At 45.1% G+C, this 43,750-nt stretch carries 38 protein-coding genes and 1 pseudogene; 19 read left to right on the forward strand and 20 right to left on the reverse strand.

Annotated features, from left to right (window positions below; translation table 11 throughout):
* The coding region (locus tag QUB37_RS22895) for an AAA-like domain-containing protein (RefSeq protein ID WP_333166482.1) at window positions 1-1,707 on the forward strand (1,707 nt) is incomplete at its 5' end.
* Window positions 1,708-1,802: 95 nt separating this feature from the next.
* A complete protein-coding gene (locus QUB37_RS22900) occupies window positions 1,803-5,297 on the forward strand; it encodes a WD40 domain-containing protein (RefSeq protein ID WP_333166485.1) in 3,495 nt (1,164 codons plus the stop codon).
* A 91-nt stretch (window positions 5,298-5,388) separates the two neighbouring features.
* On the opposite strand, the gene QUB37_RS22905 is transcribed toward QUB37_RS22900, so the two are convergent.
* The 5 genes from QUB37_RS22905 to QUB37_RS22925 form a co-directional block, all read right to left on the reverse strand.
* Window positions 5,389-6,447, reverse strand: coding sequence for a hypothetical protein (locus QUB37_RS22905; RefSeq protein ID WP_333166487.1), 1,059 nt, complete (start codon window positions 6,445-6,447; stop codon window positions 5,389-5,391).
* Window positions 6,448-6,465: 18 nt separating this feature from the next.
* Window positions 6,466-7,626, reverse strand: coding sequence for a hypothetical protein (locus QUB37_RS22910; protein WP_333166490.1), 1,161 nt, complete (start codon window positions 7,624-7,626; stop codon window positions 6,466-6,468).
* The gene (locus tag QUB37_RS22915; protein WP_333166492.1) at window positions 7,590-8,660 is read right to left on the reverse strand and encodes an IS630 family transposase; all 1,071 of its coding nucleotides are present in this window, start codon (window positions 8,658-8,660) and stop codon (window positions 7,590-7,592) included. Before QUB37_RS22915 ends, QUB37_RS22910 begins: the two co-directional genes overlap by 37 nt.
* Window positions 8,661-9,153: 493 nt before the next feature.
* Window positions 9,154-9,597, reverse strand: a complete 444-nt coding sequence (locus tag QUB37_RS22920) for an Imm30 family immunity protein (RefSeq protein ID WP_333166494.1) — start codon at window positions 9,595-9,597, stop codon at window positions 9,154-9,156.
* Window positions 9,597-9,884, reverse strand: a complete 288-nt coding sequence (locus QUB37_RS22925; protein WP_333166496.1) for a hypothetical protein — start codon at window positions 9,882-9,884, stop codon at window positions 9,597-9,599. Before QUB37_RS22925 ends, QUB37_RS22920 begins: the two co-directional genes overlap by 1 nt.
* Before the next feature lie 338 nt (window positions 9,885-10,222).
* On the opposite strand from QUB37_RS22925, the gene QUB37_RS22930 reads away from it, so the two are divergent.
* Together QUB37_RS22930 and cysS are read left to right on the forward strand one after the other, a co-directional pair.
* On the forward strand, window positions 10,223-10,798 hold the full coding sequence (locus QUB37_RS22930; RefSeq protein WP_333166498.1) for a Uma2 family endonuclease: 576 nt from the start codon (window positions 10,223-10,225) through the stop codon (window positions 10,796-10,798).
* Window positions 10,799-10,869: 71 nt separating this feature from the next.
* Entirely contained in the window at window positions 10,870-12,366 is a 1,497-nt protein-coding gene (cysS, locus tag QUB37_RS22935) for a cysteine--tRNA ligase (RefSeq protein WP_333166501.1), read from the forward strand.
* Window positions 12,367-12,417: 51 nt separating this feature from the next.
* On the opposite strand, the gene QUB37_RS22940 is transcribed toward cysS, so the two are convergent.
* Window positions 12,418-12,606 carry a DUF433 domain-containing protein gene (locus tag QUB37_RS22940; RefSeq protein ID WP_333166503.1) on the reverse strand — a complete coding sequence of 63 codons (189 nt, stop codon included), beginning with the start codon at window positions 12,604-12,606 and terminating at the stop codon, window positions 12,418-12,420.
* A gap of 112 nt (window positions 12,607-12,718) precedes the next feature.
* On the opposite strand from QUB37_RS22940, the gene QUB37_RS22945 reads away from it, so the two are divergent.
* Window positions 12,719-12,946 carry a hypothetical protein gene (locus QUB37_RS22945; RefSeq protein ID WP_333166505.1) on the forward strand — a complete coding sequence of 76 codons (228 nt, stop codon included), beginning with the start codon at window positions 12,719-12,721 and terminating at the stop codon, window positions 12,944-12,946.
* Window positions 12,947-13,059: 113 nt separating this feature from the next.
* Here the strand turns inward: QUB37_RS22945 and QUB37_RS22950 are convergent, their stop codons facing one another.
* Genes QUB37_RS22950 through QUB37_RS22960 form a run of 3 tightly spaced genes read right to left on the reverse strand, consistent with a single transcriptional unit; the run spans window position 13,060 to window position 14,761 of the window.
* Window positions 13,060-14,016, reverse strand: coding sequence for an alpha/beta fold hydrolase (locus QUB37_RS22950; RefSeq protein WP_445300052.1), 957 nt, complete (start codon window positions 14,014-14,016; stop codon window positions 13,060-13,062).
* 33 nt (window positions 14,017-14,049) lie between these two features.
* Entirely contained in the window at window positions 14,050-14,379 is a 330-nt protein-coding gene (locus tag QUB37_RS22955) for a helix-turn-helix transcriptional regulator (protein ID WP_333166510.1), read from the reverse strand.
* On the reverse strand, window positions 14,372-14,761 hold the full coding sequence (locus QUB37_RS22960; protein ID WP_333166513.1) for a type II toxin-antitoxin system RelE/ParE family toxin: 390 nt from the start codon (window positions 14,759-14,761) through the stop codon (window positions 14,372-14,374). Before QUB37_RS22960 ends, QUB37_RS22955 begins: the two co-directional genes overlap by 8 nt.
* Before the next feature lie 96 nt (window positions 14,762-14,857).
* Between QUB37_RS22960 and QUB37_RS22965 the strand changes: the two genes are divergently transcribed.
* Entirely contained in the window at window positions 14,858-15,970 is a 1,113-nt protein-coding gene (locus QUB37_RS22965; protein WP_333166515.1) for an AI-2E family transporter, read from the forward strand.
* Window positions 15,971-16,275: 305 nt separating this feature from the next.
* Here the strand turns inward: QUB37_RS22965 and QUB37_RS22970 are convergent, their stop codons facing one another.
* Entirely contained in the window at window positions 16,276-17,211 is a 936-nt protein-coding gene (locus tag QUB37_RS22970) for an OmpA family protein (protein WP_333166517.1), read from the reverse strand.
* A 240-nt stretch (window positions 17,212-17,451) separates the two neighbouring features.
* Here QUB37_RS22970 and QUB37_RS22975 point away from each other — a divergent pair, with 240 nt between their 5' ends.
* Together QUB37_RS22975 and QUB37_RS22980 are read left to right on the forward strand one after the other, a co-directional pair.
* Window positions 17,452-18,123, forward strand: coding sequence for a hypothetical protein (locus QUB37_RS22975; RefSeq protein WP_333166519.1), 672 nt, complete (start codon window positions 17,452-17,454; stop codon window positions 18,121-18,123).
* A 5-nt stretch (window positions 18,124-18,128) separates the two neighbouring features.
* Window positions 18,129-20,204, forward strand: a complete 2,076-nt coding sequence (locus QUB37_RS22980) for an abortive infection protein (protein WP_333166521.1) — start codon at window positions 18,129-18,131, stop codon at window positions 20,202-20,204.
* 299 nt (window positions 20,205-20,503) lie between these two features.
* Here the strand turns inward: QUB37_RS22980 and QUB37_RS22985 are convergent, their stop codons facing one another.
* From QUB37_RS22985 to QUB37_RS23005, 5 genes are all read right to left on the reverse strand, one after another.
* Complete coding sequence (locus QUB37_RS22985) at window positions 20,504-21,676, reverse strand: DUF4335 domain-containing protein (RefSeq protein WP_333166524.1); 1,173 nt, start codon at window positions 21,674-21,676, stop codon at window positions 20,504-20,506.
* 3 nt (window positions 21,677-21,679) lie between these two features.
* Complete coding sequence (locus QUB37_RS22990; protein WP_333166525.1) at window positions 21,680-22,285, reverse strand: DUF3038 domain-containing protein; 606 nt, start codon at window positions 22,283-22,285, stop codon at window positions 21,680-21,682.
* A 148-nt stretch (window positions 22,286-22,433) separates the two neighbouring features.
* On the reverse strand, window positions 22,434-22,556 hold the full coding sequence (locus QUB37_RS22995) for a hypothetical protein (RefSeq protein ID WP_333166527.1): 123 nt from the start codon (window positions 22,554-22,556) through the stop codon (window positions 22,434-22,436).
* A gap of 30 nt (window positions 22,557-22,586) precedes the next feature.
* Window positions 22,587-23,174, reverse strand: a complete 588-nt coding sequence (locus tag QUB37_RS23000) for a hypothetical protein (protein ID WP_333166530.1) — start codon at window positions 23,172-23,174, stop codon at window positions 22,587-22,589.
* Between the two features lie 97 nt (window positions 23,175-23,271).
* On the reverse strand, window positions 23,272-25,476 hold the full coding sequence (locus tag QUB37_RS23005; protein WP_333166533.1) for a cation:proton antiporter domain-containing protein: 2,205 nt from the start codon (window positions 25,474-25,476) through the stop codon (window positions 23,272-23,274).
* Window positions 25,477-25,911: 435 nt separating this feature from the next.
* Between QUB37_RS23005 and rpsB the strand changes: the two genes are divergently transcribed.
* The 7 genes from rpsB to QUB37_RS23040 all read left to right on the forward strand — a co-directional run bounded on the left by rpsB (window position 25,912) and on the right by QUB37_RS23040 (window position 35,975).
* Entirely contained in the window at window positions 25,912-26,742 is an 831-nt protein-coding gene (rpsB, locus tag QUB37_RS23010; RefSeq protein ID WP_333166536.1) for a 30S ribosomal protein S2, read from the forward strand.
* 325 nt (window positions 26,743-27,067) lie between these two features.
* Window positions 27,068-27,727, forward strand: a complete 660-nt coding sequence (gene tsf, locus QUB37_RS23015; RefSeq protein ID WP_333166539.1) for a translation elongation factor Ts — start codon at window positions 27,068-27,070, stop codon at window positions 27,725-27,727.
* 303 nt (window positions 27,728-28,030) lie between these two features.
* Window positions 28,031-28,963, forward strand: a complete 933-nt coding sequence (locus tag QUB37_RS23020; RefSeq protein ID WP_333166541.1) for a hypothetical protein — start codon at window positions 28,031-28,033, stop codon at window positions 28,961-28,963.
* A gap of 185 nt (window positions 28,964-29,148) precedes the next feature.
* Window positions 29,149-31,662: an ATP-dependent DNA helicase RecG gene (recG, locus tag QUB37_RS23025; protein ID WP_333166543.1), complete on the forward strand. Its 2,514-nt coding sequence runs from the start codon at window positions 29,149-29,151 to the stop codon at window positions 31,660-31,662.
* Between the two features lie 564 nt (window positions 31,663-32,226).
* The gene (gene fusA / locus QUB37_RS23030) at window positions 32,227-34,311 is read left to right on the forward strand and encodes an elongation factor G (RefSeq protein ID WP_333166545.1); all 2,085 of its coding nucleotides are present in this window, start codon (window positions 32,227-32,229) and stop codon (window positions 34,309-34,311) included.
* A 301-nt stretch (window positions 34,312-34,612) separates the two neighbouring features.
* The gene (locus QUB37_RS23035; protein ID WP_333166547.1) at window positions 34,613-35,257 is read left to right on the forward strand and encodes a Uma2 family endonuclease; all 645 of its coding nucleotides are present in this window, start codon (window positions 34,613-34,615) and stop codon (window positions 35,255-35,257) included.
* 283 nt (window positions 35,258-35,540) lie between these two features.
* Window positions 35,541-35,975, forward strand: a complete 435-nt coding sequence (locus QUB37_RS23040) for a hypothetical protein (protein WP_333166549.1) — start codon at window positions 35,541-35,543, stop codon at window positions 35,973-35,975.
* Between the two features lie 123 nt (window positions 35,976-36,098).
* On the opposite strand, the gene QUB37_RS23045 is transcribed toward QUB37_RS23040, so the two are convergent.
* Complete coding sequence (locus tag QUB37_RS23045) at window positions 36,099-37,481, reverse strand: UDP-N-acetylmuramoyl-tripeptide--D-alanyl-D-alanine ligase (protein ID WP_333166551.1); 1,383 nt, start codon at window positions 37,479-37,481, stop codon at window positions 36,099-36,101.
* A gap of 408 nt (window positions 37,482-37,889) precedes the next feature.
* Here QUB37_RS23045 and QUB37_RS23050 point away from each other — a divergent pair, with 408 nt between their 5' ends.
* Both QUB37_RS23050 and QUB37_RS23055 read left to right on the forward strand, forming a co-directional pair.
* On the forward strand, window positions 37,890-39,170 hold the full coding sequence (locus tag QUB37_RS23050) for a hypothetical protein (protein ID WP_333166553.1): 1,281 nt from the start codon (window positions 37,890-37,892) through the stop codon (window positions 39,168-39,170).
* A gap of 288 nt (window positions 39,171-39,458) precedes the next feature.
* Window positions 39,459-39,791, forward strand: coding sequence for an RNA recognition motif domain-containing protein (locus QUB37_RS23055; RefSeq protein ID WP_006635107.1), 333 nt, complete (start codon window positions 39,459-39,461; stop codon window positions 39,789-39,791).
* Window positions 39,792-40,018: 227 nt separating this feature from the next.
* On the opposite strand, the gene clpS is transcribed toward QUB37_RS23055, so the two are convergent.
* A complete protein-coding gene (clpS, locus tag QUB37_RS23060) occupies window positions 40,019-40,300 on the reverse strand; it encodes an ATP-dependent Clp protease adapter ClpS (protein ID WP_015178019.1) in 282 nt (93 codons plus the stop codon).
* A gap of 287 nt (window positions 40,301-40,587) precedes the next feature.
* Here clpS and QUB37_RS23065 point away from each other — a divergent pair, with 287 nt between their 5' ends.
* Entirely contained in the window at window positions 40,588-41,190 is a 603-nt protein-coding gene (locus tag QUB37_RS23065) for a DUF3172 domain-containing protein (protein ID WP_333166556.1), read from the forward strand.
* A 117-nt stretch (window positions 41,191-41,307) separates the two neighbouring features.
* Here the strand turns inward: QUB37_RS23065 and QUB37_RS23070 are convergent, their stop codons facing one another.
* Entirely contained in the window at window positions 41,308-41,484 is a 177-nt protein-coding gene (locus QUB37_RS23070) for a hypothetical protein (RefSeq protein ID WP_333166558.1), read from the reverse strand.
* On the reverse strand, window positions 41,481-42,809 hold the full coding sequence (locus tag QUB37_RS23075) for an AMIN domain-containing protein (protein ID WP_333166560.1): 1,329 nt from the start codon (window positions 42,807-42,809) through the stop codon (window positions 41,481-41,483). The genes QUB37_RS23070 and QUB37_RS23075 overlap by 4 nt, the downstream gene beginning before the upstream one ends.
* Before the next feature lie 90 nt (window positions 42,810-42,899).
* On the opposite strand from QUB37_RS23075, the gene QUB37_RS23080 reads away from it, so the two are divergent.
* On the forward strand, window positions 42,900-43,457 hold the full coding sequence (locus tag QUB37_RS23080) for an NUDIX hydrolase (protein WP_333166563.1): 558 nt from the start codon (window positions 42,900-42,902) through the stop codon (window positions 43,455-43,457).
* 48 nt (window positions 43,458-43,505) lie between these two features.
* Here the strand turns inward: QUB37_RS23080 and QUB37_RS23085 are convergent.
* Window positions 43,506-43,750: pseudogene (locus QUB37_RS23085) on the reverse strand (calcium-binding protein); the annotation flags it as partial.

Below are 43,750 nucleotides of genomic sequence, written 5' to 3' on the forward strand. Positions count from 1 at the left end.
TTTAGCAGGCATTCACTTTTTCTGAATATCATTATGTTATATTATACCAATATGCGTTTTAAATGCACAACAGCTTACTCAAACAGTGACAAGGTTATTGGTGCTGGATTCTTAGTTTCCGAAAACCGTATCCTTACCTGCGCTCATGTAGTGGCTGATGCTTTGGGAATGGCGCGAAATACTTGCGAGATGCCCGATCAAGAAGTCAGTTTGGACTTCCCTTTTTTAGCACCGAAGCAACTTCTAAAAGCTAGAGTGGTTTTCTGGCGACCCGTGAATCCTGGCGAGTTTGCCGAAGATATTGCTGGATTGGAGTTGAAAACTCCTCCTCCAGATGCTGCTAAACCTGCTCAATTCAGACCATCAGAAGACTTGTGGGGGCATAGTTTCCGAGTTTTGGGTTTTCCGGCTATGCAATCAGATGGGGCGGCAGCTACTGGCGTATTACGCACACGCCTTGCCAACGGTTGGGTACAGTTGGAGGATATCAAACAACAGGGTTATTCATTAGAGCCAGGGTTCAGTGGTGCGCCGATATGGGATGAAGAGTTACAGGGTGTTGTAGGAATGGCTGTAGCGGCGGAGATGAACCGACCACAAGTCAAAGCTGCTTTCATGATTCCCAGGCAGGTACTATGTGTAGCATGGTCAATGTTGGGGGAGCAAGATACTTCTGTTCCAGATTTAGAACTTGAATTTCCAACAGGACAGGTGGATCTAGAGTCAAAATTTTATGTGGATCGCCCACCCATAGAGTCAGACTGTTACAGAGCAATTAAGAACCCTGGAGCATTAATTCGAGTCAAAGCTCCCCGACAGATGGGTAAAACCTCCTTATTAGCCCGGATTCTCCATCACGGGAAATTACAAGGATATGAAGCTGCACCAGTTTACTTTGAACAAGCAGATGGAGAAGTCTTCTCCAAATTAGATAAATTCTTGTATTGGTTTTGTACTAGCATCACCTATGAGCTAAATCTAGAAGATAAGCTGGCTGACTACTGGAAAGGAGGGCTGGGTAGCAAAGACAAATGTACTAACTATTTTCAAAGATATCTGCTATCTAAAATTAGTACACCGCTGGTATTGGGGTTAGATGAAGTGGATTTAATTTTCCAGAAAAATGCTATTGCTACTGACTTTTTTGGATTGTTGCGAGCTTGGCACGAGCGTGCGAAAAGTCAACCTATTTGGAAAAAACTGCGTTTGGTGATTGTCCATTCCAAAGAAGTTTATATCCCTTTAAATATCAATCAGTCGCCGTTTAATGTTGGACTCCCAATTGAGTTGCCAGAGTTAAATATGGCACAAATGCAAGACTTGGTGCAATGGCATAAACTTCATTGGACTCAAGAGGAAGTAAAAAGTTTACAAGCAATGGTAGGTGGACATCCTTATCTAGTACGGGAGGCACTGTATCGCATTGCACGGGGTGAGATGACACTTAAAGAATTATTACAAATCGCCCCGACAGAGGAAGGTTTTTACTGCGAACACCTGCGCCGCCACTTGATCAATTTAGAGGAAAATCAAGAACTATTGGCAGCGATGAAGCAAGTCGTTGCCGCCAATACCCCGATAGGAATAGATACTAGAAGATCATTTAAATTACGCAGTATGGGATTGATCAAAATGAAAGGCAATGATGCTGTACCTTGGTGTGAGTTGTATCGACAGTATTTTCGCGATCGCCTGGGGGTTATATAAAATATAACCCAGCACAACCATCAAGTTTTCTTTAGGCAGACTAAGCGAGGTTGAATGTCAAAGTCACTAACCATCAATATCTGGATAGCAACAGGATGAATTCAGCGCCTGATTTTACCTACGAATACCAAGTCGGTGGCAGCCTTCCCTCTGATGCTCTCACCTATGTAGAGCGTCAAGCAGATATAGAATTGTACAAAGGCTTGAAGGCTGGTCATTTTTGTTATATTCTAAATACCCGACAAATGGGCAAATCAAGCCTACGGGTAAGGGTTATGCAACGCTTGCAAGATGAAGGAATAACTTGTGCTGAAATTGATCTTACGGAGATTGGAACTTCGCGGATTAGTCCAAAGCAATGGTATTTAGGCTTGATTAATAGTCTTGTTAATAATCTCAGTTTATATGATTTTTTTGATTTAGATAGCTGGTGGGAAAGTCATAAAAAATTATCTCCCATGCAACGATTTAGTGAATTTATAGAAAAAATTATTCTAACTAATATTTCAGGAAATATTGTCATTTTTATAGATGAAATTGATAGTATTCTCAGCTTAAATTTTCCAATTGATGATTTTTTTGCTTTATTGCGAAACTGTTATAACAAACGAGCAAAACAATCTGAATATAACCGTCTTACTTTCACCTTATTGGGGGTGGCTACACCCTTAGATTTGATAAAAAACAAGCAGTCCACACCATTTAATATTGGTCGAGCGATTGAACTCAGTGGTTTTCAATTAGAAGAAGCTAAACCTTTAGCTGAGGGATTAAGCAGGAAAGTCAGCAATCCGCAAGAGATTTTGCGAGATGTATTAGATTGGACGGGTGGGCAGCCTTTTCTGACCCAAAAGCTATGTAAGCTGATATTAGAAGACGATAAGGGGTTAAGTGTTAAGCAATTGGTGTACTCGCGCATCATTGAGGATTGGGAATATCAAGATGAGCCACAGCATTTACGAACAATACGCGATCGCATTTTGATAGATGAGCAGCGTATAGGACGGCGGCTGGGACTATATAAGCAAATTTTACAGCATGGAGAAATTTCTGCAGATTACACTCAAGAACAAACAGAATTGCGGTTATCAGGATTAGTAGTAAAATATGGAGGTAAGTTAAGAGTATATAACCCTATTTATCAAAATGTTTTTAACCAAGTTTGGGTTGAAGAAGAATTAGACAAAACACGCCCTTATGCCGAAAAAATAAAAGAATGGGTAGAATCAAACTATCAAGATAAATTACACCTATTACGTGGTAAAGATTTAGAGATAGCCCGAAATTGGTCTTCCGACAAAAGTTTAAGCAATCTCGATCAAAAGTATTTAACAGAGAGTAATAAACTATATAACGAGGAATTAAAACAGCAAGGTAATAGAAGGTTGTTTTTGGCTTCTGTTATATCGGCTATTTTAATCATAGGAACAGGCTTTTATGCCGCTCAAAAATTCAAGGAAGCCGTAGAGGCACAGCAACAAGCCATAGAAGCTCAAAAAGGTACACAGCTAGAACAGCAAAGTAATAGCATCATCCGACAATTTCCCAATAACCAAATACAAGGTTTACTCTCCGCAATACAAGCAGGAGAACAGTTGAAAGAACAAGTTAAAGACAATCGTCCACTTGAAAAGTATCCCACAATTAGACCGATATCAGTTTTACGAGAAATCCTAGACAAGATTCATGAAAAAAATACATTTAATACGAATCAAGAAATAGTGAAAAGTCTTAGCTTCAGTCCCGACAGCAAGTACATCGCCACCGCAGGACAAGATGGGACACTCCGACTTTGGAATTTATCAGGGAAAGAAATTATTAAACCAATAAAAGCACATGACGGTACGATTAATGGTGTAAATAGTGTTAGCTTTAACTCTGATGGTAAAACAATTGCTACCTCCGGTGAGGATGGTAAAATCAAAATTTGGGACTTATTCGGCAACTTAAAAATTACTTTGCTAGAGAAAGAGGGCGGAGTTAAAAGTGTCAGTTTTAGTCCCGATAATAAAAAATTAGCCACAGCAGGCGATTATGGGATTGCTCGCATCTGGGACTTATCCACTAAAAGTTCGGTTCAATTAGAAGGATACAAAGTAATAAAAATTAATAGTATAACTTTTAGTCATGATGGGAAGAAAATTGCTACGGCTGGAGATGATGGCGCGGTCAGATTCTGGGACTTATCAGGAAAACCAGTAGGTTCCATAATAACACCACACAATGGGAAACCAGTTTATAATGTCAGTTTCAGTCAAAATGGACAACTTTTAGCTACAGCAGGGGAAGACAATGTAGCACGTATTTGGAACTTATCTGGACAAGAACAGAAAAAGCTAGAAGGGCATCAGGGTTTAGTGAGTTTTGTCAGTTTTAGTCCAGACGGCAAGCGTCTCGTTACAACTTCAGAAGATGGAACAGTTAGAGTATGGGACTTCTTGTCTGGACAGGAAATCTATCGGTTTAAAGGGCATGAGCGCAAGGTTTTAAGTGCTAGTTTTAGTCCAGACGGTCAGTATCTGGCTTCTGCGGGGAAAGATGGTAAAACTAGAATTTGGAATTTATCAGATCGACAAACGACTCAAACGACTCAATTTAAAGGTCATCAAAGCGATGTCAATACTCTGAGTATCAGTCTAGATGGAACGCGAATGGCTTCTGGAGACAATAATGGTTTTGTCAGATTGTGGGATTTGTCTACTAACAAGCAGATAGGTAAAGAATTTAAAGCTGATAATAGAGGTCGTGTTTTGAGTATAACGTTTAGTCCAGATCGCAAGTTTTTGATTTCAGGTGGAGAAGAGGGAATTGCTAAAATTTGGGATTTATCGAGACAGTTAATCAGACAATTGAAAGAAAAGCAAGGCAATTATTTTATTTCTAGTCTTAGTTTCAGTTCAGATGGAAAGTATATTGCTACAACAGGAGCACATCAAACGCCTAAAATTTGGAGTTGGGATGGTGAAAAAATTGCCAAAAAAATTGCAACGTTAGAAGGTCATCAAGGTTTAGTGTATCAAGTTAGCTTTCATCCCAAACAAGAGCTTATAGCTACTGCTGCATGGGACGGCACGATTGGACTATGGAAGTTGTCTGATAATAAAGTGAACAAAATTAAAATATGGTCGGGACATCAAGGAAAGATACGGAGTTTGAGTTTTAGTTCAGATGGAAAATACCTGGCTACAGCAGATGACAATAGTGAACTTAAAGTTTGGGATTTATCAGGTCAAGAAAAACTTGAATTATTTACATATCAAAGAGAAATTCAAGCTGTAGTTTTTAGCTCTGATGGTAAGTATATTGCGACAGGAGGAAAGGATGGAACGGTTAAACTTTGGGACTGGCTGGGACGGCAACTTTTTGAGTTTAAAATCGAAAAAGGTTCAGTTTGGGATATCAGTTTTAGCGCTGATGGACGCTCAATTGTTGCTGGTGGCGATAGCGGTCAGTTGCAGTCATGGCCGGTTAAGGATCTAGATCAATTGTTGGCTGAAGGCTGTGACTGGCTTAAAGGATATCTCGAAAATTCTGGAGAAACAAAGAATAAATTGAAAGTATGCCCTAATAAAGATAGCAATCCTAAATGAATTATCAACATTCTGTAGATTGGCTTGAACTAATTGAAACCCAACGCTTGCCGAAAAATGAATGTTGGGTTTCTTTCGTTAAGTCAACCTACTATTGCGGCGCCCACTCCGGATCGTTGCTAAGGTCATTGCTAAACCTTAGATTACGTGGTTCATCTGGATACAGATACGAGAGAGACTCAACAATTTTTGTGGCTTCTGCAAGACTTAAAGTATCAGAATGAAAATGATAAGTCCACGTAGAACTTCCACCGTCCGAGGGAGTATTTTCGGATATATTGCTTACCTCTGACGGAGAGGCACTGATAATGACTTCTATAGAAGACTTATCAGAAGTTTTATCAAATTCTGTGTATCCAATAATCACTACACTAAAAGCAGGTGAATTAACTGCTTTAAGTTTCGGGGCATAAGGAGGTGGTCCCGCACCAGGACCAGGTGCAGAAGTATTGATTTTAAAACTATCATTACTAGCATTTTTATAAGTAATTTCATATTTTTCTCCGTAATTCCTTCCATCAGATAAGACTTTAAAGCTATCAAGTTTAAATCCAGGAGGAAGATAAGTCGGTAAAATTGCCTCAACTTTGTGTGGTTTCCCCGCAGTGTTTTTGAATAGAATATTTTTCAACTGTTCTACTTGGTGTGGTGTTAATTGTGCAGCTTTAGCTACAGCATCTTTTGTGGGTTGAGGTTTCGGTTTAGTAGCCCTGACATTAGGTACTCCTACTTCAGCACCACCCAACTTAGTAGCTATAAACTGTTTAAATTGATTGGCGCGTTCCTCACTTGTAAAAGAGGCAACTTGGATAGATTCGTACCCTTTTTCTACCCTATATTTTTGAATAGCATCTCCACAAAATTTAGATTTGACAATTTCTAAATTTTGAACCTTGCTATCGTAATTAACAAAAACAGGATAAAACTTGAAATTATCTGCTTTTGCATTTTTGGGTAGTTTATCGCCACAACTTGCTTGCGGGAACGAAACGCTGTCAAAAGGATTCGTGGGTTGACTGGTTTTCGTCTCTGGCAATTGATCGATTTTTTGCGGTTGTGGTATTGACTGTACTTTAGAGTTAGTCTGAGTTCGATCGCAGGCTACTAAAAATCCAATCAGGAGTCCAATTATCAATGTATTTAGTTTCATATTAGTTTTCAGAACAGGTTAAGGATTCAGGTATTGGAGCGATTCAACAATTTTGATTGCCTCATTTAAACTGATGGTTTTATCGTCCTGGTTAAGATAGCCACCAGCAGACAGAAACACATAAAAATTATTATCTTTTACAAAACGATTCATAGCACCTGTAAATGCTATATACGGCTTATTGTTTGTTCCGTCATAATTTGTATATCCTAACTCAACTTTACCCAAAGCTGGCGAAGAAATATTTTTAACTATTTCAAAACTGAGAGGTGCCTCACCTATGTCATGCTGAATACCACCTACAACTGCAAAGCAAAACTTACTTGAATTGCAATAATCAATCCTATATCTTAGTCCGCCATCACCGTCGTCATCGGCTGTACGAAAGCCACTAACCTGAAATCCAGGAGGAATATAAGTTGGGACAACAAATTTTGATTTAACTTCTTTAGTTCCTGATCTGATATAAGACTTGTGCTTTTCCATTTCTATTAATTCTTTAATTTGAGCAGACGTTAGTTTGGCCGCTTTTCCGATCGCATAGGGTGAATTATCAGCACTAACTACATCGTCAGCTTTTTTGTCTTGACTTTGTTCATTACCTGTGGGTTGTGCGGCTTTAGCGTTATTTTTAGTAGATTTTTGTATCGGTTTAGTACCAATAACTGTAGCCTCACCTACCTCTACACTGGTATTCCCTAACTTACGTGCCAGAAATTCCTTAAATTGATTAACACGTTTTTCGTCAGTGAAAGATGCAACTTGTATAACGTCTTTACCCTGATCTTTTGTGGTTATTTTTAAAGCATCTCGACAATAATTATCCTTAATAGTTTGTAAATTGCTGTCGCTGTAATCGACGAACACTGGATATAAATTAATTGTATCTGTTTTCTTATCAGTTGGCATTCGATCGCCACAACCTGCTTTAGGAAATGAATCGCTATCAAAAGGATTCGGTAAATTTGTGGGTGTGGGTGTTGGTTCAGATGCTACCGGAGTGGGTGTCGCTGTAGGTGTTGGTTCAGATACTACCGGAGTGGGTGTCGCTGTGGGTGTTGGTTCAGATACTACCGGCTTGCTAGTCGGGTTAGCCGCGGCACTTGGTGATACTGTTGGTGCAACAGTCGTATACCATTTTTTTAAAGATGTGATAGAGATAAAGAATGTAAAATCCAAGACCATCCGGTGAGAAAACCAATGACGCGAGCGGTGAAAGATGCCAAAATTTCCTGAACTTTTGTGCGGAGTTCGTCAAGATTACTAAACACCGACCAAGCTAAAAAATCTTTGAGATATTCCCACACTCTTTCTGTGGGATTTACTTCAGGGCAAGCCGGAGGCTGAAATAGTAAAATCACATTGTCTGGTAATTCAGATGAGTCCAACTTATGAGCGGGTGCGTTATCAACTTGAATGATGTGTAATTCATGAGGATATTGGATTGACAAAAGTTGTAAATATGCTTCAAAACAAACTTTGTCTAAATGCGAAAACTCCCAAAAAAAACTTTTTCCATTAGTGATCGATACTGCCCCATACAGCCAAAAACACTCAAATTTCCATTGATGCCTCCCCACGGGCTTTACGCCTGAAAGCGTCAGCTTGCGCCGACGAACTGTATGCAGTCCTAGCCGCGTTTCATCACTACACCAATAATTGACTTTTTTATATTTGTTTACTTGAGGCGAAGCTTTGTCTAGTAACGCTTTTATCTGTTGATGTAAGTTATTTTTAAATTCATTAATTGCCGTGGATTTCTGAGAAATACTGCGAGGTCTGGGAATTTTTAATTTACTTTTTAATTCCCCTCTTACTAAAGAATAGACAGCCGAGTAACTACTGGGTATTCCTTTAATCAACCAGAGCCAAAGATGAACTTCTTTATAACTCTTAAATCCTTCTGGGTCTCTCAACTCTTGTTGCAAGGTCGCTGCTATTTCAACTGAAAACTTTTTTGGGCGACCGAAAACCTGCCGATTTTTTAACAAATTTTCCAGACCGCCCTTTCTATATTGAGAGAGCCAGCGATGAATCGTTGCCTCACTTTTACCTAAAACTGTGGATACTTCCCGAACAGTTTCTACTTGTTTTGACTGAAATAAATAAAGCATTTGAACTTTATTATAAGCTAGTATCTTTTTTTGTTGCTTGAGGATTTCTCGCAAATCTTCTACAGATTCTGTAATTTTTATATGAGGACGACCCGACATTGTAATACTATCCTTTACTTTTTACACAAGTCTATCACATCTTTAAAAAAATGGTAGTAGTAGTGTCGTTACAGCCAACTAACAGCGCGATCAGTAATCCAGGGATTGCCAAATTTAGTTTCATGTTTAAGATTTATTTGTATGTTTAGCATCAATTGCAACTGTCAGGCAGAGTCATCAGGATGTTTTACACAGATAAATCCAACTAAATAAGTCGGCTTCTCAGCCCGATCGCAAAATTTCTACTTCTGCCAGTCTTGACACAAAAGTTAATTTGTGAATACAGCAGATCTTTTACGTAAATCCTGTATAATCGGTAGTAAAGCTCGATTAATTCAATTTCAGGACTTACGCATGGGGCTCAGAAACCGGGTTTTTTACCAAATCTGCCGACCACAACGCGTCTTCTCGTAAAAACCCGGTTTCTAAACACTCGTGCGTCCAGGATTTACGATCGCCCTTTGACAGATTTTGCCGTTGCTTAAAAACGTCCTTACCTAGCTAACTCTAATTTTGCCTCCCGCTTGTTTAAATGGTAACTAGCGCTTTCTTCGAGCAATTGACGAACAAAATTAGGTTCTTGGGAGTTCAATGAATGCAAAATATCTCGATACAAACGGCAAGCACCATCATCATTTAAAATGCGGCTGTGGAGGATTTTCGTCCATTCCGAAGCAACGAGCATTAATTGCGGTACAACTGTCACAAACGCTTGAATCTGTGCTGACACATCAAAAGATTCTAGAAAATGAATCAAACCAAACATGACTTCTGGCTGGTCGCAGCGATCGTCTAAAATCAGATGTAAATCTGGCAAATCTTCATCTTGAGGACGATCGGCAAGTGAGGCTAAAGCATTTTCAAAAGCTGTAACTTCATCAGGCGATCGCATCAAATTATTTGCTTTTAAAATGCTAATCCAGATATTTTCTTTCATCAACTATTACCTTCCTTGTCAAAAAATATCGACCAAGCTAACTTATTTAACCGGATAACTTCCTGTAAGCTGCGTCTAATCTCTGGGCTGTAAAGTCCCTGACGGCGATAAATCGATCGTGCATCCGCAATCTCTCTAGCTAGTGCATTTCTTGGTGAAACACTGAGATTGGGGGATTGTCCGTAAGAGATAGTTTGGCGATGACGACCTCCCTGACCGGGCATAGGGTGTTCCATCATCATAGCAATACCCCTGCCTTTGGTGTAGCCAGGAACTTTTGCAGCCATAAACGCATGAGAAGGAATGTGATGCGGTGTTAGATTATCACCTCTACGTCCAGTTTCCAGCAACCGATCGTAGCGTCCGACAGCGCCTTCTCCTGGAAGTAGTTGAGGTATGTTATTTACGATCTTTTTCTCGTATGTATTTCAGCTACGCAATATTTCCTAATATTTCTGATTCATTGCTAACTATTTAACTTACCAAACAGTTGATTAAAAAAATCCTCAAATTAGCATTTAATTAAATATTAAACTATACCTTCGGAGTTGGTCAATCTAATTTTGAAAGTAAAAAATACTGTGACACGATAGAATAGATAATAGCTATCGCGAGGCCGCACAATATGTTCAACAACACCATTACCATTCCCCAAACCTTCAAAGTAACTCACGAACAGTTCCAGCAAATTGCTGCCGTCAACCGTGAGTTAAGACTAGAGAGAACAGCTACAGGAGAATTAATTGTTATGCCCCCTACAGGAAGCGAGACAGGCAATCGAAACCTAGATATTGAAGGACAACTCTGGCTGTGGAATCGCCAAACCAAGCTGGGAGTAGCATTTAACTCTTCTAGCGGTTTTCAACTGCCCAATGGGGCCGATCGCTCTCCTGACGCCTCCTGGGTTAAATTAGAACGGTGGCAAACTCTCACACCCAAAGAACAAGAAGGTTTCGCTCCCCTTTGTCCAGACTTTGTTGTAGAATTGCGCTCTAAATCTGACAACATGGAACCATTGCCAGAAAAAATGCGGGAATACATCGCGAATGGAGCTGGTTTGGGGTGGTTAATCGATCGCAAAAATAAGAAAGTCGAAATATACAGACAAAATCAGGATGTGGAAATATTAGATAATCCCAGCACTTTGTCAGGGGAAGATGTGTTACCGGGATTTGTCTTAGATTTAACAGATGTTTGGTAGCGACAGCGAAAGATTCACCAACAGCAATATAATAAATTACAGCAGTACGTCAATCCCAAATCTCAAATCCCATGCCCCTAACGCTTTACAACAGCTTGACCCGTCGCGAATCACCTTTTGATCCCCTCGAACCAGGAAAGGTGCGGATGTACTGCTGCGGCGTTACGGTATATGATTACTGCCACGTCGGCCACGCCCGCGCTTACATTGTTTGGGACATGGTGCGCCGCTATTTGATGTGGCGGGGATACGATGTGCGCTACGTGCAGAATTTTACAGATATTGACGACAAAATTCTCAACCGCGCCCGCGAAACAAATTCAACAATGGAAGCCGTGGCGCAACGCTTCATCGATGAATATTTTGCAGATATGGACAAGCTGAATATTCTCAGGGCCGATGAATATCCCCGCGCCACCCATACAATGGACGGCATTAAACGGCTGATCCACGAATTAGAAAATAAAGGTTATGCCTATGCTTCCGGCGGCGACGTTTACTACAACGTGAGGCAATTTGCCGATTACGGAAAACTTTCCGGCCGCAAGTTGGAAGAAATGCAGGCAGGGGCTAGCGGTAGATTGGAAACCGCAGAAATAGAAGCTCAAAAAAAGCAAGATTCGTCAGATTTTGCCCTGTGGAAAAGCGCTAAACCGGGAGAACCTGCTTGGGATTCATCTTGGGGAAAAGGTCGCCCCGGATGGCACATCGAATGTTCGGCGATGGTGCGCGATTGCTTGGGCGAAACTATTGACATTCACTGCGGCGGTTCCGATTTAATTTTTCCGCACCACGAAAACGAAATTGCTCAATCTGAAGCCGCGACTGGCAAGTCCCTGGCTAATTATTGGATGCACAATGCTTTTGTGACTGTCAATGGCAAAAAGATGTCGAAATCTTTGCACAATTTTATTACAATTCGCGATTTGTTGGAAGGGAATTGGTCTGGCGATACAGCTTTGGAAGGAAGCGAGAAGTCAAAAGCGGTGGAACCGATGGCGGTGAGGCTGTTTGTGTTGATGGCGCAATATCGCAGTCAAATTGATTTTACCGAAGAGGCGATCGCTAGCGCTCGAAATGGCTGGAATACCATCAATGAAGGTTTGCTGTTTGGTCTCCGATATGGTTCTCAACTGAGTTGGGACGTTGAGAAAACAGGACAGGATAGCAAAGCTGTGCAGGAATTTCAATCAGCGATGGACAATGATTTCAATACTCCGAGTGCTTTGACTGTTTTGTTTGAATTGGCTAAGGAATTGGCAAAAGAAGGCAATGTTTTAGTGCATCAGGGAAAAACAGAAACCTCGCCGGATTTGTTGCAGCAAAAATGGGTAAGTTTGGTGAGTTTGGCGGGTGTTTTGGGTTTAGAAGTTCAGCCGGAAGGTGACAGCAATGATGCTGTTGATGGTTTGAGTGATGCGGTGATTGAAGTGATGATTCAGCAGCGGAAAGATGCCCGGAAAGCTAAGAATTTCGCTGAGGGCGATCGCATTCGCAACGAACTTAAGGATAATGGTATTACTTTGATCGATCAAAAAGATGGTACAACTATCTGGCACCGCGGCTGAAACCAAATTCATAGTCTGCGGAGGCAGACTTCGCTGGACTCTTAAGCGATTTCAATCGCGGAATTCTAAACACGCTCTAATGTCTTCCTCCCTCAACTCGGGAAAGTCGTCCAGAATCTGTGCATGAGACATTTCCGCAGCCAGCCAACCCAACACATCATAAACGGTAATTCGCATTCGCCTGACGCAAGGCTTTCCACCGCGTTTACCTGCTTCAATCGTAATGATGTTATCGCTCATGACAAAACCGAGTTTAGTACATTTTTTCTTAGTGTAGCCTAGTCTTAGAATAAGCGATACAATTTACTCAACTTCGCAATTTGTTCAACCTTAGAGCTAATAGCCTAACTCTATGAATACCCTCGACCAAGTGCTAGAAAATGCTTTACAACTGTCCTACGAACAGCAGGAAATGCTGATCAAAATCCTGCAAAACCGTCACCGCGAGAGTGTCCGCGCGGAAATAGCTGCTGATGCCCAACAAACCTTAGCTGATTTCCGTACAGGCAAATTTCGACAGCAGTCAGCCGAGGATGTTATTGCAACATTACGCCAGTCTTTGGACGAGCCGGAAGCATGAGACAACTGGTTCTGACTGTTGACTGTTAACGGTTAACTGTTGAGTATTTGAACAATACCGATGCAACCGGAAACGATATCAGTTGTTATTAGACAATAACTCCACAAATAGATTTAATTTTTATTTAACTTCTTCACAAACTCCGCAACAGCCACGACAAATTCTGCGGTGGATTCGTAGGGCAAAACATTGCGCCCCGGCATTAATAAACCTTTCGCATTGGGAAAATGGGCTAAATATTGCGCTAATCTTTCATCCGGTTTCTCTTCCTTACCCGCTTGACTGATGCTTGAGGCTTTTTCTCCCATCACAATGAGTGCGGGTCGATCGAACTTTTGAATCGTACCGCTGTAATCCTGCCGCCAAAACCCCGCTAAAAACGAGAAAACCGCGTGCCGGCTGTCAGGATTCGCCGCCCCAGCCTGCAAAGCATCCAACCATTCGCTGTCAACTTTTGCCGCATCGCCAAACAGTTGTTTCACAGAAAAAGAACGCAAAAATTCAGCGCGTCTGGCGTAGCGATAAAAAGCGTTTCCCAAGGGAGAATCTAACAAATTCCAGACAATTCTTTGCTGTCTTTCTGTCGAATGTTTGTTCATCACCGCCCAAGCGGGAGGCCCCGCGAGGACTAAGCCGCGAATTAAATTTGAGCCGCTTTCCTGCTGCCTTTTTGCTAAAGCCAAGGCTACACATAGTAAAGCACCTTGTACGAGGACGATCGCAGGTTTTTTGACTACAGTTTCCAAGAAATACTGCAACTGTGCTGCCCAATCGTCTGGATAGCAAGCCACAGCGGGCATTTCGCAATCGCCGCAGCCCAAAAGGTCGGGATTGTAAATCGGATTAGTGTTCCCTGCTTTGTACCAACTCTCACAAAATCTATGCCAAAAGATTCTTGACAAACCAACTCCTATCGGATGAATTAATAACAAAGGGATGCTATCTTCTGTCGCAGTAGTTGGTTTATAAACATCATAAGCACATCGATAATTTTGCCATTCGTAAAACAGCGTTGGTGATTTTATAGACGACATGGTTGACAAATCTTTATTTGAAGGTGGTGATTGCATATTAATCTTTTAATTTTTTACTTGTTTGTTTACTTATGATGCTACGACAATGTGAGTTTTAGCTTGAACATTTGGTGGCGAGTGGGCAATCCTAATCTCTACGTTGCTGCCGAGTGCGTTGAGAAAAAGAAATAGGCGTTCTGTAGAGAACTCGGATAATTTACCGCGCATCAATGCTGAGAGTGTAGGTGGATCGATTCCTAATAGCTTTGCTGCTTGGTTCTGGGTTAGTGGGCGTTCCGAAATTAATTCACTAATCTGATGAGCTAGTTCTGCCTTAATCAGTAATTCCTCTGGATTGGGTAGCCCTAAATCAGCAAAAACATTTCCACTACTGGAATGCACTTTTATTTCTTCAGTCATTTTGTTCCTCCAATTCTTGCTGTTCTAAATATTTTTTGTAGTGTTCTTGGGCACGCTTAAGTCGAGATTCAATCAAATCTATATCTTGCTTGGGGGTAGCAATTCCCTGCTTTGATTTTTTTTGAAAAGAATGAAGAACATAGACTATTCCTTCAAATTTTACGGTATATATCGCTCGGTAAGTGTCTCCATCAAAATTCTCAACAATTTCTAGAACGCCAGCACCTTTAAATCCTTTAAGCGGTTTAGCATCAGGATGCTTTTTACCCAGTTGAGCGCGGTACAAAGCAAAACCCATAATTTGCTGAACATCTTCAGGAAAGTCGCGCAAGTCGTCACGGGAACTGCCGATCCATTCAACGGGTTTTAATAGCGAATTCATAATCTTAATTATATTATTTATATCATATCGTTTATCATAAAATAGAGAGTGACACGATCGACAACAATATCATTACTCAATTTTGTCAGAATAATCATGTCAGAACAGCGGATAACTATTTCTTTACCTAACTTGCTGCTAATTGTAGCATCGTCCTTGCTGCTAGTGCTGCTGTGGCAATTGCGGAGCCTGCTAGTAATTCTGATGATATCAGTCGTGCTGGCTGCTTCGATCGTCCCGATCGTTAATTGGGCCCAAACGATGCGGGTTCCCCGCTGGCTGGCGGTGATTATGGTTTATTTAACTCTCATCGGCGGATTTAGCGGGACGGTAGTTTTAATCGGGCCCACGGTCATCGAACAAATAGAGTTACTGCTGCGGCAGTTACCAGTTTATGTCGAAAGTTTGCGAACTGTGGCAACTAATGTCTTGAGTCGCTTGAGCGACGATGCCCCAACCTTGGTGGGTCAGTTCGTGGACACTCAATCGGTGACTAATTGGCTGATTCGATCGAGTCAACAACTGGTTTTGCGATCGTACAGTTTAACCAGAGGCATTCTAGGCGGTTTCTTCAGCCTAGTTTTAGCCTTATTTATTTCCGGTTACATGGTGGCCGACAGCGACACATTAATTAAAAGTTTGGTGCAGTTTTTCCCGAAACCTTGGGATGCAAGATTAGCCGCACAAGCGACGCCAATCGGTCAAAGGATGGGGAGTTATATTCGCGGGCGAGTGTTAGTTTCGGGCATTTTAGGGATATTTATTACCACAGGTTTGAGCATTTTGGGAATGCCGGAATTTGCTTTAGGCTTGGGTGCGATCGCAGGTGTTACCAACTTGATTCCCTTCATCGGGCCAGTTTTGGGAGCAGTACCAGCATTAATCGTAGCCTTTGCTAAAGGTGGCTTGCTATTTGTGTGGGTATTACTGTTATTTGTAATTATCCAGAATTTAGAAACTTACGTCCTCGATCCTTTGCTGGTTGGTTCATCGGTTGGTGTGCATCCTTTATATCAATTGCTGTCTGTATTGGGAGGCGTTCAAGTATTAGGAATTATTGGAGCGGTAATTGTGCCACCTTGGTTTGCGGGAGTGGCAGCTTTGATTGAAAACTTGTATTTAAAACCGAAGCTTAGAAGCGAACATCGAGAGGCAATAGATCAGGCTAAAAATAATTCTGACTTGCCACCTCTTACACCTTCGGCGTGATAGCTGGGAAAATGGGAAGAGAGGGAAATCGGGCAAGAGAGAGAGAGGAATTGAAAAATTTAATTTATATCGTTTCTGTTGGCATCGGCATAATATGCTTGAAAGTGCAGTGCGAGCTTAACATCTCGCGAAAAGAACACTCGCGAGATATTAAGCTCGCACTATTGACTTTCATACTAGAATTGAATTTTAGCCTTCCCAAACAATCTTGAAATGTCTCTGCGTTGCCTCTGCTGTTCCCTTTTCAATCAAAATATTTATGCAATAAGTCTAATGACTGGTGAGTGAGGACTGATGACTAAAAACTAAGGACTAATTGCCACTTCAATGCGGCGGTTGCGCTGCCGATTAGTATCGGAACTATTATCCACCGAAGGGCGACTTTCCCCATAGCCGATCGCCACCCAATGATACTTCTGACCGAGTACACCCGACAAATACTGCACCACCGCCTGAGCCCGCGCAAACGACACATTGCGATTATCCGCCGCTTCCCCCACGTCGTCAGTGTGGCCCGCAACCCGCACAGTTGCCCCCTCGTGATTGCTCAACTCCGCCACCAAATTGTCCAAAATCGCACTTGTTCCCGCGCGCAAAGAAATGCTGCCAGTATCAAACAAAACATCGCTGGGCAGAGTCACCATCAGCCCATCCCCCCCAAACACCGGATTATTGGCATTCTGTGGGGCAGTATTCACCGTTTCAGGGTTCAGACTCGGGCTGCTGCCGATCGCAGGTAAAGCAGGGGAAATAGTTGCCGCCGTTTCCGGCGCCGCCAATTCCCGCGACATTAACTGTAAACGCTTTTCCAAAGTTTCCGTCGGGCGGCTGCTGCCCAACTGACTCTCCAAAGCCGCCGTGCGACCAATCAGCGCGTTGAGTTCGCCCTGCAACTGTCTCAAATCAGACTGCAATTTCTCTCTCTGGGCAGGACTGACTGTTGACTGGGGAGTTGGTGTAGCGGTTGGTGGCGGGAGCGCCGGAATTGGCGTTGCTGGGGCGCGTTTCGGGCTGGAGGTCAAATTTTGAGTTACACGCAGCAATCTCTCTGCCACCGGCATTTCCGTCGCGCCTGACGGATAAATTTGAGCGATCGCCATCCCCAAAACCCACGCAAAACCGCTGCCCACCCCCAGCAGCAGCAGTCGAAAAATCAGCGACAGTACAAGCAAACCTTTTCCCCGCGACTTGGAGACGCGAGTCGGGGGGATTGAAGGTTTTTCGTTAAAAGATCGCGTCATATTTCATCCCTCTCGGTGTACATACCAGATTAATTTCGATACTATCTTACCTATCCGATTTGAAATTTGAGATTTAAGATTTGAGATTTATCCTCCCATCTAAAATCTCAAAAAGAAACCCGCTTCCTATAAATCTGGGGTGTGGTGGCGAAGCATCGAGGCAGAAACCAGGTTTCTAGTCCGTTGCGTGCCAACCTGAATCTGTTGGATAATTCAGTAAAACTTTTGGAAAAAAAACCGATGACTGACCCTTTAAATAGCCCTTATCCCGTTCCTTGGGAATGGATTAGTGCCACTCATGCTAAAGTGAGCTCCACTGCCGGCACAGGCCTCCGCTATTATCGCAGTCCATCGCTAGTATCAACTAACGGTCAATACGCAGCTTACAGTCGAATTGAGTTGCAAGTGCAGCCGGAATTCTCTCAGTGTCGGGTTAGCAGCGTCATGTTTGTGGAAAATCTCAAAACCGGGGAACTGCAAACAGTGGCGGCTGCTTCGCCACTAGCCGAAAGTGGGATGTATGCTAGCGATGATATAGATATGTCCGGGACGATCGCCATTTTAGTGCCTGTTTCTTGGAATCAAGACGGTTCCCGCATTCTCGCCCGCGAATTTGAAGCACTTTTCAACTCTTCCGATATGTCCGACTACGGTGTCATTTGGGACAAAAATGATAATTACACTTATACCGTTGCTCCCGCTCGCAGTCTTTACACTCATGCTGTATTGTTGGGTTGGAGCCAAGTTTGTCCCGGAAAAGTTCTGTTCCGCGCAGGCAATTTGGGCGATCGATCTTGGCCTCTTTGTGCAGTTGATATGACAGGGCAAACGGTTCCTGTCACCGAGGACAAACCCCTAGTTTTCGGCAGTCAAGCCAGCACAGACTGGATCGAACCTAAAACTCGTTTTTAGATATTATGGCATTTTCTTCGATCAAGCCAACATTTTTTTTAGTATTAGGTCAGTCTTTCAACCAATTCATTTTGACCCTGGGGCTGATTATTTTAGCTGTTATTTTTGGTTTAACAGCGTTTATTTTTATTCGCATTTTCGTCAACTGGTTGCAGGCGAAATTAGAAAACAACCGTCTTTTTTATAGACGCTCGTTCACAAAAGATACTGGTCATTTAACCGCTAATATTTCACAACCTCAAAAGGTTTTTTTAGAACCCAGATTCGTAGAAAGTGACGGCAATTTAACGGCTACTATTTTTGGAGGAAAAAGCGAGATTTCAGAAGCGTTTGAGCCGGATATAATCTGCGAAAATTCAGCATCAGTTGCCTATCTATACAAGCCGATCGCTCTTTGGCACGGACGCTTAATTTTGCCCTCAAACGAACAGCGCCAACCCTACGGGACAGTGTTTTTTGAAGTAATAAATTCCCCCAAAAAGTATAAAAATTTTATTGGCAAAACAGCCTTTTTGAAATGGAGTACAAATCGCGAAGTACAGTTTTTTGTCCACGCAGTCAGTCAAGATATAAACTTCACACAACAAACTAAAAATAGTAAAAAATCTGGCAATATCCATCCAGATAGATTGAACGGCTGGCGAAATGTCGGCCCTTTAGAAACTCTAGCAGGCAGCAGACTCGAAGACAGCGTGACTGTGATGCTACGCAGGCCGGTGATTGCGATTCATTATAGCAGCAGCGATCGCCATGAACTCACTATCGATCGCGAACCCGTACAAATTATCGGACGTTTCTGCGCCTTAATATCAATTTTACAGCGAAAAGAACCCGACAGCGACAAATTTATTGTCCGGCATTTCAACAAAACATCTCAACAATTTGACGGCGCCGCCGAAATTATTCGGATTCCACAAGTACAGCCAGACAAAAATGGCGTAGCGAGGTTTACCAATCACCTGATCGAACAATCCCCCTTAAATCCAGACGGCTGGTACATTTACGGCGAAAGAGACGAAGACAGTATATTTGTAGTGCAGGCAATCGAACCCCGCAAAATTGCCCAATTAACACCAGATGAAACACATTTAGGGCTGCAAAAATCTCTAGCTTATTTAAACAGTAAAAATTGGGAAAATACACCAGCCCAAAAAGGGCAAGCAAGAAGAGTATTGTTAACCCCGAATGATGCTACAGAAAACGCTTCCATCTCTCCTTGGCAAGAAGGAGATATCGGGATAGTGATTCACAGTTTCGGGGGTATCGGCGGGAAAAAAGGCGAACAGCCACCGCTGGGAATTGTCACCGGACATTTTGCTTTCGGAGTAGCAAAAGTAGTGCGCGATCGCTTTACCAGCGAACTGCGTTTTGACATAGAATACAAACAAGTTTACGCCCACAATCCCGACGGAATTGTCGCAGGTTCCAGCAAATGGCAAAGCTACATGGGAGACTTGCAGCGCGGCTGGTTGGGCGATCGCCCGGTTTGCGATATCATCTGTAAATTAGACTGCGTGTGTTGCGACTACGATTTTGACGGGATAACCTTGTCGCCTTTAACCGAATTAAACCAGCAACTAGATATCATGATGGCCCGCTACCGCAGCGGAGACGGCACCGGTGCAAGTTTAGTCACCCCAGCAACTTCTTGCGTCCAAGATTCAAGTCAGGCAATTTACGCGACAATTAAAAAAATCACTTCCGAAATAGAGTCAAATCCTCAGATTCAAGACTGGTTGAAAACACATCCGACGGACGCACAAACCCAAAGATTTCACCAGTTAGTAGCATTAGGAGAAAGTTTAGAAACAGTATTAATGCCCCTCGGTATTGTTCGTCCAGATTGGCGAAAAAATTCGAGATTAGCGGGGATTGATTCTGAACTGAAAAAAACCTTTTTTGCTGGTATAGCAACCCTGATAAAAGCTGCTATTAGTTACCGAACAATGTTGCCGAGGCGCACCCAAGATGAAATCGCCAAAGTTTTATTAAAACAGGGAGCATTTTTGTGGATAATTCGCACAAATCAAGTCGGAGGATTTGACCCAGATATTGAGCCGATCGCACCGACAGGTCTTTAAATCAGCAATCGGTTTGTAGATGATTCGGCGATTGAAATTGTTACTATAAAAACCAAGTCTGCCTCCCCAGACTAACAGATTGATATCATGTCCGGTCAATTACCCTGATTCCTGTAGGGGCGGGTTCACCAACAATATTTGCTAAAAACCGACAATCTCAAAAACCCGCCCCGGCAATTGTATTATGCGCGATCGGACATGGTATGAGGCAGCATTTAAGCGGGATTTGGTATCAGTCAACAGTCAACAGTCAACCGTTAACAGTCAACAGTTAACCGTTAACAGTCAACAATCAACCATTACCAAGGAGTGACTTGAACAGTGCCGTCTGGTGCCAAAACTACGCGGAAATCAGCCAGCGGTTCCGCAGGTGGCCTGGTGCCAACAGGCTTGTAAAGCAAGTCCGACAACGGCGTTTCGGATCGATCGACTGCTGCCGAATTTTCCGGCCTGTAACCGACAATCGCCCCGTCTTGGGCCACACTCACCCGATAAACCAACTCCGCATCAACCGGAGGCTTATCCTTCACAACTCCGTCAATTTGCTGGGAAAGTTTGCCCCTCAACAGGTCAATTTCCCCTGGATCTGTAATTGGCACGGCTGCCACCTCTGGGCTTGCCAAACCTTCAGCAACAGGACTGGGCGTGCTTTCCGGCGAAGTGCTCGACTGCGGTGTGGCCAACGGTGAAGCGTCCGACTCCGGCGCGGGGTTCGGAGTCGGCGAACTCGATTCAGCGTTCGGAGTTTGAGTCCCTGGCAGCAAACCGTCAGCCGCAGGCGTAGGATTGGGATTAGGCGAACCCGATCCGCCCGGGTTCGGCGTCCCCTGATTCTGGCCAGCAGGATTGGGCTGCGGCACCGGATCTCTCTGGCGCTGGACTTCCGGCACCGGCACCAAGAAAAACGCCATCGCAGCCAAAGCCAAACTCGACACCCCCACGACAGCAGGCAAACTCCGCTTCGCCAAAGGTTCGGCAGACTTGATGTAACGCCTGGAAATTGGGGTTAATTGCAGCGACAATTCCGGCAGTGTCTGCGTGTCGGCAAAAAACTGATCGATCGCTTCTACCAAGTCAAATAGCTGTACCGTCGTCAAATCAACTTTTGCCGACAGTTCTGTTTTTTGATCGATTGGGGTGGCGCTGCCTGTGGAGGCGGGTAGAACGGTCAATCGGTGCAAATTCCCGTCAATTCTGTGTAACTGCACCATACCCACATTCGGGCCGTAGCGATCGGGATAATGCACTCCGCTCATAAATTCTTGAGCGTAGCTGCTGACGGCCCTCACCAAGCTTTCAAAAAAGTCTCGTCCCCCGCTTAGAGGCTCGCCGAGACCGTTCACATAGCATTCAGCGCTCATTAGTATGGAAAGCACCGGCCTTATATCTAACTGGCTGGCTGCCGATCCATCGCTCAACCCTTCTAGAACCAGGGTGCAATTTGGCAGACTGTACTGACGCCTAATAGTCATCTTTTATTCAACTTCTCCATCAAACAGGCTAACCCAGAAGCGCTGCATTCCGGCTGTGCCTGTACAAAATAGCAGTTTGCTCAACAAGTTCAAAGCTAGTTCGTTGAGCTTGTCGTCGGAATCGTAAGCTGCAACTAGCGATCGCTTGGGGTTCATGCGCGATCGAAAGTGAGCTCGAAAGCGTTCTAAATACTCGGCCAGCGGCTGGTTCTGGTTAAGGGGGATATTTCTCGATCGCAACTGCTGCGAGTCTAGCAGCAACTGCCGAATTGTGGCGGTTAACTTACGCGCCATATTACAGGCGATCGCCACCAGCGCTTTTGCCTCCACAATGGTAAGGGAGCGGCGCTGGGTGTAGCGTCTCAGCGGGTTAGTATTACGCATCAGCCAAAGGGCAACCCGATTTTTGATAATTGATTCCAATTCCAGGTCCTTTGACACTGCCAGCATTTCTTCCGCACCTCCGAGATACAAGGCTTCGATCGCCAGCAACATCAAGTCAATTTGCAATCTGGCTCGGCGGGAACATCCCCCATCGGAGGGCGACAAGTCTGGCAAACTGTCTAAAATTAATGGGTTTGACTGGGTAAGCGAAGTTTCTGACGGCATTAATATCACGGCAACATCCATTCCAAACAAACTATACGGGCACGGGGGGTCTTGAGCAAGACAAATTCTCAACCAAGAACTTCTCTGGGATACTTTATTTTTATCATTTACTTTTACGTATATTTTCTAATTTAGCAGCAACCGACCGTCACAGGCGAGCTCCGGTGACCGGAGTTCGATCGCCCACTCCCCCACCCCCGCCGCCGCTTTGTGATTCCTTGCTTCGCCAAGGGTGAAGGGAAGAGTCAGAAAGCGACAAAGAATTACGCATTTCCCCTTTCTTATTTTCTCTGGGAATCAATCAATGTTCATTCTTCTGGGGTTGCACCGCCGCTTCTCTTTGAGCCGTAAAATCAGTAGCCGCCGCCTTATCAGTTAGACTAATTTTTCCCTTGAGGGTTTCTTGCTCCACAATTCCGCGCATTTTAACAGAACTGTTTTGACCGGTTGCTGTGGAGTCGCTGCAACCCGCTAAATTAGGAACCGCACCCGACAAGTTCAATCCTTGAGTTTCCCACTTACCAAATAGAGAAGGTTTCTCTTCGGCTGTTTTTTCCCTGCCCTCCCTGCTGCCCGATCGCAAATTACCGCTCAAATAAACACCCGATTGCTCGATTGTCAATACCAAAACATCAGATTTCAGACATTCGGGCAAACTTTGAGGATCGAAGCGATAATTTCCCGCAATTGCCGGGGCCGCCTTTAAATTTGTTTCCCCATAAGCAGTTACTACTTTAAACAGCAGTGCAACTGAGCCGATCGTAATGCCGTAAAATGCCAGTGATTTCAGGCTTAAATGATTCATAATCTTGGTAATTAATAATTGGGAATTGGGAATTGGGAATTGGGCATTAGGAATTGGGCATTGGCCAAAAAGGGCATTGGGCATTGGGCATTGGGCATTGGCACTAACTCACAAATAACCAATAACCAATAACTAATAACAACAGTCAACAGTCAACAGTCAACAGTCAACAGTCAACTGACTACATTTGAGGAAGTACCGATGCCAAGTGCGATCGCACTTTAACGTAGCACCGCGCAATCAGCAGCGAAGAATGACACTGCACAGCCAATTCATCAGTATACTGTCCCAAAGTTTGGCGCTCAATTCCCCACTCCCGACTCGTACCTGCAATAGTCAAATCAGCATTAGCAGAAGCCGCCACCACTGCTTGAATTGGCTCAGCAGCCTCCACAATCGGAGTTTCAATTCGCGATCGTACCTCAACCGGTAACTGCTCCATCACTCGCTGAAAATCGTAACTCAGCTCGTTTTCAGCTTCCCCGTCAACCGCCACCCGCAGCACCGTCAAACGGCGTTCCTCGCTATTAACTAACAGTCTCAGCGCCAATTCTAACCCCAAATCATCGTGAATGTTTGCCGCGTAAGGTACTAACAAGTTATTCAACCTTTCCCGGCCTCTGTCAACAAAAATTGCTACATCCACCTTAGCGTTGCTGAGAATTTGGCCGACACGTCCTCCCAAACGGTTGCTGCTAAAAGTAGGTCTGTGCCACCCTACTAAAATCAAATCCGCGCGATCTATTTCCGCAATTTGTGCCGTCTCCCTGGCTACATCATTAGTAACCCGAATGATGGGATGTACGAATTTTCTCGCCTCCGGCAGTTCCAAACTCTCAATCAATTCTGATAATTTCGAGCGACGTTCTTGAATAATGCGATCGGCTTCCGCAGGCGTACTTTCAAAGGCATAGTCATCATTTAATTCTATCAAACTCAGAGGATGAACCGCCGCCGACTGTAAATCCTCACCACCCATACCAGCAGCAGGCTGCGCCAGCGCTACCGCTAGTCGCAGTAAACCTTTCTGCGTGCTGGGATTGGCAACCGGTACTAAAATTCGATAAGTTGGCAGTAATTTATTCGCAGTTTCTTCGCTGCTGTCAGCCATTTCTAAATGTTCTAATTCTGAATCCTCAGAGTTAACTTCGGAAATATCTAATCTAATTAACCGTTTTGGATAAGTCCACTCCAACAGAGGCGAAGTCATAAAAGTTGTCACTAAAGCCATGATGACTAACATCGTAAATAGCAGCGGCGAAACTACGCCCAATGAAAGACCGATATTCAGCACAATTAGTTCAGTCAAACCGCGAGTATTCATCAGCCATCCCAGGGCTGAAGCTTCGCGGTTGCTGATGCCACAGACTCTAGCCGCAACGTAAGTCCCGACGTATTTTCCGATAATTGCCACTCCCAAAACAGCGGCGCACAGCAGCCACAATTCGGGGCTGTTGAGCAAGCCGATTTGAGTCCGCAAGCCGCTATAAGCAAAAAATATTGGCAGCAGAAATATTAGTACAAAGTCTTCGGTTTTTTCTGCTAATTCTCTGGTTAATCCCGCATTTTTCGGCATGGCAGCACCCAACAAAAATGCACCGAAAATTAAATGAATGCCGATCAATTCAGTAATTAAGGCAGAAGCTAAAACTCCCATGTAAATGCCGGAGAGCACTAACTGTGTTAATCTGCCAGTGCGGTTGTAGTGTTTGGAAAGCCGCTGCAAGAACCAGCGGACTACAGTCAGCATGAAACCGATGTAAATTAAAGACTCAATAATTGTCGGCAAAGCACCAATCATCGAATTAGTACGAGTAACTGCGATCGCCACTGCTAACAAACACCACGCCGTCACGTCGTCTACCGCAGCGCAAGTCAATGCCAGCGTCCCCAATTTGGTATTCTGCAAGTTGTGTTCTGTAATAATTCTTGCCAGCACCGGAAACGCCGTAATTGACATCGCCGCGCCCAAAAACAAAGCAAAGGCGGTAAAGGAAACGCTATTATTTGAAACGATGGGATACAGCAGCAGTGCGAGCAAGCTTCCCAGGGAAAACGGCACTAGAATGCTGACGTGGGAAGTTAAAATCGCTATATCTAAATTGCTTTTGAGGTACTTGGGATTCAGTTCCAAACCAATCAAGAACATGAAAAATATTAGCCCCACCTCAGACAACACGTTTAGGAAGGGAACGGCTTCGGCTGGAAAAAGTGCTGTTGCTAAATCTGGTGCAACTAAGCCAAATAGAGAAGGCCCAAGCATAATTCCTGCTACAATTTCTCCAATAACTTGAGGTTGTTTGATCGCTCGAAATCCTAAACCTACAAGTCTCGAAAGTGCGATAACAATTAGAACTTCAAGCAGAACGAGAATGGGTATGGGCATGGCGTTTTTAGCTTTGGGATTTTTGCGGTTCGAGAGGGCAGGGTACTAAAGCTGACTGAATTGCCGATCGAAAAAAATGGATACCAGCTCGATCGAAGTTAGAAGGCACAAGAGGCGCACTAACAACGTCATTGTCTCACAAGCGAACAAAGGCTTTCGCAACCTCCCACCAGGATTTTTTGTTTTTAAGAAGTGCTTGCAAGTAACTTTAACCGCAGCGTGCGTACCCCGCACCCAACCCGCGCCCTAAATCTCACCAGGATGTGAGAAGCCAACCTTACGGATATGAGATTGTCAGAAAAAGTAGCGCGCGCTGTGATAAACTAGAAAAGTTGTTTAAATTCGCACATCCGGGTTTTCGGGTGTTTCTAGGGCGCAAACCTTCAGAAATACGACCGGGTGGAGGATTAACCCGAATTAGGAGTTAAAAATACAATGCCAGTAGTCAGTTTGGCTCAAATGTTAGAGTCAGGGGTTCACTTCGGACACCAAACCCGTCGGTGGAACCCAAAAATGTCTCCATACATTTTTACAGAGCGCAACGGGGTTCACATCATCGACCTCGTGCAAACCGCTCAGCTTATGGAAGACGCCTACGAGTACATGAGAGTTGCCTCAGAAAAAGGCAAAAAGTTTTTGTTCGTGGGTACAAAGCGCCAAGCTGCCGGGATTGTAGCCCAAGAAGCTCAACGCTGCGGTGCTTATTACGTCAACCAGCGCTGGCTGGGGGGAATGCTCACCAACTGGACGACGATTAAGTCCCGCGTGGAGCGTCTCAAGGATTTGGAGCGCCGCGAGGAAATCGGCGCCCTGGATTTGCTGCCGAAAAAAGAAGCTTCTGTACTGCGCCGAGAAATGGCAAAACTCCAGAAATATCTGGGCGGGATTAAATCTATGCGGAAGATTCCCGACGGAGTGGTGCTGGTAGACCAACGCCGCGAGTATAATGCGGTGTTGGAATGCCAAAAGTTGGGAATTCCGATCGTCTCTCTGTTGGATACCAACTGCGACCCGGATTTGGTTGACATTGCGATTCCGGCGAATGACGATGCTATTCGATCGATCAAGCTGATTGTCGGCAAGTTAGCTGATGCCATCTACGAAGGTCGTCACGGTCAGCAGGGCGGCGACTCTGAGGAAGACTACGACTACGAAGGTGGTTACGAAGGCGCTGAATATGATGTCGAAATCGAAGAATTGGATGACCCCGATTATGTAGATCCCGACGAAGCTGCTGAGGCCGAGGGCGAAGAAACCGAGAGCTAGTATTGCCCTCGGAATCTGACACCAGGAAATTAAAAATTAAAGATTGAAAATTAAAAATAATTATTACTATTTTTAGTTGGATATTTTTAATTTTTAATTGTACATGGCAGGAGTCTAAGTCATTAGTAGAGTTCTGGCAAAAGCATTCATTGTGTCAGCGCTAGAATGAATTCGGGCGCTACACGTACCAAGCCGGTACTAATATCGACTGAATATTTCTTCACTCTGGTCTAATCATTAACATTAAAATTAATGACTAACGGCTGATGACTAATGACTGATGACTAATGACTAATAACTAATTTTGATTGGGAACTTAAAGAAGATGGCGGACATATCTGCAAAACTTGTTAAAGAACTGCGCGAAAAAACTGGCGCGGGCATGATGGACTGCAAAAAAGCCCTCGTGGAAAACGAAGGCAATATGGAAACATCCATTGAGTGGCTGCGAAAAAAAGGTCTGGCTTCAGCAGGTAAAAAAGGTGGACGAGTTGCCTCCGAAGGGCTTGTAGGCAGCTACATCCACACCGGCGGCCGCGTGGGAGTGCTGGTGGAAGTTAACTGCGAAACAGATTTTGTGGCACGTCGCGAAGAATTCCAAACTTTGGTGCGGAATATTGCGATGCAAATTGCAGCTTGCCCGAATGTGGAATACGTGAAAGTTGAAGATATCCCCGCCGAAGTTGTCGAAAGAGAAAAGGCAATTGAAATGGGCAAGGATGACTTGGGCAATAAGCCGGAAAACATCAAAGAAAAGATTGTTCTAGGGCGGATTGAGAAGCGCATGAAAGAGTTATCTTTGATGGATCAGCCTTTTATTAAAGATCAGAATATCTCGGTAGAAGAGTTGGTAAAACAAACGATCGCCCAAATTGGAGAAAATGTCCAAGTGCGCCGATTCGTGCGTTTTGTCTTGGGCGAAGGCATTGAAAAGGTAGAAGCTAACTTTGCCGATGAAGTGGCAGCCCAAATGGGTGCTCAATAATCCCAAATTAAGATTTAGAATTAAAAATTAAAAATGTAAAAATTGATTTTTTGCATTTTTAATTTTTAATTTTTATAGGACTTATGGACAGACTATATTTGTAGTGTGGGCACTGCAAACCTTACTACTACAGACAGCGTAAAGATGGAAAACTTGCATAATATCAAATCCGTTAGCATCGGAATAATAAATTAGAGTTGACGGTTCACGGTTCACGGCGTCAACAGTCAACCGTCAACAGTCAACATCATTCCGGTGTAACCGGAAATGATATAAGTCCTATTTTAATTTTATACGAGAGATATGGTGCGACCAAAAGAGAGAATAGAGCAAGATTTGGCAGGACTCGAAGAGGCTTTAGCAGCCTTGAATTTGGAGTTTCGCAGTACCTACGAAGGTTATTTAACTGCGTTGGGACAAGCGGTGCGACAGCAGTTAACTTTGGCTTGCTATCACCTTTGCACTCAAGCAGTACCGGAGTCGTTTCTCAACTTGTCCTTCGAGGGGCGACAAAAAATGCAGCAGTCTGTAAAGGCTTTGGCTGCGGCGTCGGAGGAAAAATTGCGATCGCTGGTGACTGAATCAGTAGCAGATGAAGAAATAGAGGAAGAGGAAGAGGAAGAGGAAGAAGAAGACGAAGACGACTTCGATGAAGAAGAGGAAGAAGAGGAAGACGAATCAGACGACAAGGAAGAAGACGAAAAGGAAAAAACCCCAGTTTCCGCCATTAACTATCTATTTTCATTGGCAAATTATCAATTGCCAAGTGCCAATTCCCCAGAAAGTTTGGCACGCTGGCAAAATAGTATTGAAAAGTCGATCGTCCATATACTCAAGCTGCTTTCTCGCGACACCAACCGCTTGCTGCAACAGTCGGGAATCTTGCCGAGTCAATTGCCAGAACCGGTTCTAGAAGCTGCTTCTCAAGCTGAATCCTCCGGCGATAGTGTTGCCGGCCCGCCTAACTTATTAAACTTAATCATTGAAACTGATGCCTCATCAGCATCGCGAAAATTGGCAGAAAATTTGGGTAGTAGGGCGCTGCACATTACAGCGATTAAACTGCGGCTGTCGGAAATAGAGTTTGCCGATGCGGAAACGTCGGCTTGGCGCCAGCAAATTCGTAACCTGTCTGTAAAGTTGAACTCGCTAGGCCGCGATTACCAGAAAAAGCAGCGGGAACTCGCTGTGGTGGAGGCTGAGTCGGCTTGGCGATCGAGTTGGTTTGAAGATTAGTCAGTTGTCAGTTGACAGTTGTCAGTTGTCAGTTGTCAGTTGACAGTTGACAGTTGACAGTTGTCAGTTGACAGTTGTCAGTTGTCAGTTGTGTGGAATTCTTGAGCTATGATTAATAACTAATGACTAATGACTAATGACTAATGACTAATGACTAATAACTAATGACTAATAACTAATGACTGATGACTAATAATCAACCAGAATGGCAGCGATTGCAAAAAGCTCTTTCAGTAGAAGCCGATCGCGGATTTAACGACATCCAAGGCAGTCAATACCGCTTCAGTGAGTTTCTGGGCCTGAGTTTGAGACAGTTGGCAGGTTCTGTGGCGGCTTCTTCGCGCGATCGAGCCAGACAACTAGCCGCTGAATTCGACATCTACCCTCAGAAAGATCTTGAACAGCGCCAACATTCGATCGCCATTACGGTCAGTTTTTTGAGACAAATGGAGCAAGTTTGGGAACAAGAAACTCACCACCAGCCAGAACAAGCACGACAAGTCAGACCCGCAAACGCTAACGCTTCTGAACCAACCGCCCCAGCATTTTCCGTTCCCCGAACTGCACCCCTGAGTACAACAGCCGCACCACCAAGCCTCACTCTCGACCAACAGTTAACCCGGGTCACCGGCATCGGTCCAGCCAACGGCAACCGCTTGGCAAAACTGGGTTTATACACTGTATATGACTTGCTTTACTACTATCCCCGCAACCATATCGACTATGCAAAGCAAGTACAAATTCGCGAGCTAATAGCCGGGGAAACTGTCACTTTAATCGCTGAAGTAAAGCGCTGCAATTGCTTTTCTAGTCCAAAGAATAAGAAATTAACCATATTAGAAGTAATTTTAAAAGACCGCACCGGAGAAATAAAAATTAGTCGTTTTTTTGCAGGCCCTCGCTACAGCAATCGCGGCTGGCAAGAATTCAAAAAGCGCGAGTATTGTACAGGTGCGGTACTAGCAGCTTCCGGGTTGGTGAAGCAGGGTAAATATGGAATTACTTTAGAAAATCCTGAGCTAGAAGTATTAGATGACTCCGGCGGTGCGATCGAATCAATGAAAGTCGGTCGCCTGATACCAGTTTATCCGCTGACGGAGGGGGTGGATGCTGGTTCGGTGAGGCGATCGATTTTGGCGGCAATGCCGGCGGCGAAAATGTTGCCAGAATCGCTACCAGAGGATTTGCGCGAGCGTTACGGTTTAATGGGTTTAGCCGATGCCGTGACTAATATTCACTTTCCGCTCGATCGAGATTGTTTGGCCGCCGCCCGCCGCCGCTTAGTTTTTGACGAATTTTTCTACCTGCAATTAGGACTTTTAAAGCGCCGCCAAACCCAAAGGAAAGCTCAAGCTAGTGCAGTCATCCTTCCTACTGGCAAATTGATCGAACATTTTTATGAAATCTTACCTTTTGCCTTGACTAATGCTCAGGAAAGAGTAATTAATGACATCCTCAACGATTTAGCTTCGTCGCAACCGATGAACAGATTAGTCCAAGGCGATGTCGGTGCCGGCAAAACCGTAGTCGCCGTTGTGGCAATGCTAGCAGCTATTCAATCCGGTTATCAAGCGGCTTTAATGGCGCCGACAGAAGTTTTAGCAGAACAGCACTATCGCAAATTGGTAGGTTGGTTTAACTTGATGCACTTGTCTGTCGAACTGTTAACAGGTTCCACAAAAATAGCCAAGCGCCGGGAAATTCACAACCAATTAGAAACCGGAGAATTGCCCGTTTTAGTGGGAACTCACGCGCTGATTCAAGATACCGTGAATTTCCATAAATTGGGTTTGGCGGTAATTGACGAACAGCACAGATTCGGTGTACAGCAGCGCGCTAAATTGCAGCAAAAAGGCGAGGCTCCCCACGTTTTGACGATGACGGCAACTCCCATTCCCCGGACGCTGGCGCTGACGCTGCACGGGGATTTAGATGTGAGTCAAATTGATGAACTTCCCCCCGGTAGGCAGGCGATTCAAACCACTGTACTGTCTGCCAAAGAACGCATTCAAGCTTACGATTTGATTCGGCGGGAAGTGGCGAGCGGGCGTCAAGTTTATGTGGTGCTGCCGCTGGTGGAGGAGTCGGAAAAGTTGGATGTGCGATCGGCAATTGAGGAAAAAGAGAAACTTGAAAAAAGTGTATTTCCTGAGTTTAAGGTGGGTTTGCTGCACGGGAGAATGAGCAGTGCCGACAAAGATGACGCAATTTCTAAGTTTCGGGACAAAGAAACGGATATTTTAGTATCTACTACTGTGGTCGAGGTGGGAGTAGACGTGCCGAATGCCACGGTAATGCTAATTGAAAATTCTGAGCGTTTTGGACTGTCGCAACTGCACCAGTTGCGGGGTAGAGTCGGTCGGGGCAGCAACCGTTCTTATTGTTTGTTAATGCCCGGTTCCAAAACGGCGGAAGCTATGCAGAGAATGAAGGTTTTAGAACAATCTCAAGATGGTTTTTTTATTGCAGAAATGGACATGAGATTGCGCGGGCCTGGTCAGGTTTTGGGAACTCGACAGTCGGGTTTGCCGGATTTTGCTTTGGCGAGTTTGGTGGAGGATCAGGAGGTTTTGGAGTTGGCGAGGGCGGCGGCTCAAATGGTAATTGAGAATGATGAAAGTTTGAATCAGTGGCCTGTGGTGCGGGATGAATTGGAGCGGAGATATCAACGGATGATGAGTGGGTCGATTTTGACTTAGATCGTTTTGAAGGCAGCAACGGGGTTTTTAATAAAATTTTGTAGTGGCCGGTTAAGCAAAGATATATCAAAGCTGCCAGTTTATTGCTGCACTCACGCGCCCTCTCCTCGTAGGCTGATTTATTTGCACCTACCTATTTAATGTCAGAAACCGGGTTTCTTGCCACAAAGTCGCGTAAAATATTAGGTTTTTTGTCAGGAAAACCCGCTTTATACCGTTTTGCTGACAATGGTGCAAAATATCAAGTTGAGCGAAGCGTCAAAAACACGAATTTGTTGGGTACGCCTGCCTCAACCCAACCTACTTTCTTAACCCAACCTAACTTTCACAGAAAATTTTTCCCTTGGTCTAGGGTATTTTTATGAATTGTAAGGATTCCCGTACTGATTAAACCAAAAATCCTTCGCAGGAATGACGGGAAAGTGTCAAAATTAAGATAGTTCTGCCAGAAACAGGGGAAAGGAAATCTAGCCTGTACTGGCGCCTAAGGCAACATTGATTCCTCGCTGGTTACGCTTGCAGGTGGTCGCCGACGGTTCGTCGAATTTAATCTCAACAGTAATTATGAAAGATCTCACTCGTTATCGAAATATTGGCATCTTCGCCCACGTAGATGCTGGCAAGACCACCACAACAGAAAGAATCCTGAAACTGACAGGTAAAATCCACAAAATTGGTGAAGTTCACGAAGGCGCGGCGACTACTGACTTCATGGAACAGGAGCAAGAGCGCGGTATTACGATTCAATCCGCTGCTACCACCTGCTTCTGGAACGATCATCAGCTCAACATCATTGATACTCCGGGACACGTCGATTTTACGATCGAGGTTTACCGTTCTTTGAAGGTTCTCGATGGTGGCATTGGTGTGTTCTGCGGTTCGGGTGGAGTTGAACCGCAATCTGAAACCAACTGGCGCTACGCTAACGATTCCAAAGTCGCTCGCGTTATCTACATCAACAAGCTCGATCGCACGGGTGCAGATTTTTACCGCGTTGTCAAGCAAGTTGATAAAATCCTCGCAGCTAAACCGATGGTGATGGTATTGCCGATCGGCATAGAAGAAAAGTTTTGTGGCGTAGTCGATTTGCTGACCCGCAAAGCCTGGATCTGGGATGACTCCGGCGATCCGATGAACTATGAAATTAAAGATGTCCCCGCCGATATGGTCGATGATGTCGAAACTTGGCGCGAACAGTTGATCGAACTGGCCGTCGAGCAAGACGACACTCTGATGGAACAGTATCTCGAAGGCAACGAGCCGAGCCTCGACGACCTGAAGCGCTGCATTCGCAAAGGTACTCGCGATCGGGCATTTTTCCCCACCTACTGCGGCTCATCGTTTAAAAACAAAGGCGTGCAGTTGGTTCTAGATGCCGTAGTTGACTACCTGCCAAACCCGATGGAAGTCACACCGCAGCCAGAAGTCGATCTTGATGGCGAGGAAACCGGCGAGTTTGCCGTTGTCGATCCCAATAGGCCATTGCGGGCACTTGCGTTTAAGATCATGGACGATCGCTACGGCGCTCTAACCTTCACACGCTTGTACTCCGGTACTCTGTCCAAGGGCGACACCGTACTCAACACCGCCACAGGTAAAACCGAGCGCATCAGCCGTTTGGTGGAAATGCACGCCAACTCTCGCGAAGAAATTGAATCGGCCCAAGCCGGGGACATTGTGGCGATCGTCGGCATGAAAAACGTCCGCACCGGACACACCATCTGCGACCCCAAAAATCCCGCAACCCTAGAGCCGATGGTATTCCCCGATCCCGTTATTTCGATTTCGGTCAAACCGAAACAAAAAGGCGCGGAAGAAAAAATGGGAGCAGCCCTCACCAAGATGGTGCAAGAAGACCCATCCTTCCACATGGTGACGGATCAAGAAAGCGGCGAAATGATTCTCAAGGGGATGGGCGAGTTACACCTCGACATCAAAGTAGACATTCTCAAGCGCACCCACGGCATCGAAGTAGAAGTCGGCGAACCGCAGGTAGCCTACCGCGAGTCGATTACCAAGCGCCTCGAAGACGATTACACCCACAAAAAGCAATCAGGTGGTTCCGGTCAATTCGCCAAAATCGGCTACGTGATCGAGCCTGGTGAGCCTGGAAGTGGCTTCATATTTGAGTCAAAAGTGACTGGTGGTAGTGTACCGAGAGAATATTGGCCAGCCGTCGAAAAAGGCTTTGAAAGCTGCATCGACAAAGGCGTCTTGGCTGGATTCCCTTGCCTAGACTTGAAATTCACGCTTCTAGAAGGCGGTTTCCACCCCGTTGACTCGTCAGCAATGGCTTTTGAAATTGCTGCCAAAGCGGCCTATCGTCAGTCTCTGCCGAAAGCCGGGCCTCAGTTGCTCGAACCGATTATGAATGTCGATGTATTCACTCCAGATGATTACATGGGCGACGTGATCGGCGACCTCAACCGCCGCCGGGGGATGATGAAATCTCAGGAAACAAGCCAGACAGGAGCACGGATCAAGGCCGATGTGCCGTTGAGCGAAATGTTTGGTTACATTAGCGATTTGCGTACTATGACCTCTGGGCGCGGACAGTTCTCAATGTCCTTCTCGCACTATGCTCCTTGTCCGAATAACATCGCTGAAGAAGTGATTAAGGCGGCAAAAGAGCGTCAAGCTGCGAAGTAATGTATTGACTACGACGAATTGATTTGTCGCAGTCAATCACCAAGGTTAAAAACTAGAAAAATCTAGTTTTTAACCTTGGTCAATGGAAGTATCCCAATTTTATTTTCACAGGAGTGTGAGCTGTCAAAACCCGCTAGGGATATACAACAGAGCCAACGTCCCGATCACACTCCTCACAAATGCTTTTTAGTCTTTGAAAGAGATGCTCCCTTCAAAAGTCTCTCTAAAAGAGCGATCGCCCGTCAATCAAGATAATGTTTGCTAATATACAATCAATAATTTAACACCCAGGCAGGTAGCCATGACAGCCACCCTGATCCAGAATCAAACTAGCGGAATTCTGCTGAAAAACATTAGCTGGAAAACTTACGAATCCCTGCTGAATGAGTTAACCCAACAGGGAGGAATTCGCCTGACTTACGATCGCGGAAATTTAGAAATTATGACTCCTTTAGCACCCCACGAAAAGTACAAAAAAATCTTGGGACGTTTTGTAGAAAGTGTGAGTGATGAATTGAATGTTGAAATTTGCAGTTTGGGTTCTCTAACTTGCAGGCGCGAAGATTTGGCTCGCGGTTTGGAACCGGATCAGTGCTACTATATCCAAAATGAGAATGTGGTTTGGGACAAAGAACAAATCGATCTCAATCAAGATCCGCCGCCAGATTTAGTTGTGGAAATTGACGTGACTAGCAGTTCGATCGATCGACTTTCTTTATATGCAAGTTTAGGCGTGCCGGAAGTTTGGCGCTACGACGGAAATCGTTTAATAATTTATCAGTTGGAAGCACAGGAATATACAGAAAGAGATGTGTCTCCGACTTTTCCTTTTTTGTCGCAAGTTGAGATGCTGCGCTTTTTGGAATTGAGAAGGACTACAAAAGAAAATGCTTTAATTCGCTTGTTCCGGGAGTGGGTGAGGAGTCAAATTCAGTCAGGAGAATGAACGGGCGATTCACGATCGGGATGGCTGCGTTTGATGCTCTTTTTAGCAACCGCAGATGAACGCTGACTGACGCGGATGGATGACTCGCGCGAGAGCCTCAAATTTATCCCTATTTCGCCCTTGCATATCTTAAACCGTATCGCTAATGTTCTCCTCCATCTCAATTTTGATAGAGATGTAACGTGGTCAACAAGAGCCGATCGCCCGGCCGCAAAACAGCGAGAATTAAATATTGACCCAGATACAATTTAGCAATTTTATTTCATAAAATAGCGAGGTTGACATGACTCAAATAAATCCCGATCGCACTGCTGGTACAATTGCGATCGACGTTTGCGCTCAATCAAACGGGCAGTATCTTTGTCAGATTTCGTCGTCTCTGAGCGATCGCCCCAATGATACAATGAATGTTTACGGACAAACGAAAGAACACGCGATCGCGATCGCCCTAGAAAATTTAGCCTCTCGCTACCGCCAGCAAGCCGAACAATCTCAAAATATAGATTGGGACGCGGTGGAAATTTCAGATTCTGGAGAGCCTATTGAAAAGCGTTATCACGTAATTTTGCACTACGAACGAATTGCTAAGGAAGAATCTAAGTTTGAGGCAATGCACAATACAATGATGGGAAATACAGTAGTTGAAAATGCCAAAATTTCAATAATTGAGCTCGATCCCGATATCGAAATCGAGGCCAGAGGGCTATCAAAATATTGAGCCATCGGGACTTAGGTGCAGATGGGCATCTTACCCTACGCATCAACGATCGAAACGTGAGTTGGAGGCGGCGATCGACTAGAAGCGATCGCATAATTTCAAATCCCAAAAATTTCTTTTCTATTACTCCCCCACAAAATCTGCCCTAAACTTCTCCACAACTCGATTCAACTCAACTGAATGAGAAGCTTTAAATAAAATCCGATCGCCCTTTTCGACAAATCCCAACAACCGCTTTGCTAAATCTTCTTGCCCATCCTTGGCTGTAATATCTCCTATCTCCACAAAATGCAAACCCGCCGCACCTGCAGCCATTGCCGCTGCTTCCTCAAAATCAGCAAAAATAAATAAACCATCGAGATTCAACTCTCGCGCCGCCCTTCCCACTTGTCGGTGAAAGTCTATCGCCCTGTCGCCCAATTCCTTCATCGTTCCCAACACCGCAATCCGGCGCTTTCCAGGAGTATCTGCTAACAGTCTCAGGGCCGCCAACATCGACTCCAAACCAGCATTGTAAGTCTCATCCAGAATCACAATATCATTGGGCAAATCGTAGCGGCGTGCCCGTCCATCCGGTAACTGCACAGATAAACCTTGCTTTAAAACTTCCCAATCAATACCTAAAACTTTGCCTACCGCCAAAGCTGCCAAATAATTTAGAGCATTGTGTCGTCCCGGCAGCGGCAGCGGCAATTCCATACCTTCTATAAGTATTGTATCATTGTTGAGCAATTCTCCGCAGAAATCCCCGCCTTCTAAACCGTAACTTAAAGTTTTTCCCTGCCAAACTTCGGTCGCAGTTGCGATTAATCTGTCACAATCGTGATTGAGAATAGCAATGCTATCAGCAGGCATTTCGGCTAAAAGTTCGCACTTAGCTTGGGCGATCGCATCTTCCGATCCCAAGCGTCCGATATGGGCCGTTCCTACATTAGTAATTACCGCAACAGTAGGACGAGCAATTTGCGACAGCAGCGCAATTTCTCCACTGCCGCGCATTCCCATTTCAATTACAGCATAATTGTGGGTCGGTGAAAGCTCCAACAGAGTTTTTGGTACGCCAATTTCATTGTTGTAGTTATATTGAGTTTTAAGAACATTTCCCTTCGTTGACAAAACCGTCGCAATTAACTCTTTAACTGTAGTTTTACCTACAGAACCAGTAACAGCAACTATAGGTATACTGCATTGGTCACGCCACCAACGGGCGATCGACTGGTAAGCTTTTAAAGTGTTGTCAACGCGCAACAGCGGAAAATTAGGCAATTCCTCTTGCCAATCTTGATCGACAATCGCCGCAATCGCCCCCAAATCACGGGCTTTTGCCAAAAATTGATGGCCATCAAAATTGTCTCCCCGCAGCGCCAAAAATACTTCGCCCCCCTCAAGAGTGCGCGTATCTGTGGCAATACCTGTCCCTAAAGCTGTCAAAACGCCCTTAGACATAGCAGGCAAAGGTACATTTAAAATTTCAGCAAGTTGGGCGATACTTACGCGACAAACCATAACCAGCACTCACATTTCAAATAATTATTTTCACAGTTAATTCTACCTCGCCCAACCTCAAATTTAACTAACCGCAGGCTGCGGATCAGGATTGACCTTGATCGTCCTAATACTAAATCGTCGGCCCACCAAAAAAATATCCCGTACCCACCCACAATCTTTACCAATACTTTACAAAGTCGATGGTATTTAAGGCCTTGCTAATTACCAACAATTCATGCCATGCTGGTGTTGGTAAATAGTTTAACTAAGCAAAAAATATCGATCGGCTTAAGCTGCTGACAGCTTCTACCCCTAAGCTTCATCCGGCCAGAAGCTCGGTTGACTTAATTGTTGCGCTTCATGGGCCAATTCATCAAGCTAATAGCGCGGAAAGCTACTGCCCCAGCCTCGGAGGGTTAATCCACAGTGAACGACTACAACAGACAAAGTTACGAAGAAGAACAGCTACTTTACCAGCACTGGCTGGAGTTGGTACAACGAGAGCAGCCGGCCGAACTCATCAGCCGCTTTCGCACTTTGTTTATCCAGGGTACCGGATATCCCGATCGATCCGTCGCCGACGCACTCGAAAAAATAGCAGCCTCAGAACACGCCCAACAAGAATTCAAGTACATCCTCAACCGCTGCTGCCACATCCTGATCAACCGCTGGCAAACTTACCCCAGCAAACAAGCAGCCATCCCTGAATTGATCGCTTTGTTTGAAGAAGCGCCCAAAATATTATTTGGATACAATCGATCGCGGGGGCGAGCCTCCATCCCCCAATTAGCAAATCAATTTACCGAAAGCGAACAGTACCTCACCCTCCAACGTTTAGCCAAAGTCATAACTCACAACAATGAAGATAGCAGCAACAGCAAAACCCCTGCTACCCTTGCCCTCGGAACCTTAATTCCCCGCTACCCTTACCTCTACAAACACTGCCTCCTCAGCGACGACAGCACCTACGAACAGCAGAAAATCATTAAAAAAATCCAAGCTCAAAAGCAGCAGCAATTTGAGGTCAACCTCTCGCAATACGTGGCTCACCAAGTGAGAAAAGCCCAAACAGCGCGCCGGGAAACCTCAATTTCATTCAAAAGAATTATACAACCGATAAAAAACCCGACACTGTTGACCGACCCGGAACTGTTCTTTGCCCTCAAGCACTTTGTCGGAAAAGTAGAGGGAGCCGATACCTACAAAGAGCTAGCGGGCCGATTCACGGCAAACGCCAGCACAACTGGGTCCTACCGATCCTTTAAAGACGACTTGTACGAATACCTGATTTCTTCTGTCACCGACGATCGGTACGGCAAACGTCTCTTTAACGAAAAATTGTATAAGCAACTACAAAATACCCTGCCCCACAGCGATGATCAGAAGTTTAATGAATTTTTAATGATCAGAACTTGCAGCCAGTTATTGAACTTTTTAGTAGTAGAGAGTCCTGTGCGGCCCAACCACTTTGTCTTCATCGACCTGATCTCAAACCTCGGGCCGACCCAAACCACAGGTTTGCTGCTGAAAATCGTACTAATTTGCGGCAAAGTCAAACCCTACCTAGAAAAGCGACTGGCAATTTTGTTCGGTCACTACGAATGCAGTACCCGAGAAGGCGTGGTGTGGTTAGTCAAAGCCCTGGAAAACGTAAACCTAGCTTTGAGTACCAACTTTGGCAAGGTGGATGTATCTTTCCTGCGGTGAGAGGGGGCGGCATAACTTTCTCTGCTTCCACAGCAGGCAAAACATCATACCGATCAACCAGGTTTCTGAATACCCTAAAAGTTTTACCTTTAATTAGAACTACTTAATTAACTCCTGAAACCTACTCAAAAAACTCTAATTCTATGTTAAAGTACCAAGTGTGAATCAGATTCAGTTGCAGGCTTTGTTCATTGCTACAGAATTGTCTAAAAACTTGCCCTTCTGTATCGGCAGGGGACTCTCCGAAACTGAAATCTTCGCACTGTCTAAATTTTGGAGTTATTCCTCATGTCGATATACGTCGGTAACTTATCCTACCAAGTTACCCAAGAAGACATCACCACCGTCTTCGCCGAATACGGAACCGTTAAGCGAGTACATCTACCTACCGACAGAGAAACCAGTCGCCCCCGCGGCTTCGGTTTTGTAGAAATGTCCACAGATGCAGAAGAAGATGCAGCCATTAGTGCTCTCGACGGAGCAGAGTGGATGGGTCGCGACCTCAAAGTTAACAAAGCTAAGCCCCGCGAAGATGAAGGCGGCCGGGGTGGCGGCAACCGGGGCGGCGGTGGCCCTGGAAAATTTGCTCGCGGAGGCGGCGGCGGCGGAGGACGTTATTAATTTCCTCTGATAAAGATTTGAGATTGGAGAGTTGAAATTGGCGCGAGAGCTCACCTAGCTCCGAACCACTTCCGGCCGTTCCGAAAAACCTATGCTCTTCAAATTTCCATATCTACCGGATTAAATATACCAAAAAGCCAAGGGCCTAACCCTTGGCTTTTTGGTATGAGAGTTGACGGTATGAGTCTGAAACCGGCTACGCGAATCCGTTGCAGTACCGTCAAGTTCTAATCGTCAGGTTCAATGCTGCTGCTCAATCCGTGATTATTGAGCGTTTCAGCATAAAACTCAGCGTGTTCGAGAGCGCAAACAATCACCAATCCCATCCCGTTAGTATGGGCTTCCATCATCACATTTACCGCCTGTGGCTGAGTCAGACTCGGTACCGTCGCCATCAAAGTCTGCACCACGTACTCCATAGGATTGAAATCATCATTGTGCAGCAGAACGCGGTAGCGCGGTGCAAGCTTGCGGACTGTGGAAGGCTTTTGAATAATTTCGACAGACACTAATCTATACCTCCTGACTTGTAAAATGTTAAAATTTGTCAACAATCTTGAGCCGGATTCCTCCGCTGTGCAAGACTATCTCACTTTCAGCTATTTTATTGAAATCTGAAAATTCAGACAAGGCAGCCCCTTGGTCGATCGCGAGCTGCGAACCCAACACCAAACCCACAGGGGGTGTCCTGGGATCTCCGCAACCATCTTCCTAGCGCCATAATATTAGAAAGGCGCGATCGGTTAAAAATAACAAACTACTACCTGTTGAGTCTCCAGAACTGAGGGAACCTTATATGAAACGCAAACCTAAATCCTACAACGACAGATTCAGCGGCGACCCATCCCGAGGAGATGAAGACTCCGACTACTCCGGCTCAATGGGCGGACAGTCGCGGCGTCAACCTCAGTCCGGCAAACCCTCTTTCCTCAATTCCGCCACCCTAGGGATTTTAACAGCCGTCTTTATTCTGGGAATTGGGATTGGCATTGCCTTTAGCTCCACAGCTACAATTAGCCCAGAGAACGTAGCCTCCCGCGAATTTATCGATCGCAGCGCCCCGAACCCAGAACTTTGCGTGCAGTTTGGAGCAAGCGCGATGGTGACAGATATGCGCCTCTACGTCACCCTCAACCCATTCAACGTCTACATCTCGCAGCCGAGTATGCGCCCCGGATGCGTCCTGCGAACCAATAACTGGGCAATTCTGGAACAAAGAAAACTCATCAGCCAAGACCAAGTGCGCGATTGCAAAAATCGCATGAACACCTTTGGGTTCACCGGCCCCCTAGAAGCTCAACCCGAAATTAACTGTATCTACCAAAACGACGGCGCTAAAAACCTGTTCCTCAACCAACCGGGTTCGATAGCTCCAACCAGTGAAGGTCAAAATTTCTAAATCGCCGATATAGCGGTTTTCAGTTGAGTCAATTACAGATATGCGGTAGGACTTAGGCAAAGCCTAAGTCCTTACTTTATTTCATACAATGGAAAACTGCTCTCAGAAAATATTGAACTAAGAGGTTCGAGGGAAGAAAAAAGTTTTCCTTCTTCCCTCTTCCTTCTTCCCTCTTCCTTCTTCCCTCTTCCTTCTTCCCTCTTCCTTCTTCCCTCTTCCTTCTTCCTTCTTCCTTCTTCCCTCTTCCCTCTTCCTTCTTCCCTCTTCCTTCTTCCTTCTTCCTTCTTCCTTCAAAAACCGAACTGGGGTAAATCTTCGGTTAACTGAACTTGGAAAATTTGGCCGGGTTGAATCGTAGCAGGTTGAGGAGCAGTGACGTAAGTTGTAGCAGCACCAGCGGCTGCTCCAGCCAACAAACCGACACCGGAAAAGCCACTCAGCAAGAACACAGCTAAGCCACCAATACCAGTATTTCGCAACAAACTGCGCTCGGAAGGCTGAACCCGCCGGCCTTCCACGGGTTCTGAGCGAGCCACCAGAGGGATATTGCGGCCGTTGAGACTAATAGCTTCGACCACAAATCTAGTGCCGAGGTTTGTCGTTTCAAATCGCCCGATGACCGGCGTATTAGCAGGTACGATCGTATTACCGCGACTGTCGATAATTCCCCCTTGCAGCAGCAGCACTTCCTCTCGGCTGGGCTTCGCTTGTAGGCGCAAAGCCCGATCGCCCGGGTATAGCAAACTGAGTTCAGTGCCTGCCGGCAACAAGACATTCGCCCCAGCCGCAGCCTGCAAAGGAGCATTCGATCGTCCGCGAGGAAGCGGTTCACCAAAGGTAAGCGTCCGCTGTTGGGGTGCAGCCGCCGCCGTTATTTGAGGCTCTAGGTGGGGTAGAGCAGCAGCTTGTACCCCACGGCGTTCGTCAAGGCGAACATTGACTAAAGGCACTCTTAGCGGTCGGATTTGGTCATTTGGAGTTGGTGGCTGCGAATAATTTGTAGCTGGATTCAGCGAATTAGGAGGCTCAGCTCGATCGATCTCTGTGGCAGCAGTTGAGTTGGAATCAGTCGGCGGCTGGTTTTGCGGTACTTGTCTTGCAGACTGGGGTTGAGTTTCGGAAGTTTCCACAATAGGAGTCGGTTCGATCGAAGGACGCAACACCCAGCGATTTTCTACCCCGCTTCTTTGGAATTGAACTTTCCCCGCGCTGAAACCGACTCCAGGAGCCAAATTGACCAGAATTCTCGCTGTTCCCGGTTGAAGTTGACTCACTCCCACAGAACGCACTGTGCCTTCTGGGTATAGCTGAGTTGCATCTACTCCGATCTCAGTATTGGGCAAATCCACAGCAATCTGAGACGGGTTGAGTAGAGAATAGGTGGGGGTTGTTCCCTCTGGGAGAGTAATTTCTAGCTGATTTGTCGCCGGATCGAATTTCCAACTTGTGACTGTAGAAGCATTTGCTCGTTCCAGTGTTGCGGGCACTGCTGCAACTGCGGCGACGACTGCTAGACTCAGACTCAGTGACTCGATCGCAAACAATCCCGCTGGTAGAGAATTAACAGTCAATTTTTTTAAGTCTGCCCAAAATTTTCGTGGTAATTTTTTGTATGGCATGGCTGCTGGGTGAAATTTTTGATTTGAAATAGATTATGGATGGGAAAATTTTGCGTTCGGATGACGCTGAAAGTTTAGCATTATTGCGATATGAAAAATTTAACTAAATGGAAATTATTGCGATCGCGCTTCGTTCTTAACAACAAGTGGTGTCAGGTTAGACAAGATGAAATAGAATTGCCAAGCGGACAAATTATAGACGACTTTTTTGTTAATGTCCGACCCAATATCGCCCTCGTATTTGCCACGACCGAGCAGCAAGAACTTGTATTAGTGCGCCAATACAGGCACGGAGCAGGCGAAATTTTGCTGGAACTGCCTGCGGGATCTTTCAACCCTACTGAAGAGAGCGGCAAATCGGCAGCCGCCAGAGAACTTGCCGAAGAAACGGGATATGTTGCTGAAGAAATTTGGGAACTAGCAACCTTATATGATAACCCCGTAAAAGACACCAATTCTATCTACCTATACTTTGCTAAAAATGTCAAGCTTGCCCGCCAAATACAATTGGATATTACAGAAGATATTGAAGTAGTTTTAGTCCCACTTACCGAAGTTTTGTTAAAAATAAAAAACCGAGAAATTTGTGTAGCCGGAAGCATCGCAGCTATTTTTATAGGATTAGAATTTTTGAATAAACAGCGGTAAGGTGCTGTGTGAATGGAACCCTACACGCTGTTTTTTGTGAGGCTTGTCTTAAGGAGCCAGAGTGAGAAAATCGAGAGAAGTAATAGTATTATCAGCCCCAAAAACCTGAGCCAAAACCTCCCCAGTCGCCGCAACTTGTAGCAGCGTGCCATTCACCGTCGGGTTAATTTGCAAAGCCTCAAAACTCAAACCACCAGCCAGAACAAACTGATCAGCTCCTACGGAAAAATTGAGAACTGTATCAATACCGCTATTAGCGCTTAACACAAAGTGATCATTCCCAGTGCCCCCAA

Origin of the sequence: Microcoleus sp. AT3-A2, assembly GCF_036705685.1 — a bacterium.
Taxonomy (GTDB): domain Bacteria; phylum Cyanobacteriota; class Cyanobacteriia; order Cyanobacteriales; family Microcoleaceae; genus Microcoleus.

Coding starts and splice junctions, on each gene's coding strand:
- QUB37_RS23005 (WP_333166533.1), bottom strand. CDS start 25,476: ATGCCCATACCCATTCTCGTTCTGCTTGAAGTTCTAATTGTTATCGCA.
- QUB37_RS22970 (WP_333166517.1), bottom strand. CDS start 17,211: ATGACGCGATCTTTTAACGAAAAACCTTCAATCCCCCCGACTCGCGTC.
- recG (WP_333166543.1), top strand. CDS start 29,149: ATGACTAATAATCAACCAGAATGGCAGCGATTGCAAAAAGCTCTTTCA.
- QUB37_RS22995 (WP_333166527.1), bottom strand. CDS start 22,556: ATGCGTAATTCTTTGTCGCTTTCTGACTCTTCCCTTCACCCTTGGCGA.
- QUB37_RS22990 (WP_333166525.1), bottom strand. CDS start 22,285: ATGCCGTCAGAAACTTCGCTTACCCAGTCAAACCCATTAATTTTAGAC.
- QUB37_RS22965 (WP_333166515.1), top strand. CDS start 14,858: ATGTCAGAACAGCGGATAACTATTTCTTTACCTAACTTGCTGCTAATT.
- QUB37_RS23080 (WP_333166563.1), top strand. CDS start 42,900: ATGAAAAATTTAACTAAATGGAAATTATTGCGATCGCGCTTCGTTCTT.
- QUB37_RS22915 (WP_333166492.1), bottom strand. CDS start 8,660: ATGTCGGGTCGTCCTCATATAAAAATTACAGAATCTGTAGAAGATTTG.
- QUB37_RS22945 (WP_333166505.1), top strand. CDS start 12,719: ATGAATACCCTCGACCAAGTGCTAGAAAATGCTTTACAACTGTCCTAC.
- tsf (WP_333166539.1), top strand. CDS start 27,068: ATGGCGGACATATCTGCAAAACTTGTTAAAGAACTGCGCGAAAAAACT.
- rpsB (WP_333166536.1), top strand. CDS start 25,912: ATGCCAGTAGTCAGTTTGGCTCAAATGTTAGAGTCAGGGGTTCACTTC.
- cysS (WP_333166501.1), top strand. CDS start 10,870: ATGCCCCTAACGCTTTACAACAGCTTGACCCGTCGCGAATCACCTTTT.
- QUB37_RS22905 (WP_333166487.1), bottom strand. CDS start 6,447: ATGAAACTAAATACATTGATAATTGGACTCCTGATTGGATTTTTAGTA.
- QUB37_RS22925 (WP_333166496.1), bottom strand. CDS start 9,884: ATGGCTGCAAAAGTTCCTGGCTACACCAAAGGCAGGGGTATTGCTATG.
- QUB37_RS22985 (WP_333166524.1), bottom strand. CDS start 21,676: ATGACTATTAGGCGTCAGTACAGTCTGCCAAATTGCACCCTGGTTCTA.
- QUB37_RS22900 (WP_333166485.1), top strand. CDS start 1,803: ATGAATTCAGCGCCTGATTTTACCTACGAATACCAAGTCGGTGGCAGC.
- QUB37_RS23020 (WP_333166541.1), top strand. CDS start 28,031: ATGGTGCGACCAAAAGAGAGAATAGAGCAAGATTTGGCAGGACTCGAA.
- QUB37_RS23075 (WP_333166560.1), bottom strand. CDS start 42,809: ATGCCATACAAAAAATTACCACGAAAATTTTGGGCAGACTTAAAAAAA.
- QUB37_RS22950 (WP_445300052.1), bottom strand. CDS start 14,016: ATGCAATCACCACCTTCAAATAAAGATTTGTCAACCATGTCGTCTATA.
- QUB37_RS23045 (WP_333166551.1), bottom strand. CDS start 37,481: ATGGTTTGTCGCGTAAGTATCGCCCAACTTGCTGAAATTTTAAATGTA.
- QUB37_RS23000 (WP_333166530.1), bottom strand. CDS start 23,174: ATGCCCAATGCCCTTTTTGGCCAATGCCCAATTCCTAATGCCCAATTC.
- QUB37_RS22940 (WP_333166503.1), bottom strand. CDS start 12,606: ATGAGCGATAACATCATTACGATTGAAGCAGGTAAACGCGGTGGAAAG.
- QUB37_RS23035 (WP_333166547.1), top strand. CDS start 34,613: ATGACAGCCACCCTGATCCAGAATCAAACTAGCGGAATTCTGCTGAAA.
- QUB37_RS22920 (WP_333166494.1), bottom strand. CDS start 9,597: ATGAAAGAAAATATCTGGATTAGCATTTTAAAAGCAAATAATTTGATG.
- QUB37_RS22975 (WP_333166519.1), top strand. CDS start 17,452: ATGACTGACCCTTTAAATAGCCCTTATCCCGTTCCTTGGGAATGGATT.
- QUB37_RS22980 (WP_333166521.1), top strand. CDS start 18,129: ATGGCATTTTCTTCGATCAAGCCAACATTTTTTTTAGTATTAGGTCAG.
- QUB37_RS23065 (WP_333166556.1), top strand. CDS start 40,588: ATGAAACGCAAACCTAAATCCTACAACGACAGATTCAGCGGCGACCCA.
- QUB37_RS22960 (WP_333166513.1), bottom strand. CDS start 14,761: ATGAATTCGCTATTAAAACCCGTTGAATGGATCGGCAGTTCCCGTGAC.
- QUB37_RS22930 (WP_333166498.1), top strand. CDS start 10,223: ATGTTCAACAACACCATTACCATTCCCCAAACCTTCAAAGTAACTCAC.
- fusA (WP_333166545.1), top strand. CDS start 32,227: ATGAAAGATCTCACTCGTTATCGAAATATTGGCATCTTCGCCCACGTA.
- QUB37_RS23055 (WP_006635107.1), top strand. CDS start 39,459: ATGTCGATATACGTCGGTAACTTATCCTACCAAGTTACCCAAGAAGAC.
- QUB37_RS22955 (WP_333166510.1), bottom strand. CDS start 14,379: ATGACTGAAGAAATAAAAGTGCATTCCAGTAGTGGAAATGTTTTTGCT.
- QUB37_RS23040 (WP_333166549.1), top strand. CDS start 35,541: ATGACTCAAATAAATCCCGATCGCACTGCTGGTACAATTGCGATCGAC.